Consider the following 41,904-nt stretch of genomic DNA (forward strand, 5'->3'; position numbering starts at 1 on the left):
AGCAGTCGGCTCCGCTTTTCTAGATGTCTAGCTCCAGCGGCTAGCCCCTCGAGACATAGTGGTGACCTTCCAAAAGGCAAAGAGCGCCTTCCGGAATGCCCCCACTACGCTTGTCGGGTCTGAACGAGCCGCTTCCGCTTTTCGATACTTGACAATCCCTTTATAATATTTAGTAAGGGCTTTCATGACCGTGGATGTTAGGGGGAACAAGAATGATTACGATTAAAGATATCGCAGAGCGTGCAAATGTTTCACGTACGACCGTGTCCCGTGTGTTGAATGAGTCAGGATACGTCAGTGAGGATGCGAGAAAGCGAGTAATGAAAGTAATAGAAGAGACGGGGTATGTTCCGAGCGAGCACGCGAAATCGCTACGAACGAAGAAAACAAAGGTAGTAGGGGTCATCCTACCGAAGATTAGTACAGAAACCGCGGCCCGCGTGGTCAATGGGATTGATGATGTACTCGCAAAGGAAGGCTATCAAATCCTACTGGCCAACACAAACCTGCGCACCAAAAAAGAACTAGAGTACTTAAAGCTTCTGCAAAGTCGACAAGTGGATGGTATCATCCTGATGGCGACCAACTTAAGCAAAGAAATCCTCATGCAAATCAAAGAATTAAAGGTCCCATTTGTCGCACTAGGACAAGACATACCAGATCAATCGAGCGTGTTCTACGACGACTATCGTGCCGCACAAGAGATGACCGAGCTTTTTATAAAAGAGGGCCACGACCGAATTGCGTTTATTGGAGTCGATGAGTCAGACCGAGCGGTGGGGTACTTACGTAAGCGAGGATTTCTTGATACGTTAGAAAAACACGGGATCTCTATAGAAGAAACGTATATAGAAACCGCTGAATTTAGCTCGGAAGCGGGGTACGAGGCAATGGAGCGTATACTAGAAACAAGCGAAGAGAGACCAACCGGTGTTTTTGCGGTCACAGACCGATTAGCGATTGGTGCGATGAAATGCTTGAAAGAAAAAGGAATAGTGTTACCACAAGACATGAAGCTAGCGGGAGTCGGGGCAAGTGAGCTTTCCAAATACGTCACACCGGCACTCACGACGATTGATTTCCAGTACGAGGAAGCGGGAGCAGAAGCGGCCAAGCTCATCATGAATAAGGTTATCCATAATCAAAAAACAGTAAAGAAATTTAAGCTGAACTATGGAATAATCAGAAAAGATAGTTTATGATAAGTGTGAAATCGGTTACATCAATTGATTTCATCTTTTTAACCCAATATGGAATCGATACCACAATAACAAATTGTTTTTATGCAACGTGGAATTGATACCACATTCGTTGCTCTGATATATTTTTAAATAACAGGGTAAGGTAGGCCTAGCGGGTACAGGGATGGCCATCACCGTAATCCCAGGTACATTACTATACCTTAATGATCAAATCTTCTTATACATCATCGGCGTCCTACTATCTATGCTTGTGAGCTTTGGATTGACGTATACGGTGGGGTATCATGATGAGATGTTGAAAAAAGGGAAGTAATAATGAGAGAAAGCGTCCGCACGAGAGCGGGCGCTTTTCCATATTTGCTTGTTTGCGCTCGGTCCAGGCAGTTTTCCGCTCGGTCGGCTGCATGTACCGCTCGGTTCCTCGACATTATCGCTCGGTCGGCCCTCATTTCCGCCCGGTCCCATAAAAATTCTCGCGCCAGGCGCCACCTTTCTTAGATTAAACGACCTTTAACCAAACGTTTGTTTAAAAATCATTAATCAAACGTTTGATTAATAAGAAAACCCCGCCAATATCCCGTTTTCTCCAACCATTACCATCTAGTAATCTACCCTTTTCATGGTACTATTCTCGTAGAAGCACGACTACATCCTACGGAGGTACCACAACCCATGAAAAAAACGCTCATTGGCATCACAGCCCTTACCTTTCTTGCCTTTACACCAGAAGGAAAAGCACATGCAGCAAGCTACACCGTCCAACCTGGAGATAGTCTTTACCGTATTGCTACGAATTACAACACATCCGTATCCCATTTAAAAGAATGGAATAACCTAACAACCGATACCATACAAATTGGTCAAACATTAGAAGTATCCAAAGAAACATCCTCTACAACATACAGGGTCAGATCAGGAGATAGCCTTTCACTCATCGCCAAACAAAACCAAACGACCGTTGGGGCGATTAAAACACTGAACAACCTAACATCTGACACAATCTATATAGGACAGACACTAAAGCTACCAACAGCAACAGAAGCAGGAGGAGCATCAACCTTATCTTCCCACTACACGGTGCAATCAGGAGATTCCCTGTCACTCATTGCGAAAAAATACAGCCTGTCTGTAACAGAACTGAAAACGCTCAACAACTTATCATCTGACACGATCTACGTCGGCCAGGTCCTAAAGACTACGAAACAAGCTGAATCAACCACAGCTCAAACGTATACTGTGAAATCAGGAGATTCTTTATCACTCATAGCAAAAAAATCACAATTTAACAGTTCAAGAACTAAAAGCACGTAATAACTTAACATCCGATCTAATTCGTGTGGGGCAAAAATTGGATGTAACAAAGACTGCAACACCGTATGCTCCCGTACCTACGATTGATAGCCTTATCGCAGAAGCAAAGCGTCATATTGGTGTCCCGTATCTTTGGGGAGGCACCACGCCGGCTGGGTTTGATTGCAGTGGGTTCTTGTATTATGTGTCCAACCAAGCTGGTTACAATCTATCGCGCACCAATACAGACGGCTATTATATGATGTCTAAACCAACATCCAGTCCCGTACCAGGAGATCTAGTATTCTTCAAAAATACGTACAAAGCAGGAATCTCTCATCTTGGCATTTACATTGGTAACAATGAGTTCATACATGCGTCAAGCTCTGCAGGTATAACGATTTCATCCCTTTCTAACACGTATTGGGCTCCTCGATTTGACAGCTATCGTAAAATATATTAAGATATTGTTAAGAAAGTTATACCGCTTACAGGTATACCATTTATCCTAAATTCCCTAAAACATATATTGAGCCAAAACCTACTAGGTTTTGGCTCTTTTTCTGTTTTAAAGAGGCTACGTTGTAAAATAAAAGAAAAATCGTTTAAAAGTAATATTTTCCATTCCATCATTTCTTTGACATCATTCGACAAATTTCATAATTGAAAAGAAGGAGTCGTTCTACTGGAGTGAAGAAAAACGAGAATAATGAAAGCGCTATCTAAATAAGTTAACATTATTGTGAGATGGAAATAGATTACAGTGGAAAATTCGACAAATCCACCGATAATAAGGGTAAAAGGTCATTTGGAGTTTCATATAAAGAACAATCACGCGAAACTGTTTTATTGGTATATTAACAGAGTTGAAATAGTGGAAAGAATAGTGAGAAAACTCAAACGGATCAAGTATTCGACATAATACGACAGGTGTTTCAGCCTATAGTAAAATAGTAAAAAAGACTAGATATTTTCCACTCTAGCCCATATAATTAAATACGTGATTCAGCCAAAAAAGTAAAAAAGATAGCCTGCCTTACAAAATTTACAAAACAAAAATAAAAATTTTGTTCTTTATATGATACACTGATACCAGTTTGTTAGACGAAATTAGACAAACCCCTTTAGGAGGAAACCATGGAAGAAACAATTAGCCTACGAGAGTTACTTCAAACCTTACGCAAACGACTACTATTAATTGCACTTATTACATTTTCAGCAGTCTTGATCAGTGGAGTCGTTAGCTTTTTCTTATTAACTCCTATATATCAATCATCTACCCAAATTCTTGTGAATCAAACCAAGTCGAATCAGCAGCAGCAGTTTACCTCACAAGACATACAAACCAATTTACAGTTAATTAATACGTATAACGTCATTATGAAAAGTCCAGCAATACTAGATAAAGTAATTGAAGAGTTAGATCTAAATATGACAACAAGTGCATTAAATTCGAGCTTAACAGTGGGAAGTGAACAAAACTCCCAGGTTGTAAACCTTAATGTACAGCATACGGACCCGGAAATGGCTGCCCTTATTGCGAATAAAGTTGCAGAGGTGTTCCAAGAAGAAATTCCTGACTTAATGAATGTAGATAACGTAAGCATTCTAGCCGAAGCGCAATTAGGAGAAAATCCATCTCCAGTGAAGCCACAGCCCGTTCTGAATATGGCGATTGGTTTTGTCGTAGGCTTAATGGCAGCGATTGGACTAGCCTTCTTACTTGAATTTTTGATAACACTCTTAAGTCTGAACAAGACATTGAAAAGCTACTTGATCTACCAGTTCTTGGAGGAGTCATGATTATCTCTGAGGATGATATGGCAAAGATAGAAGAAAATGAGAGAAATCGACGATACAGAGGTGACAAAGTTGGCGCGTAAAAAGAAGACAACCATGATGGACTCTAGAAGAAAATTAATCTCACAAATTAGTCCAAAATCGCCGATAACCGAGCAGTACAGAACGATCCGAACCAATATTCAATTTTCAGCGGTGGACCAAGAGGTACGTTCCCTACTTGTTACATCTTCCTTCCCAGGAGAAGGGAAATCAACGACTTCAGCAAACCTAGGTGTTGTTTTTGCTCAACAAGGGAAGAAAGTCCTTTTTGTAGACGCAGACTTACGAAAGCCTACAGTACACTATACATTTAATGTGAATAACTTATTTGGACTAACAACCGTCCTAACGAAACAAAAGTCCCTGATTGAAACGGTTCAAGGGACAAAGATTGAAGGTTTAGACGTATTACCTTGTGGACCTATACCTCCAAATCCCGCAGAGCTGCTTGGATCAAGAGGAATGGAAGAGTTTCTAAGAGAAGCCTACGAGACATACGATTTAGTAATCTTTGATACCCCACCAGTCCTAGCCGTTACAGATGCCCAAATCCTTGCCAACCAATGTGATGGTACCATTTTAGTGGTAAGCGCAGGAACAACGGAAATTGAAGGAGCACAAAAAGCAAAAGAACTACTTACATCAGCGAAAGCCAAGCTTCTAGGGGTTGTCCTTAATAATAAGAGTAATAAGAGCACAAATTACTATTATTATTATGGGACAAAATAACACAGGATCCCCTAGTAGACTACTAACTTACTAGGGGTTATTTTTATGATCGACATACACAGCCACATCCTACCAGGAATCGACGATGGTGCTAAAACCATCGAAGACAGCCTAGACATGGCTAGAGTAGCAGCCCGTGAAGGGATCCGAAGTATCATTGCCACACCTCATCATCAGAATGGGCAGTGGAACAATGAAAGAGACAGAATTCTATTAAAAGTAGAAGAAGTCAATCAAGCGATTGTAAAAGAAGGTATAGATGTCAAGATCTTACCAGGTCAGGAAGTTCGCTTATACGGAGAACTACTAGGTGACTTAGCACAAGGTACATTACAAACACTGAACAGTAGTTCTTATCTGTTCATTGAGTTTCCGTCTAGCTCAGTCCCGCGCTATGCGAAACAAATGCTGTTTGATCTACAGCTTCAAGGGATTACACCGGTTATTGTTCATCCAGAGCGTAACGCCGAGTTAATCGAGCGGCCAAGTAAGCTTTATGACTTTGTGAACAATGGTGCGTTGACTCAGGTGACGGCTGCAAGTGTGGCAGGAGCGTTTGGGAAGAAGATTCAGAAGTTTAGTTTTGATTTAGTAAAAGCAAATTTAACTCATTTTGTGGCGTCGGATGCACATAATACGACGACTCGAGGGTTTAAAATGAGTGAAGCGTTTGATCTGATTGAGAAGAAGTTTGGTCCGGATGCTGTGTATTTCTTTAAGGAGAATGCGGAGTTGCTGGTGGATGGTCAGAATGTGATGAAGAATATTCCTGAGAAGATTGAGAAGAAGAAGTTTTTGGGGTTGTTTTAATAGCATTGTCCGGTTGTTTTCCGCGAAAGGTACTCGCTAGGTCTGACCCGGGCGGGAGTTGAGCCTCCTCGGCCTATGGCCTGTGGGGTCTCAACTTTCCCTTCAATCCCGCAGGAGTCTCGCACCTTTCGCTACAAACAACATAAGAAATTAGAAAATCGTAACTTCCACTGAACTATCAATAGAATGATAAGTAACTAAGGTAATGTCTCCTCTACCTTTATCAAGGGAGGCACTCGGTCATGCTGTGGGTCTTTAGGATTAAGACCTTAGACACGAAAGTTGTCGATGGTGGGATGTGAGGGTGGGTTAAATGCCCAAATTTTTTTACAAAAAGGATGCCAGAATATGAATGATTTTAAAGAATTACCCAAATCGGTGAAAAAGACGATACGCTATTTGCAGCAGGATGCTGATTTAGAGCAACTGATGAAAATAGAAAAGATGTTAGTGAAAACAATTAAAATGCAAAAAGACAAACTATCAAAAACTCTTTAAATATGTAAGGAAAGGACCTGACCTTCTCTCTTTTCCTTACATATTTATTTTATCTAAAAAGAAAGGATGTGAAAGCATATGACGTACCAGAGAAGATTAAGCTTATTGCTATTGCTTGACTCTGCTATTGTATTGTTTGCTATTTACGTAAGCTTTTTTATGTTAAATCCTTATGTTGTTCAGTATGATTGGAAGCTGCTTTTAATCAGTTCCCTGTCTCTACTATTGAGTCATCATGTTTTTTGGTTGGATTTATCACCTGTATAACCGTGCATGGAGCTATGCGAGTGTAAGAGAATTGGTTGTTATTGTGAAAGCAGTAACATTCAGTATATTGGCTGCTGGTAGTATTCAGTTTCTCATTCAGCAGGATGTGTATTTCAGGTTATTGGTCATTACGTGGATGCTTCATATTATTTTAATCGGTGGATCTCGTTTTTCATGGAGGATGCTACGAGATTCGTATATTAAGCCTAAAACAGATAAAAAACGTGCGCTAGTTGTCGGGGCAGGGGCTGCAGGAGCAGCTGTTGTGAAGCAGCTACAGCATAGTGAAGATTCTGATTTAGAACCGGTGGCGTTTGTAGATGATGATGTGAAGAAATACAAGCTTCAACTGCACGGCATAAAAGTGGAAGGTACTGTGGCAGATATTGCGGATGTTATTTTTAAACATAATATTGATCAAATCATTATTGCGATTCCTTCGTTAGGAAAGAAAGAGTTGCAGCGCATATATGAAGAGTGCGCGAAGACGAACGCGAAGACGAAGATTCTTCCTTTAATTGAAGATGTGATGACAGGGAAGGTTTCGGTTAGTGAGTTCCGTGATGTAGAAGTAGAGGATTTACTCGGACGTGAGCCCGTAGAACTTGATATTCAATCGATTTCTGAAATGGTTTCTGGGCAAACAGTTTTAGTCACGGGAGCTGGAGGATCAATTGGTTCTGAGATTTGTCGTCAAGTTTCTAAGTTTACACCATCCCAGCTATTATTATTAGGTCATGGTGAGAATAGTATTTATCAGATTGATATGGAGCTACGTAAAGCTTATGGGACTAGATTTGAAATTGTTCCTTTAATTGCAGATATACAAGACCGCGAGCGAATCATGGAAATTATGAGCCTGTATCAGCCACATGTAGTGTATCATGCGGCAGCTCATAAGCATGTGCCGTTAATGGAGTATAATCCACAAGAAGCGGTGAAGAACAATGTGATTGGAACGAAGAATGTCGCAGAGGCAGCGGATATTGCAGGTGTTGGTACGTTTGTGATGGTGTCGACGGATAAAGCGGTGAATCCTACGAATGTGATGGGATCGACAAAGCGGATTGCGGAGATGGTTGTGCAGAACTTGGCTCTTACGAGTCCAACGAGATTTGTGGCAGTGCGATTTGGAAATGTGCTTGGAAGTCGTGGTAGTGTGATTCCTTTGTTTAAGAAGCAAATTCAAGCAGGTGGACCGGTTACGGTAACACATCCTGATATGACGCGATATTTTATGACGATTCCAGAGGCATCAAGATTAGTGTTGCAAGCTGGTGCGTTAGCTCGTGGTGGAGAGATTTTTGTACTAGATATGGGTGAGCCTGTTAAGATTGTGGACCTTGCTCGTAACTTGATCCGTTTATCAGGTTATACAATAGAAGAAATTGGAATTGAGTTTTCTGGAATTCGTCCTGGTGAGAAAATGTATGAGGAGCTTCTTGGTGAGGATGAGGTACACAGTGAAGCGGTGTTTCCTAAGATTTTTGTTGGGAAGAGCGTGCTAGCGGAGTATGAGAAGGTTGTCCAGTTAATTGAAGGATATGAGACGTTTGATCGTGAATATTTGCGTGAGTTTGTGTTAGGGCTTGCGAATCATAGAGAAAAAGAATTGTTAGAAGTTGCGAGATAAAAGGGGAGATGTTTTATGATGAAAGTAAGAAAAGCAATTATTCCAGCGGCAGGACTTGGAACACGCTTCCTTCCTGCTACGAAGGCACAGCCGAAAGAGATGTTACCGATTGTCGATAAGCCAACGATTCAATACATTATTGAAGAAGCGGTCGCTTCTGGAATTGAAGATATTATTATTGTAACAGGTCGCGGGAAGCGTGCGATTGAGGATCATTTTGATAAATCGTATGAGCTAGAAGAGACGCTTGCTAAGAAGGAAAAGTATGAGATTTTAGAAGAGATTCAAGGGATTTCACGCTTAGCAAATATTCACTATATTCGTCAGAAGGAGCCGTTAGGCCTTGGGCATGCGATTTCATGTGCGAGTCGTTTCATTGGGGATGAGCCGTTTGCAGTGTTACTTGGTGATGATATTGTGAAGAGTGACGAAAAACCTTGCTTGAAGCAGTTGATTGATGTGTATAACCGTTTTAATTCTTCCGTTATTGGAGTACAGCAGGTGCCAGAGGAAGAGGTTTCGAAGTATGGTGTGATTTCGATTGGAAACGGTGAGATTGATGATCGTGTGTTTCATGTGGATACGTTAGTAGAGAAGCCGAAGAGAGAAGAGGCGCCTTCTAATTATGCGATTATGGGTCGTTATGTGTTAAGACCGGAGATTTTTGAGATCTTGGAGAACCAGACAGCTGGTGCTGGTGGAGAGATTCAGTTGACGGATGCGATTAAGACGTTGAATGAGCAGCAGATGGTTGTTGGGTATGAGTTTAGTGGTGAGCGGTATGATGTTGGGGATAAGTTTGGGTTTATTAAGGCGACGGTGGAGTTTGCGCTTGGGAGACCGGAGTTGAAGGAGCAGGTTGTTAGTTATTTGGCGGAGTTGGTTGAGGGGAGTAGGGTGAGGTAGGTTGTAGAGTTTGGGAGGAGTTTGATTGCCTCCTCTTGCGAGGAGGGGTTGGTTCCTTTTTGATTTGGATTTGGTTCCTCTTTCAAGGAACTGGGTTGGTTTTTGACATCATGGGATATGCTGATGCTTAGATTAAGTTATTGGAGGGGTTTTGTGATGTTGAGATATTTGAAAAATGAGCGTGGATTGACGTTAATTGAGTTGCTTGCAGCTGTGGCAATACTTGGGGTCCTTTCAGCTATTGCGGTGGTTTCATATTTTGGGATTAAAGAGAATACTGAGCGTGATGTTTGTGACGCTAATTTGTTGCAACTGGAGAAAGATTATGGGCGGCATTTGGTTCTGGAAGAGTTGGATCATTCGGATGGTTTGTTTGGACAGTTTTTGGTTGGGTATGATGAGATTTGTCCTATTGGTGGGGTGGTGAGTTATGTTGATGGGCATGTTGAGTGTAGTGAGCATGGGGAGAGTGAGGAAGATGATGGTGGGGGAGTGCCGATACTTTGAGGATGGGGATCCCTACGGGATTGGTTGGTGAGGTGGAACTGACTATCGTGAATAGATGACATGCTGAAAGCCTTGTGGGATAAGGGTCTGAGGTGTTTTTAGTGAGATTTATAGATTGATTGAATGGTATATATAATAGGAAGAAACTCGTTTTTGAGTGTTTATGAGGTGAATATCTATTTCGTATTTATTAGGTAGATTGAATAGATATTACGAGGTGTGTATCGGATATAGATAAAACACAATATGTAGTATTAAATTCCGTTGAAAATTATAAAACAAACACTATATATTGATTTTATCTATTTTATATAATCACCTGATGGTTCTATTTTGCGTAAATGTGTTACATATAGGTAACGAGGTGACTATCAGTAGTAGATTACAATTTTAGTGGTTTAGTAGTTAGTTGGAATGTAAGAACAACAGATTCTAATTAAGTCCTAATCTACTAAAGACTAATTTTAAGGAGTGTTGCTATATGTATATGAAGGTTAAAAGATTGATAGATATCATTCTTTCTTTAATTGGACTTATTGTTTTATCTCCCATTTTTTTAATTCTAATTATTGCTATTAAGATTGATTCAAGAGGGCCAGTACTGTTTAAGCAAAAGCGTGTAGGAATTAACAAGACACATTTCAATATATTGAAATTCCGTACCATGAGAATCGATACACCGAAAGACACTCCAACTCACCTATTAGGTAACCCAGAGCAGTACATCACAAAAATGGGTAAATTCCTGAGAAGAACCTCACTTGATGAGCTTCCGCAAATATGGAATATTTTTGTGGGGCAGATGAGTATTATTGGGCCAAGGCCTGCACTATGGAATCAATATGATCTAATTGCAGAACGGGATAAGTATGATGCTAATGATGTACCACCTGGATTAACTGGCTGGGCACAGATTAATGGTAGAGACGAGCTTCCTATTGAAGTGAAAGCGAAGTTGGATGGGGAGTATGTTGAGAGAATTAGTCTTTGGATGGATGTTAAGTGCTTCTTTGGAACAATCGTAAGTGTTGTTAAAAGCGACGGGGTTGTTGAAGGTGGAACAGGAGCTAAGAAGGAAGTTGCTAGTACCAATACAACGAGCTCTTCTGGTAAGTAAATATAATAATAGAGGTGTAGTAAATGTTACTAGTTACAGGAATTACTGGTCATACCGGAAGTTATTTTTTACAAGAACTTATTGATAATAAATATAATAATCCAATTCGCTGCATAGTTAGGGAGACTTCTGATACTTCATTGATAGATAAAAGCGGTTTAAATATAGAAAAGGTAGTTGGAGATTTAGGTGATCAAGAATTCATGAATAATGCTATGGATGGTATTGATACGGTAATGCATATTGGAACGATTTTTTATTCTTCAATTCTGATTAAGGCTGCTTTGGAAAAAGATATAAAAAAGCAATTTTAGTCCACACTACTGGGATTTACTCTAAGTTTAAAAGTGCATCTGAGGAATATCAAAATATTGAATCAGATATAAAAAAATTAGTTAATGAAAATTCTTCTCCAATTAACTTAACATTTTTACGCCCTACTATGATATATGGTGACTTGTGTGATCTTAATATGAGTAAGTTCATTAAGATGGTCGATAAATTGAGGTATTTCCCAGTAATAAACCAAGGGAAGGGGCTAATTCAGCCAGTTAACGCTAGAGATCTTGGAAAAGCACTGTACCATGTGTTGATTTCTGAGAATATTAAAAATGGGGATTATATCTTATCTGGAGAAAAACCTATAACAATGCTTCAAGCTTTTAAGTTGATTAGTATGAATCTGGGAAAGAAAACAACTTTCATCAGTTTTCCAATTGAATTTGGGGTATTCTTAGCCCGGTGCATGAAGGTATTTACAATTGGGAGAGTTGACTATGTAGAAAAGGTGCAAAGAATGGGAGAAGACAGAAGTTTTCCTCATGATGCAGCAACAGGTGATTTTGGATATAGTCCTAGTCCATTTGATAAAGGAATTAAAAAAGAAGTAGAGCAGTACTTAAATAAAAAGGTGAACAAAAATAAGGAGAATAGTGTATGAAAGTAATGTATTTAACGGCAGAAGGTTTTGATACACCAAATCCTAATAACCAATTAGCAATGACCATGATAGATGATTTCTTGAATGCTGGGATTGAGGTTTATATGGTTGCCAGTCATAGAAAAGGAATAAATCCTGATATACCAAAAGTTTTGCAAAATAGAAAGGGTTTTTCCTATGACATAGTTGATAGACCAGTTGTTGATAAAACTAATTTTATAAAGAGATATCTTGAAGAAATGACATATGCATTTAAAGCTATGAATCAGTGGAAAAAGCATAAAAAAGATGTTGATATTGTTCTATTGCAATCTAGCCCAACTATCTTATTTTCTATAACTCTCTTGAAACTATTGCTTCGTAAGCCTATTGTATATAGCGTTTTTGATGTATTCCCTGGTAGTGCCTATGATATTGGGGTTATAAAAATAAAGTTATTTATAAAATTTTAGAAATACTACAGAAACCCGTATATAAGATGAGTACAAAGATAGTTGTTGCCGGGGATGATATGAAGACAAAAGTTCAAAATTTTAAAATAACTCCAGACAAAGTACATGTTATTCCAAATTGGTATGATGATAAATCGGTAATTGAAGTCCCAATCGAAGAGAACCAGTTTATTAAGAAGTATAAAATTGATACCAGTAAATTCTATGTTCAGTTTGCTGGTACAATAGGATATGTTTTGGACTATAAAATGATACTTCAAGTTGCTTGCCTCTTAAAAGAAGAGACAGATATAGTATTTCAAATTATTGGAGATGGAAATACTAAAGAGCAATTTGTGGCTGAAGCTAGGGAAAAAGGGTTAACCAATATTACTTTCTATCCACTTCAACCTCTTGAGATTGTTCCAGATGTGTATAGTGCATGTTCAGTTTGTCTGATTCCTTTAAAAAGAGGTGTCATAGGTACTGGTTTCCCTAGTAAGTCAACATTGCTTATGGCATGTAGAAGGGTAGTTTTAAACTCAGTTGAGGAAACAAGTGATTATTATGAGATGTTTAATAAAAATGATATTGGAGTTTCAGTATCAAATAGTTCACCTGAAAAAGTAGCAGAAGCTATAAAATATCTATACACTAATCCCCAAAGAATTAACGAAATGGCAGAGAAAGCAAAGGTATATGGCGAAAAACATTTTTCTAGGAAAGTAAATACTATTAAATTTATTGATCTTTTTAAAGAAATAAATTCAACTAAAGTTAAAAATAAACTTGAAAGTACAATTAACTTAAAATCTATTAAAAAAGGGTGAAATATATGTTTGAAAATAAAACTTTAATGATAACAGGTGGCACAGGTTCTTTTGGAAATGTAGTTTTAGAGCGTTTTTTAAATACAGGAATAAAAGAAATACGAGTTTTCTCTAGAGATGAAAAAAAGCAAGATGATATGCGCCGCCATTATAAGAGCGAAAAAATAAAATATTATATTGGTGATGTTCGTAACACAGGAAGTCTTAAAAATGCAATGCATGGAGTTGATTATATATTTCATGCAGCAGCACTTAAACAAGTTCCCTCTTGTGAATTTTTTCCTTTAGAAGCTGTGAAAACAAATGTAATAGGTACCGAAAATTTATTAACAGCTGCAATAGAGGCTGGTGTTAAAAAGGTGATCTGTCTTTCTACAGATAAAGCAGCTTATCCTGTCAATGCTATGGGAATATCAAAGGCAATGATGGAGAAAACATTCGTGGCTAAATCAAGGACGGTTTCCCCTGATAGTACTCTTATTTGTGGAACACGTTATGGTAATGTAATGGCTTCAAGAGGATCTGTTATACCATTATTCGTTGAACAGATAAAATCAGGCCAAGCCTTGACAGTTACTGACCCATACATGACCCGTTTTATTATGAGCCTTGATGAGGCTGTGGATTTGGTTTTATATGCATTTGAGAATGCTGAGACAGGTGATATTATGGTTCAAAAATCTCCAGCTTCCTATATTATGGATATTGCTAAAGCCTTAAAGGAGATATTTCGTAGTGATAATGAAATAAATATTATCGGTACACGTCATGGTGAGAAAATGTATGAGGTTTTGCTGACAAAAGAAGAGGCTGCTAAGGCAATCGACATGGGGAACTTCTATAGGGTTCCAGCAGATAATCGAGACCTTAACTACGGCAAATACCTTGAAGAAGGATCAGCGGCTATAACTCTTACTGATGAATATAATTCTAATAATACTAAGATTCTTACTGTTGAAGAAATTAAAGAACGACTCCTTAGTCTTGAATATATTCAAGACGAACTTCGTGAGTGGAGCGGGGTTGAAAGAGTATGAGAGTGTTAGTTTTAGGAGCGACAGGGATGGCTGGACATACAATCGCTATTTATCTTCAAGAGCAGGGGCATAATGTAACTGCTTTTACTAGAACTAATTTTCCTTATTGTGGAAACATAATAGGTGATGCTACAGATAAAGGTAACATCTTGTCTGCATTAAATGATGAGAAGTATGATGTAGTGATAAATTGCATTGGTGTCTTGAACCAAGATTGCGAAAGAGAGCCGTCAAGGGCAGTATATTTAAATAGTTATCTACCACATTTTATTGCGGATTCATTGAAGGGTTCAAATACAAAATTAATCCATATGAGTACCGACTGTGTGTTTTCTGGGAATAATGGACCGTACGACGAGAATAGTTTTCGAGATGGAGAAACGTTTTACGATAGAACTAAGGCCTTGGGTGAAGTATCAGATGATCGGAATTTAACTTTTCGTAATTCAATTGTGGGTCCTGATATGAATGAAAAGGGAATTGGTTTGTTAAATTGGTTTATGAAACAGGAAGGAATAATAAACGGTTATACTAAGGCTATATGGACAGGAGTTACAACTCTAACTCTTGCAAAAGCTATGGAACATGCGATACAAGAGGACCTAACTGGGATATACAACCTTGTAAACAACACCAGTATATCAAAATTTGATTTGCTAGGACTTTTCAATAAACATTTGAGGGGTAACGATGTAGTTATTAGACAGAGTGAGGCTATAAACTTAGATAAATCCCTTATTAATAATAGAATGGACTTTTCTTTTATTGTTCCAAGCTATGAACAAATGATAGTAGAGATGAAAGAGTGGATTTACCAACACAAAGAATTATACCCACATTATTAATAATTTCGGGAAGAGAAGTTATCGCTTTTAGAGAAAAGCAGATGTGGCAGCGATTTTAATAATTATGAATAAGTAATAAGATTATCTAAATGCAATAGAGTGTCTGGTGTTTAGAATTGCTTTGGTAGTTAGTCGGAGTAATGATGTTGCTATAAAAGTAGTGAAATAAATATGTGCAGATGTATATAACCATAAATGCATCTAAACTTAATTGGGCTTAGGTAATGTGTTTTAAATGTTAGACCTAGTAACAGCAATAAGTATGGGGTCTAAAATATGTAAAAATATAAATATAATCCAAAGGAATGAGTGAGTGAGAGCTATGCAAGGTGTTCCTAAATTTGATATTTCAGTAATAATACCTATGTACAATGCAGAAACCTGGATCAAGCAATGTTTAGAAAGTGTATTATGCCAAAAAAACGTATCTTTTGAAATAATAATAGTGAACGACGGATCTACTGATACCAGCCCAAGCATAGCAGATGATTACGCAGAGAAATTCAGCCAAATCCAGGTTATTCATAAGAAGAATGGTGGGGTATCTAGCGCAAGAAACGCTGGGCTTGAAAATTCACACGGGAATTATGTCTTCTTTTTGGATATAGACGATGCAATAAGCAATAATGCACTTCAATCATTACTGGAGTTTGCAGAAGAGCAAAGTGCAGATGTTAGTGAGTGCAAATACATGTTTAGTCAGAAAGAAAGAACAAACTATGAAGGTGTTGCAGAAGTATTCTATGGTGAGAATAAGATTAATTATTTTCATAAAGGAAAAGTAGGATATTGTGCAGGGAAGCTTATTCGAAGGGCACTAATTGAAGATAATAATTTGCGATTTGATGAAAATATGAGTTATGGAGAAGATAGAAACTTTTTTTACGAGTGTTGTCGTTTGCGGATGTTTGTTGTATAAACAAGGCATGTATTTATTTTGTTAATGGCGACAATTCTAATTCCTTATCTAAAAGACACATAATCGACTTTCCTTACTACAGTAATCAAGTTCTAGAGGCTACACATAGTTTTTTAAACAGTTGCCCACTAAGCAAAGAGAAAATTGCGGACTTATATCGTCAAACAAAAGTTCGGCTACTTCAAACATTCTTAAATAACTTATATAGGAAAGATTCATATCTTAAATCCGACCATAGAATAGTTATCATAGAAACATACATTTCTGAAAATGATGAAGTTATAAAATCTATTAGGGCAAATGATAGTTTAAATCTATATAGTAGAATTCTTAATTTTGTAATCAAAACTAAAAAACCCAGGTTAATAGATGTTACTTTTTGGTGTAAAACTTTTATGGTTAGAATGCTTCCAAGAAGGCACTGATTCAGTGTTAATAATAATTCGCACTTTGTGAAGGTTAGGTGAATATGGAAAATAAGCTACAAAAAAATAATGTAATAACTATTCTATTTTCAATTTTTATACCTTTAATCCCAATTCTTGAGTATTATAACAGTCCCTTAAGTATGTTTAATATGGCTATGTTTCTTATAATCTTTTTCTTTGTTATATTCGTGTTTAATCCTAGCGGTAAGATTAGAATTATTACTCCAATAATACTATTTATAGCCTTTATAACGATTAATATTCTGGTCTCATTTAAAGTCCAGGGCATAGAAATTAGTAATACTAGTATACTATCATGGGGAAGAACATCCTTTTGGCTTCTTACAATATTTATACTCGGGAGCCAATATTTAATAAAGATATTGGCTTTAAAACGTTAAAGGTTATATTATATATATCTGTATTTATGATGATAATACAACATACTTTTTATTATTTTCTAGGAATACAAATACCTGCAACTTTCCCTTTTTTATTTAGAGAAGAAGGGTATTATGACAAAGTAATATCGTCATTTTATAGACCTTCAGGTTTATACATGGAACCTTCACAATTTGCAATGTCTGCGATATTATATCTGACATATGCTTTATTTGGTGAATATAAACCAAAAAATGTTATTGGAATGTGCCTTGGACAAGCGTATTTGTAATTTCCTTTGGAATGATACTTTCTACCTCTGGGCAAGGCTATCTTTTTCTAGGGATTGTTTTTTTGATGTGGTATTGTGCAAACTTTGTTTTTAGAATTTATAGAAAAAGAATTGGTATAGGCATCTTAGTAGGAATGGTAGCTGTTTGTACTTTATTGTTTAGCTTTGGGTTACCCGTAGTACAAAATACATTAAATCGTGTTTTGGATGGAGGAAACATAGGTGGCGAAGCATTGGCAGGAAGAATTGGTACAAGTGTATATTTTACGTCATTGCCCGAAAATATGAAATGGATTGGTATAGGTTACGGAAGTGGAGAGTCATCTCTTTATATGAGTAGTTTCTATAGATTCTTATATGAATGTGGTTACTTTTCAGTACTTATCTTAGGAATTCTGTTAGTTTCGGCCTTTCGTAGAGGAAGTCGGTACATTAAATTTTTTGTAATTATTCTAGCAATTATGACCTATTTTTCGAGCCCGTTTACTGCAGCATATCTAAGCTTCTTCTTTGCGTTCCTCTATGCTTACAATAATAAGCAAAAATTAGAATTTGAAAAATAGATTAATAAGATATAATCGAACTGAACAACTGTTTATGTTTATATATGTAAGTATTATAAAGAACACTTTGATTCCATGATCAAAGATTATTTGGAGGATATATGGATGGATTATTTATTGAGTATAGTTATCCCAACAAAAAATCGTTTTAACTATTTAATAGAATGTTTAAGTGCAATTATTGACATTGGATCCGATAAAATAGAGATTGTGGTTCAAGATAATTCTGACAATATGGAAGTTGAGGAATATATAAGGACGTTAAATTGGCCACATATTAAATATTTTTATGAAAGTAAAAAGTTATCCCAGACTGGAAATAGTGAACTTGCAGTGGAGCATTCAACGGGTAAGTATGTTTGCTATATTGGGGACGATGATGCAGTTGCAACACAGTTAATTGAAGTTGTGAAGTTAATGGAGAAGTATTCTATAGATGCTTGTACATTTGATGTTGCAACATATAACTGGCCAGATGTTATTGCTCATAACCCTAAGATTATTCCTTTCAGATTTAATAAAAGTGATGTCAGAATTAAAAAGATAGATTCTAAACAGGTCCTTAGTCGCTATTTATCGAATGGTATGCAAGAAATAAAGTTACTTCCAAGGGTATATCATGGAATTTTATCAAAGGAAATATTAGAGGAAATAAAAACGAGAACGGGGAGTTATTTTCCGGGACCTAGTCCTGATATGGCTAATGCTACTGCGGCGTCTTTAATAGTGAGGAAATTTTTTAAGATTGGATACCCATTAATAATTGATGGGAAAAGCTATAAAAGTGCAGGTGGAATGGGATTAAGAGGCGCTCATACTGGAAAACTGACTGGAGTATCTCAATTATCAGATGATGTGGAAGCAAACTGGAATGCACGGATTCCTAAACTATGGCTTGGACGGACAATTTGGCCCGAATCCTGTATAAAAGCTTTAGAGGCCATGCAAGAAACCGAGTATATTAACAAAATGAATTGGCATGCAATATATGCACGGATTCTTTTACGGAATTCTGAGTATGCAAATGAGGTTAGAGAACATCTTCATACTATAAATGATTATATCAAAGTTGGTTTTGTTTGTTTGGAGAGAATGTATAAATACGCTTACGCTATATTACAAGGGAAAATAAAAAGGTTGCTGAAAACTGAGTACGTTTGTAATGAAACAATTACAATATCACAGGCTATTAAAATTACAGAAAAATCTTTTTGTAAAGAAGAAATAATTAAAAAAAGTTAGAAAGTGAATTTAAGACATATGTTTAATATCTAGAACATTTAGTGAGGTTAATATAGTGGGAAATCAGCTTGGAAAAAATACAGTAGCAAATTTGGTATCTAGAACTTGGACGATGACATCATCATTCCTTTTTTATTCCAGTGTATATTGGTTTGCTTGGGATAGAAGCATATAGTCTTATAACTTATTTTATCACAATGCAAATTGTACTTAATCTTCTAAGTGTGGGTTTATCCAAGACGCTACGAAAAGAATTTGCTTCAGGTGGAGATAGCGATGGTGAAAAGAGTAGAAAATACAAGCTTCTAAAATCTGCAGAATTTATATATATAATTATTGCAGTGTTAATCATCGGTGCTTGTTTTTTAGCTTCTGATTATATTGCTTATAATTGGTTAAATATCCATTCGATTAATAAAGATACAGTGTCATTAACCATTAAGTTAATGGGAGCCAGTATTGCAATTCAGCTTTTGGCAAATTTATTTTCAGGATGTTTATTTGGATTGGAGTACCAAGTAAAAGCTAATGTATTTCAGGTGTGTTGGTCTGCTGCCAAAAGTATTGGTGTAATTGGTGTGCTAATCTACGTTTCAAATGATATAAGAGCCTTCTATATCTGGTATCTTGCAATTGATATAATCTATTATATGGTATTAAGGAGAACAGTTATTAAATATTTGAAATCCGATGAAATTTTAGATTGGAATATAAAGGATTTAGTTGTTCTGAAGAGTGTGTGGAGATATGCAATCGGACTAGGAATAATTGCTATTGGTTACACGATAAATACCCAAGTTGATAAGATTATTATTAGTAAACATTTACCTCTAACTGCAGGAGGTGCATACAATACAACTTTTACTTTGGCAACATTAACCACTTTTATTCCCACAGCTATTGGAACTGCAGCGTTTTCAAGATTTGCATATTATAATTCAGTAGGCTTATATGTTAAACAAAAAGAGCTTTTTTATCGTATAAATAAATTTTCAAGTATCTGTATTACCGCAATGGCTGCATATATTGCGGTTTTTGCATTTGAACTTCTCTACGTTTGGACAGGGAGTTCAGAAATTGCGGAATTAATGGGTTATGCAGCATTCTTTTTTGGTGATTGGATTCTCACTAAATGCAATCCAACAAATAGCATATGAGTATCTACTTGCAAGTGGAATAACAAAAATAAACACTATACAAACTCTTGCAAATATTCCATATGTACTAATTATAACACCGATATTCATTAAAAATTTTGGGTTACTAGGTGCAGCTATATCTTTTCTTATTCAAATGACGATTTCCGCTTTTGTATATCTATACGTATTCAATAAAGTAAGTCTAAAAGGTAGTCCATTATGGATCATAAAGGATATTCTAAGTCCATTATCTATATCTATAATTATAGCTTTTTTAACTAAGTCGCTTGCTAATTTAATTGGCTTTAGTATATATGAAACACTTATAGTGGCAATAATGATGGGAATTATTACACTTTTTATTCTATTCTTATTGTTTGACTACAATAATTTAGTGTCAACTTTAAAAACTATTCTAAAAAGATTCAAAGACGAAGAATATAGCATATATTTTCATAAGGTTTTAAAGTTAATACATTATTATATTTGAAGATATAGATTAGGAGAACAGTTTTAGGAAGCTTTTATATGACGGGAGGTTATCTCTTTGAAAAGGGAAAAATTAAAGATATGTTTCATTTCTGCTGCGGGAGGCCATTTAGAGCAAATAAAGCAGCTAGACAAGGTAACCAAAGAGTATGATTATTACTATGTTATTAATGATACAGAATCGACTAGGCATTTACAAAAAAAAGAAATATTTAGTCAGCGGTCCAAGTAATAGAAGTAAAGTTTATAGATTAATAGAATGCTTTAAAATGGTATTTGAACAGTTTATTATTTTTGTCAAGGAATATCCTGATGTGATCGTTACAACTGGAGCAGGGTTTGTAATACCAACATGTGTTTTTGCTAGACTATTTCGCAAAAAGGTTATATATATTGAAACGTTTGCTAAAATGAATGAACCTAGTAAAGCTGGGGTTTTCATTTATAAGTATAATATAGCTAACTTATTTCTAGTACAGCATAAAAAGTGTTTGGAGTACTACCCGAAGGCAGTATATGGAGGATGGATATATTGAAAGTATTCGTAGCAACAGGAACGGGTAAAGAGTATAATTTTTAAGGTTATTGAAAATTATTGATGAGTTTTGTGATGAAGGAATTTTAAAAGGTGAGGATGTTCTTTTTCAATGCGTTGATAATTATACCCCACGAAATTATAAAAAGTTTACGCTTATTTCAGATGACGATTTTAAAAAAATATTAAATGAAGCTGATGTTGTGGTAGCTCATGCGGGTACCGGTACTGTGACTTCTACGTTAAAGCTGCAGAAAAAATTAATATTGTTTCCTAGGCTCGTGGAGTATGGGGAACATGGGGATAATCACCAGTTAGATTTGTGTAACTTATTTGAGTCACAGAATTATGTAATGGTTGCTAAAAATAAAGAAGAATTAAAAAGTTGTTTGTTGGGAATTAGCTCCTTCAATCCAAAACCGTTTATTTCAAATAATGATAATATAAATGAAATTATCCTGAATTATTTGAAAACTATTTGATTAAAGAATGATATTCTTAAATGAAGCTAGTATGGCTTCATGGAAACACCTTAGGTAAGTTTATATAGATTATAGGTTTGGTACAGTTGGAATTTCAGAATTAAAATTGAAATAGAATAGTAATAAGTCGACTTATCAAAGCCATTTGATGTTAAACAATATGGAAGAGGTAATAATCAAATGAAAATTACGATAGCTGGAACAGGTTATGTTGGTTTATCAAATGCAGTGTTATTAGCTCAACATAACAAAGTCATAGCCCTAGATATTATTCAAGAAAAAGTAGATATGATAAATAATAAAAGGTCTCCTATAATAGATAATGAGATTGAAGAATTCTTAGCAACAAAAGAATTAAATTTAACTGCAACAACGGACAATTATAAAGCATTTAAGGATGCCGAATATGTAATCATATCAACACCTACAAATTATGATCCTAGAAAAAAATTAATTTTAATACTAGAACTGTTGAAGCTGTTATTGCTAACGTTTTATCTATTAACCCGGATGCAGTAATGGTTATTAAGTCTACAGTACCGGTAGGTTATACAGAAGCAGTACGAGAAAAATTTGAGACCGAAAATATTATTTTTTCACCTGAATTTTTGAGAGAAGGCAAGGCGTTATATGATAACCTTTATCCTTCAAGAATTATTGTTGGGGAACAGTCTGAAAGAGCAAAAGTTTTTGCTGAATTATTAGTTGAAGGTGCACTTAAAGAAAATATTGAAGTCTTATTTACCAATTCAACAGAAGCTGAAGCTATTAAATTATTTGCTAATACTTATCTAGCAATGAGAGTTGCTTTCTTTAATGAGTTAGACTCTTATGCGGAGGTAAGAGGGTTAGATGCTAAACAAATTATCGACGGTGTTGGGTTAGACCCTCGGATAGGTACACACTACAATAATCCTTCCTTTGGATACGGTGGTTATTGCCTTCCTAAAGATACAAAGCAGTTACTAGCTAATTATGAAGATGTTCCAAATAATATCATGGCAGCAATAGTAGATGCCAACAGAACAAGGAAAGATCATGTTGCTGAAATGATTATCAAAAGGAAGCCTAGAGTTGTAGGAATCTATCGTCTTACGATGAAAATGGACTCTGACAACTTTAGGCAGTCAGCTATTCAAGGGGTTATGAAGCGCATAAAAGCAAAAGGAATTGAAGTTGTTGTGTACGAGCCAGCACTTCAAGATGGTACATTCTATAATTCTAGAGTGATTAATGACTTCGAAGAATTTAAGAGAGTATCAGATGTTATTGTTGCCAATCGATTATCTGATGATTTACGTGAAGTAGAGGATAAGGTATATACTAGGGATTTATTTAGTAGGGATTAGGTGAAATTATAATTACCCGCTGGGCATAATGCTCGGCGGGTATATTTGTCATGTTTAAATTTTTTTTATCCATTTAATATCTGTTCGTCGATAATTTTGCCCTCTTCTAAATTTATAAGCATAGCAGTGACTTTTAGCCGTAATAATTTAGGAGGGTATTTAAGTACTATCTCATATATTTTTTCATCACTTACTGCTATTGTATATTTGCTAATATCATCTTTATCATATACAGCTAATCTACCGTACGTTCTCCATAATGTTTCTCGTGCACGCATATCGTATCTAAAATGTCTGTCATTGTCTTCCCGTATACGAAAATATCTATAATCGATATGCCACTCTTTTTTCCCTTTCTTTGCTACTATGTCTCCAATAGTAGGACCTCTTCTTGTATATTCGACTCCCCAACCGTCCATAATTAATTTAGGTGTAACTATTTCAATAAATCGTTCTTCCGCTTCTCTATGTTCAGACATAAAGTTAGCATTTGAACTGATATATCCTGCTTTATCCATAAGTTCTTCATAAGAAATTTCTAGAATCGGAGCAATGGCTCTTAATACGTCAGGTGAGATTTTTTGCCTTCCGCCAGTTTCGATCCTGCTAATCTCTGCATTACTTACTCCTGATTTTTCAGCAAGTTCCCTTTGAGATATGGACTTTTCTTTTCTTAATTGTTTCAAATACTCACCAAAGCTCATTTATAACCCTCCATTTCAATTTCATTATACATAAAATGCTACCAAATGGCAACACTTATTCGCGATATTGATTGACGTGTGGTAAATCAAGGTGTTAGAATTGGCCTATGTTACCAAATGTAAAACAAAAAGAGGTGAAACAACCATGCGACTTAATGTTGAGTATCTTCAAGAGATTTTGAAGCAAAAACAGTGGTCTGAGAGGCAATTCGCTTTAAAAGCTGGCTTATCCCCTGCAACAGTTTCACGCATACTAAGTAAAAAAAGAGGTGCAGGAGCAAAAGCTATTGGTGCAATTCGCAAAGCTTTGCCTGAGGAATCACTGGATAAGTTATTTTTTTTGGAATAAGTGTTACCGAACGTAACAGTTTATAGTCAATAAATTGTTACCTGTTGAATATAGTCAATACAAACAAAAGGTGGTTTTTATAATGAAAATTGAAATTGATGTTAAAGGCTTAGACGGTGTTGTGTCAGCCATCAATAATTTTGCAAATGTATTGAGAACAAAAAGTTCACCAACAGAAATTAATTCTGTGAAGGAAGTAGCGCCAGCCAAACAACATGAAAAGGAAAATGCCAAGCCTAAGGCAACCAAAAACGTTACCACTCTGGAAAAGGTTAGAGCCAAACTCGCTTCATTATCACAAGACGGAAAACAAGCCGAGGTGAAAGCTCTTATCACCGAATTTGGTGCAAAGAAACTTAGTGATATTCCTACTGGAAAATATGTAGAGTTACTCAAGAAAGCGGAGGAACTGTAATGTTACAACACGCATTGCTTTCTGCATCTGGTGCACATAGATGGATGGTTTGTACCATGTCTCCAAGGTTGGAGGAGTCTATGGAAGAGGAAACATCAGTCTATGCTCAGGAAGGAAGTCTGGCTCATGAGCTAGCAGAGCTTAAGGTTGCTAAGGAAGTAGGGCTTATTTCAAGACAAAAGTATACAAGGAAGTTAAAACAGATTCGCTCGGATCCACTCTATACGGAAGAAATGGACAAGGCAACAAACTTGCACAAAGATTTTTGCATCGAGCGGTTTAATGAAGCGAAAGCAGTCACAAAGGATGCAGTGATTATGCTCGAACAACGCTTGGATTACAGTCCATGGGTTCCAGAAGGTTTTGGTACATCCGATGCGACGATTATCAGTCAGAAGACGTTAGAAATTATCGACCTTAAATATGGAAAAGGGATTGCGGTCAGTGCTTATGAGAATACGCAAATGAAGCTGTACGCTCTTGGTGCTATAAACCAATTTGGTTTCTTATATGATGATCTTGAAACCATTCATATGACAATCAGTCAGCCGAGACTCGATAGTATTTCTTCATTTGAAATGTCAGTGAATGATCTGCTTGAATGGGCGGATACGGTTGTAAAGCCAAAAGCAGAACTAGCTTTCAGAGGTGAGGGTGATTTTATCGCTGGCGACCACTGCAGGTTCTGCAAGGTGAAATCAACATGCAGAGCGAGGGCAGAAGAAAATCTGAAACTAGCTTGCATGGATTTTCAAAAACCACCTCTTCTATCTGATGAAGAAGTGGTAGAAGTACTAAATACCATTGATCAACTTGTTAGCTGGGCAAAAGATGTTCAGGAATTTGCCTTAACGAAGGCGATAAGTGAAAACAAGCTGTGGCCGCGAATGAAGTTGGTGGRAGGTAGAGGAAGCAGAAAATATGCCGATGAAGAAGCAGTGCTTCAAGCTCTTACTGATGCAGGATATGACCATGATTTAATTTACAAAAAGACATTAAACACAATTACCACACTTGAAAAAGAGCTTGGTAAAAAGACGTTTAATGAGTTGCTTGGACCACTTGTTACCAAAGCACCGGGAAAAATTAAGCTGGTTCCCGAACAAGATAAGCGACCAGAAATAAAAGCATCACCAGCAGTAGATTTTCAATAATGAGGAGGAAATAATAATGGTAAAGATTACGATTGGTACAAAAGAAAACCCGGTAAGATTCAGCTATGCGAATGTGCATCAGCCAGTAAGTGTTAATGGAAGTGACTTGAAGTATTCATTGAGTATTATCATCTCAAAATCGGACAAGAAGACGATTAAAAAAATCAATGATGCTATCCAAAAAGCAACTCAAGAAAATAAGGATAAGTTCGGAGGTAAGGTGCCATCCAACTTAAAAACTCCACTTCGTGATGGAGATGTAGACAGAGAAGATGATGATGCATATACAGATGCCTACTTCATTAACGCTAACAGTAAGATTAAGCCTGGTATCGTGGATGCAGATTTAAATCCAATGATCGATCAAAGTGAATTTTACTCTGGTTGCTATGGTCGAGTAAGTTTAACGTTTTATGGGTTTAATGTAAATGGAAACCGTGGAATTGCAGCAGGATTACAAAATGTCATGAAAACAGAAGATGGAGAACCTTTAGGTGGTCGAAGCAGTGCTGAAAACGACTTCTCAGATGAAGAAGGCGACGACATCTTAGGTTGATGAGATGAAAACATTAATCATCGATATAGAAACATACAGTAAGGTGGACCTCGTAAAATGCGGGGTCTACGCCTACAGTGAATCAGCGGATTTTGAAATTCTTCTCTTTGCCTATGCTGTTGACGACGAAGAGGTGGAGATTGTTGACTTGGCTTCTGGTGAGAAGATACCAGCCAACATTTTAAAAGCTATGATAGATCCAACTGTTATAAAGACAGCATATAATGCTAATTTTGAGCGGACTTGTTTAGCCAAACACTTTCAAATACCAATGCCACCGGAACAATGGCGGTGCACGTCTGTCCATGCATTGATGCTTGGTTTGCCAGGATATCTTGATGGCGTGGCAAAATGCTTGAAGTTACAGGGTCAAAAAATGAAAGAAGGTAAAGCCTTAATTCGATATTTTTCAATACCTTGTAAACCTACAAAAGTAAATGGTGGAAGGACTCGGAATTTACCGAAACATGATCCAGCCAGGTGGGATACCTTTAAGGATTACTGCAAACAGGACGTTGAGGTGGAAAGGGAAATACGGAAGAAGCTCGAAGTGTTCCCTTTACCTACAATGGAACAAGAGTTGTGGGAGTTAGATCAGAAGATTAATGATGAAGGTGTCGTTATCGATACGAACCTAGTAAATCATGCAATTAAAGCGGATAAAGCTTTCCAAGACGAACTCATCGAAGAAGCTGTGCGTTTAACAGGACTCGAGAATCCGAATAGTCCAGCGCAGTTAAAAGGGTGGTTGTTGAAGCAAGGATTAGAAGTCGATAGCCTTGCAAAGAAGAATGTTGAAGCACTGATGAGTGAAGTGGAAAATCCTGAAGTTAAGAGGCTGTTGGAATTGAGACGAGCAATGTCCAAAACATCAGTGAAAAAGTATGAAGCAATGGAACGTTCTGTTGGTTCGGACCAACGGGTCAGAGGGTTGTTACAATTTTATGGAGCAAGTAGGACAGGCCGCTGGGCAGGAAGGCTTGTCCAAATTCACAACCTACCAAGAAACAGTTTAAAAGATTTACAGGTTGCAAGAGAACTATTGGAGTCAGGGAAGTACGAAGCATTGGAAGTTCTATTTGAGAGTGTGTCGGATGTATTATCGCAGTTAATCCGGACGGCCTTTATTCCATCAAAAGGCCACCGTTTTGTTGTAGCCGACTTTTCAGCAATTGAAGCAAGGGTGATTGCTTGGCTTGCAGGGGAGCGATGGCGGATGGATGTGTTTCAATCTCATGGGAAAATTTATGAAGCCTCTGCTGCACAGATGTTTAAAGTACCAATAGAAACGATTGATAAAGGTAGTCCGCTTAGGCAAAAAGGTAAAATTGCTGAATTGGCTCTTGGATACGGTGGCTCTAAAGGGGCGTTGATGCAGATGGGGGCTTTAGAAATGGGTTTGACCGAAGATGAACTTCCAGAGTTAGTTTCCGCTTGGCGAGAAGCAAATCCGAAAATCGTGAAACTTTGGTGGGGCATTGAAGCAGCAGCAATCAAAGCTGTGAAGGAAAAAGCAGTCGTGAAGATGCAGCACGGACTTACCTTCCATTACACCAAAGGAATATTATTTATCACGCTGCCATCAGGGCGTTCTCTTGCATATGTTAGACCGAAAATCGGGATAGACGAGCGCTTTGGAAAGGAACAACTCACTTATGAGGGAACGGAACAAGGCTCCAAGCAGTGGGGCAGGATTCCTACTTATGGCGGAAAGCTTACGGAGAATATTATCCAGGCCATTGCTAGAGATTGTCTAGCTGTATCGATGCTTCGATTGGACGAGGCGGGATACCGCATTAATTTCCATGTCCACGATGAAGTCATTCTTGATGTTCCTATTGCAACTGGGTCAATGGAAGAAGTCGAAAACATAATGGGTCAATCGATTGATTGGGCACCTGGTCTACCTCTCGGGGCGGATAGCTTTGAAACCTTCTATTACAAGAAGGATTAACATTCGAACAGGAGCGATAAGGATTGGCTGACATGGATACAGTGAAATTTCTAATGGACTTAAAACGGTACAAAGATGTACTACCAAAACAAATGATGAAAACATTGAAAGGTCAGGCTCTTTCTGGTGATTTGGAAGGAGCCAAAAAAGGCCTTGGTACTGTGTTACGAAGGAGGGCTGGTAGATGTGAAAGAGCTCAGTGAAAGAAGAAGCCATAGTTTAAAACATGATGCAAATCTTACGATTGCAACCGGAAGAAACAGAAAAGAATTGAACTGGAAAAATCGTGAAATGCTTTGGTCCGAGGTAATTCAGAAGCTAAGTAGCACAATTCGAACTCATGAAACGTATGAGGAATATAAAAAGCTTTCTAAATCAAAACAGGATGAGATTAAAGATGTGGGTGGATTTGTCGGTGGCACCTTAAAGGGTGGCAGAAGAAAACATGACAGTGTAGTTTGGCGGCAGATTGTTTCTCTAGATGCTGACTTTGTGAAAGGGGACTTGTGGGCATCTGTTGAGACCATGTTTGGTTACGGGTGCGCCATGTACTCTACTCATAAACACCATCCGAAGAATCCAAGGTTAAGGCTAGTTATTCCTTTATCCAGACCTGTTACTGCCGATGAATATGTACCTATTGCAAGAAGGATAGCTGCAGATCTTGGAATGGATTTCTTTGATGATACCACCTATCAAGTGCACCGACTGATGTACTGGCCATCGACATCATCAGATGGGGAGTTTGTCTTTAAAGTGTTGGACGAGCCTTGGGTTGATCCTGATGTAGTGCTGGCCAGATATCCGGATTGGAGAGATTCATCTTATTGGCCGGAAAGTTCCAGAACGGTTCATGAAAGAAAAAAGCTAGCGGATAAGCAAGGAGACCCGAAAGGTAAAGATGGGGTAGTCGGTGCCTTTTGCCGAACGTACTCGGTCGTAGATGTGATTGAGAAATACTTGAGTGATATCTATATCCCTTGTGAGGATCCAAACCGTTACACGTATTCAGCTGGTTCCACAGCAGGTGGATTGGTAATTTATGAAGATGGCGACTTTGCTTATTCTCATCATTCGACAGACCCTATTGGTGGAAGGCTCTGTAATGCTTTTGATTTAGTTCGTTTTCATTTATTTGGTGACTTAGATGAAGCAGTAAAAGAAGGAACACCGATCAATCGTTTGCCTTCTTATAAAGCAATGGTGGAAGAAGCGTTAAAAGACAATCAGGTCAAACTAACACTCGGCAAAGAACAGTTGAACCTTGCAGCTGATGATTTTGAAGATGAAGAGATGGAGTGGCTAGCAGAACTGACAAGAGATCAAAAAGGAAACATCGTCTCCAGTGCACCGAATGTCATCCTTATTCTTGAACATGATCCAGCTTTAAAGGACCGTATTGCATTGAATGATTTTGTTCATCGGGTAGTCATTAAAGATGATTTACCTTGGCGGGGTGTCGAACGGGGTGAATATTGGTCCGATACGGATGATGCAAGTTTAAGAAACTATCTTTACTCGGTTTATGGCATAAAAGGAGCGGGAGTTATTGCGGATGCTTGGAGTGAAGTGGCAGTGAAATATGCATTTCATCCGATTAAAGATTATTTAAATGATCTTGTTTGGGATGGCCAGGAGCGGATTGAAACCATACTGGTTGATTACCTTGGTGCTGAGGATAATGAGTGCGTTCGAACTTTCACCCGAAAAATTTTAATTGCAGCAGTGACAAGAATTTATCGTCCTGGAACGAAGTTTGACTACTGCGTGGTCCTTGTTGGCCCTCAAGGTGTTGGGAAGAGTTACATTATTAAGCTTATAGGCAAAGAATGGCACTCGGATTCCTTAATCACTGTAAAGGGCAAAGAAGCCTATGAACAGCTTCAAGGAGCATGGATTTTGGAAATGGCAGAGCTGACGGCCACGAAGAAAGTAGACACGGAAGCAGTAAAGCACTTTATTTCCAAGTCAGAGGATACGTTCCGAGTTGCATATGGGAGACATAATGAAACATTCAAGCGACAGTGTGTATTCTTTGGAACAACCAATGATTATGATTTTTTGAATGATCCAACAGGAAATCGGCGCTTTTTACCGATTACAGTAAACGGTGATGGAAGGAAAAACATGTGGGATGATTTAACGGCTGAGGAAGTCGATCAAATTTGGGCGGAGGCGAAGGTACTGTATGAAAAGGGAGAGACCTTGGCTTTAAGTAAAGATATCGAAGAAAAGGCCTATGAACTTCAGGCCGCTCATACCCAAGAAAATCCGATTGCAGAGAGCATTAGAACTTATCTGGAAATGAGGGTGCCATCGAACTGGTACGAACTCGATATTGGTGCGAGAAGAGCTTATTTGCATATGGACCAAAGTGAGAGTGAGTCAGATAAAACGATGAAGATGAATAAGGTGTGTGCTCAGATGGTCTGGGGAATCACGGGGACGGTTCCAATGACGCTTTAATCAGAATTTTCTATCATTTTTCCGACCCCTTGAAGTCTCCTAGCAATCATAAGTGAATATACAACAGGAGTATAAATAAGAAGGGTGAATAATATACTCTTGTTCTACTCAACAAGCTTTACCGTGGATTCTTCAATACTAAATTTCTAAGTCCATTTTCTTAGAATTGTACTTCATATTTTTCCTCTAGTTCCAAGAATTTCCGTAAATATTCATCCTTTCTAGTAAGGATGTCCATATTATCTGCAAGGTCTCTTTTAGCCAGGCGTATGGCTAATTGCATCCAGAATACGTCGTTCTCGTTCTCGTCTATGTATGTTTGCATACTTTCTCATATGCGAGAGTCGGATAATAAGCATCAAATTTAGTTTCATAGGTGATAATGTCATTGTAGCTGAAGTCTTTGGCAAATGAATACACGTATTGAACGAAGTCATCGTATTCTTTGTTGACATCTTCCCCCTCTTTTGAAGAATTTGCTGACCATTCACCTAGGTAGAGTAGGTCTAGTGAATGTTTGTATTGCTTTTTAGTAGAGTTCATCTTCATAATGGAGATCCACTTGTTTTTGCTGATAGCGTACATCCCATATAAGGTAAAGGGACACGGACTTTGTCTGGCGTAGAATGCATTGAAAGTCCGAATGTTTGTTCTTTTTTTGATTCATACTATTTGAATAGCTCTTCATAATTTGATATAGTGTGAGTATGGTACTAACTTCCAATTCCCCTCTCTACTTATCTCTTCTTTCGTCCCTATTTCTAGAGAATCTTTCCTATTTCAATTCCCTAAAAAAACTTCAAATTCAATTGCTCTGTTTAAAACTAAATAATCGGAGGAACCACTCATGTCCGTTAAAGTAATGAGTATAGGATTAAAAGGCTTAGAAGGCTATATTATCCAGGTAGAGGTTCAAGTAACAGAAGCGCTCGAGTCAATTGTGATTGTTGGGTTGCCGGATGCTTCCGTAAAAGAATCGAAAGAACGTGTATCAGCTGCATTGTATAGTTTAGGATTTCCGTTAGTTGATAAAAAAGTGATTATTAATCTATCGCCAGCAGAGCAAAAGAAGAATGGCCCGTTATTTGATTTGCCTATTGCGATTGGAATTCTGAGAGGTGTTCAATTTATTAAGAAAGCTATACCTTCCTCCTATGGATTTATTGGTGCGTTGTCGTTAGATGGGGCCATTGTGCCAGTGGAAGGAATGATTGCGGCTATTCTTGCAGCAAAGAAGTTGAAGTTGAAAAGGCTGTTTTTGCCCTATGATTCAGCTCTGCCGAAGCTTGAGATGGAAGGACTGGAGTTGGTGTACGTTCAATGTATACAAGATGTAACGAGTATTTTATCAGGACAACCTATTTTTCCATTAGTAGAACAACCTATAGTACTAGAAGAAACCGTATCCTCAAAAAGAGATTTCAATCAAATTATCGGTCATTCGTTTGCCAAACGAGCGTTAGAAATTGCTGCGAGTGGGGAGCATTATTTGTTAATGGACGGCCCACCAGGATGCGGAAAAAGTCTTTTGGCTGAAACGTTCCCATCGATTCTCCCTCCATTATCAAAAGAAGCGCAGTTAGAAAAGCTTAGTTTGTATCAGTTGGCAGGCGCCCCCTATTCATCTCTTGTTCAACCTCCCTATCGGCACCCCCACCATTCTGCTTCAGCGGTCTCTATTATTGGAGGAGGCACTAACCCCAAACCAGGAGAAGTTTCACTCGCGCACCACGGTGTTTTATTCCTAGATGAACTCGGCGAATTCTCCAAAAAAACCCTAGATATGTTAAGGCAACCTCTTGAAAACCAACGAGTCACCATCAGCCGTGTTCACTCCACGGTCACCTACCCTGCCAAGTTTATCTTCATAGCCGCGATGAACCCCTGTCCGTGTGGTTATCTGGGATCCCCCTGATCATTATTGTTCCTGTACAGAAAAACAAGTGAAGCTCTATAAAAGTCGAGTGTCTGGCCCTATTTTAGACCGAATCGATATTCTCCTCACATTACATCCGGTTCCGTTAAAAGATTCTCATTTTGACAGGATTGAATCCTCTGAAACCGTAAGAAACCGGATCATCGAGGCACGCGATCGACAACGAAAGCGGTACGGGAGGGAAGTGACGAATGCTAGCGTATCGTTGGAGGAGCTCCTCACCAAAAGCCCCTTATCCACCAGCCAACGACAATTCATTCAAGAACTTTCAAGTGCCGAAGGATATAGTAACCGTGTTCAGATCAAACTCATTCGGTTATCCCGCACCATTTCAGATATCAATGGAAGCGACAGTATAACTGATGAAGCCATAATAGAGGCATTATCCTTAAGAAAAGTATCAAGAGCTACCATCCATTCGTATTATAAGCAATCTCTCACGAATCAACGTCAAGAGACAATCCCTTATGTCAACGAGAAAGGGTAATTCCCATGCCTCGTAAAGCAAGAAGTCGTTGTGAAACAGGAATCTATCACATTATCCTAAGAGGAATTAACCGCCAGGAGCTTTTCCATGACGAAGAAGATCGGTGGGAATACGTATTCATCTTACAGAGATATAGTAAAACCTATAATCTGAACATCCTCGCATGGTGTTTGATGAGTAATCATGTTCACTTCCTGTGCAAAGAAGGAGACGAAAGCATTTCTACTACAATGAAACGGATAGGAGTGAGTTTCGTTCAATACTATCATAGAAAATACCAAACCAACGGCCATTTGTTTCAAGATCGATTCAAAAGTGAGAATGTGACTACCATCGATTACGTCTTAACCGTCGTCCGGTACATCCACCAGAACCCACTTAAAGCGAATATGGTCAAGACTGTAGAAGAATGGAAATGGAGCAGCTGCGAAGCATATTATTCTACTTCTATCTTCGACTTTGTGAATACAGATTTTATTTTAAACTTATTTAGTAAAGATCGAGCCGTTGCGGTGCAGCGGTTTAGAGAATTTAATGAACGAGTGAACGATGACCAATGTTTAGAGGATGTCCCACAAGCAGCGCAAAAGTTAACAGATGATGAAGCAAAGATTCGATTCCAGGAGATTTTGGGAGGCTTGGAAATTCCCCATGTGAAAAGCTTGCCGAGGGAGAGAAAAATGGAGATTTTGCGGCAGGTGAAAAGGGTGGAAGGCGTGTCCCAGCGACAGGTGGCGAGGATATTTGGGGTGTCGCAGAAGTTGGTGTGGCGGGCGTGAGGGGGGTGGGAATCAGTGGAMCGTCGTCCTTCCGKTGRTTCCCAGCCTGGAGACCGATAAAGGTTTCTTGTTCTAATCGATCTCTTCCTTGAAGGACTTTCACAACTGCTGTTTTAAGATTATCAAGTAGTCCTTCCGTTGGAATTCCTCCAAGGAACTCAAAGGCATGGACAAAACCATCCAAAAATGCTTCTTGTTTTTCATGAATATACGCTCTTACAAACCGCATTCGACTGGCGGAAAGCTGAACGCAAAAGAGGAATATGCGTTGTGTTCTACCCTGAAGAATAATATCCGCCTCTCCTCAGTCGAATTGAAATTGGTGACCGAGTTGAAAATCAAGTGGAATGAAAACTTCTTGGATCTTTTTCTTACGTTTGGCTACTATCTTCCGTATGTTAGAAGCTGATCCTTTAAAGTCGTATTCGTCTACTAACCTTTTGTAAATTTTAATTGCGGTATGTGTTTGCTTTTTCTAATGTTTTTGATCATCTTCTAACCACTGATCAATAATTGGGATGACTCTTTTAGTTTCTTCGGAGTATTCTTTTGTTCTATATACTCTTTTTCTTAATACAGTGGTAGGAGCTGTATTTTGGGATAAATACTTACTTACGGTATTGCGATAGATCCCAAGTTTTGTCGCAATTTGCCTTTGTGATAAACCTTCAACCTCTTTTAAGAATTTGATATTATAGAATTGAGCCATCTCGATTATCCTTTTTCTTCCCCTCGAATATGTAGTAAGTTTGGTCACTTTCTATCATAAAAGAGGTTACTAGAATTGGAAATCATATGGCTCATTTTTTATGTGATCACTATTTATAAAAGTGGCTCAAAACTAAATTATCAAAAACACCTGTAAACTCATTTCATAATATCAGTAAAAATGTGGATTTATTTTTAATATTTTTCAGTGTATTTTGTTATGATTATATTATGGACTCTTAAATAAGTCATATTAAATAATGTAGTTACTAATTACGGAGGTTACATATGGAATTAAAAGATTATGTTACAGTAGGTTAGGACTTCTCGGTTTTGGTGTGACTATTTTACTTGGAATAAGAAATAATTAACTAGCCAGTAAGAACAGATTTATTAATAGTATTAATAATGAAAGGGTTAAGTGGATAAATAATGTAAGAGATTTATTTAGTCAATATGACAAGAATGCATATCATCAAATGCAGATGTTTAACGATATCTTGGAAGAAGGTAAATCTAAACTAAATTCAATAACAAATGAGATTGTATTCCTAAATAATCATATAGAACTGTATCTTAATCCTACAGAGGTAGTATCAAAAAATTAATAAAACTGCAAGATGAAACAACAAAATTATTACTACAGGATTCTGCAATGTATAAAAATGAGGTTATACATATAGAAAAAATCTTAAATGTTTACATTATTTAAGGCAAGTTATTTTAAAGGCTGAGTGGAAACGAGTAAAAGAAGAAAATAAAGAGGGAAAAGAGATTTCTGATAAACGGATGAAGGAAATATTTATGGAGACTGCAAAAAACATCAATCAAGAAAGCTACGAAAAATTATTGTTATTAGATTTTGAGGAAAATTAAAATTTTAGAGCTTTCTTTAAAGAGCTAATCATAAATCATACTAAATAGGGAGAAAGTTAATGTTTATCCAGAGAGTACTAGATGAGTATAAAAAGGCTTTTGGTTTTAGAGCTTCCTTAAAAAGAAGCTCAAAAATAAACAAACTAATATTTTTATATCTATTCATATATGTGGTTGATGCGGGGCTTTTATTGTATTTCTTTTATACCAAAAATAATGTAGGGATGCTAATTTGTTTGGCTATTTATATATTACTTTTTATTGTAGCTAACAAACAAAGTAAGTATAAGTTAAATGAAACCATAAAATCTAATCCTTATCGTATTTTGGGAACAAAAGAGTTTAATGTAGTTATGAAAAGGTTGTACATTACTACAAATGAAGAATTATTAATATTAAGTAAGTTAATTGATAAAGAAATTGAACTCATTAAAATAAGGAGTAAATTTCCCTTGGGCGATATTCTGAGGCAGTTAAGTATTGCTTTATTAATAACGGGGTTACTAACAAACGCTTTCTTCGAAATTAGAGTTGGGAATATAAAAGGGGGTACATCTTTTCTTACATTATATATAGCATTTATTGGGGTAGTTCTTATATCAAATGGTATTATTAAAATATATCAAGATTTTTTTGGGAAGTTAACATACCTAATGGAAATCTCTTCATACATCCACTTATCGGAACTCAGCCAAAGTATTGAAAATAAAATGAGTGAGAGTAAAAACTCTAGTTTAGAATGGGCGTCCAGAAGCTATAAATAAATCCTGGGATGGTACTGGTATGAAAGGATTCGAAAAGATAGTAATAACTTACCAAACTTTCTTTGGGTTAATTTTAATTGCTTGTTTATCTATTATCCTTTATTAGAATAGTGTAATGACGATTTGCATGAAGTTGATATATTAAAAATGTCTTAACTGCTTGAAATGGGAGAGTGATAAAGATGACTTTAATATCTTCATTAGTAGTAACTGATTTATTCGGGGAAAATCAAGGAGTTCTATTATCGGCTGACAGCCGTATTACGGGCTATACAGAGAGTGGTAAATTGACTTCATTTAATAATAACGGACAAAAAATAGTGAAGCTTTGTGAAAACGTTTCTACTGGAATAGCGGGAGATTTTTTTAACAGCAATAATATCCTAAACAAAATAACAAAGAATATTACTAAGGAACTAGCAGGAAGAATTGTCTTTTTTTCAAGAGCAAGAGTGATTGTTCAGTTAATTCGCAAGACTTTAAAAGCAAATTGGCAAGAAACACACTCAGATTCATCTTTTATATTTGTTATTAGGGACTTTACAGATAAAAAGGGTGAAAGTCTTTGAAATCCATACCACTGACTTTACAGGGAACCACAGGGAACCACGGGGACGGTTCCAATGACGCTTTAATCAGAATTTTCTATTATTTTTCCGTCCCCTTGAAAGCTCCTAGCAATCATAAGTGAATAAACAACAGGAGTATAAATAAGAGGGGTGAATAATATACTCCTATTCTACTCAATAAGCTTTACCGTTGATTCTTCAATTCCAAATTTCTAAGTCCATTTTCTAGGAATTCAAGATTTAAGGGACAGGGACCTTGTCCGAGCTAATGAACCATTTAGCTAAAGACAAGGTCCCTGTCCCTATATTATTTTCTTATATCGCAAACTGGAGTTTACGCGTGCATATTGTAGAATAGAATAAAGGCCAATCTAAACGATCTCAATCCAAAACAGAGGTGAGCTTATGTCAAAGCTTTTACTTAAAGGAATTAAGGTATATGAAGAGGCCTCAACCATTGAACGTGGTTATGTGAGAATAAACGATGGGAAAATAGTGGAGGTTGGAAAATTAGAGGAGTTGCTTGAAGGCCAGGAAGAGGAAGTACTCGACTTTTCCATGGATTCGACACTCTCTCTTCTTCCCGGTTTTATAGATGGTCATATTCACGGGGCAGATGGGTTTGACACAATGGATGCGACGGAAGAAGCTTTAGAAAGAATGGCTGCCATTTTACCGAAAGAAGGAACGACCAGCTTTCTTGCAACGACCATCACCCAGAGCAAAGAGGCGATCAGCGCAGCTTTACATAATGTGAAAAAGTATCAAGAGGATTTGAGGGTAGGAGCAGCGGAATTGTTGGGTGTTCACTTAGAAGGCCCTTTTATATCTCCCCATCGTGCAGGAGCTCAGCCGGTTGGTTGTATTGTTCCGCCATCCGTTCCACAGCTTCATGAGTGGTATGTGGAAAGTGGTCAGTCTATAAAAGTTGTCACAGTGGCACCAGAAGAAGAAAATGGCATGGTGTTTGTAGAAAGAGCAAGAGAACTTGGAATCACCGTTTCAATTGGCCACAGTGATGCACGTTATCAAGACATGGTGCTAGCGTATGAGTGCGGTGCAAATCAAGTTACTCATTTATATAACCAAATGCGAGGGATGCATCACCGTGAACCAGGGGTTGTAGGAGCGGCCCTTTCCATGGACGGCTTTATCGTCGAGTTGATCCCAGACGGAGTGCACGTTCATCCGCAGGTGATGAAGACTACGTTTAAAGCAAAAGGGGCCCAACAGATTACGCTTATCACTGATTCAATGAGAGCAAAGTGGCTAGCTGACGGAAGATATGAGTTAGGTGGTCAAGAAGTTACCGTTAAAGGAGACCGGGCGACAGTACGGGACGGAACATTGGCCGGGAGTGTGCTCAAAATGAATGAAGGAATTCACAATATGATGACCTTTACAGGATGCAGTGTTCGTGAAGCGATTCTCATGGCATCGCAAAATCCAGCTGGGCAACTGGGCGTATTGGACCGTAAAGGTAGTATTCGTGTAGGGAAAGATGCAGATTTGGTTGTTGTGAACGACTCAATGGATGTCCTGTTAACCTGTTGTCGAGGAAAAATCGTCTACCGAAAAGAGGGATGGTAAATGAAGCTAGTTGAAGCACCTGATTACATGTCCATGAGTAAGCAAGCAGCGGACTATATTGCCACTCGTGTACGAGAGGAACCAACCATGACTCTTGGACTGGCAACGGGAGGAACGCCTCTACAAACCTATCGGTATTTAATTCAGGATTATGAGAACAAGGAAACAAGCTATCAGCATGTTCAAACGTTTAATCTGGATGAATATCTTGGTCTCCACAAAAGTCATCATAATAGCTATTATACATATATGAAACAGAATCTATTTGACCATATTCATATTCCTCCGTCCCATACGCACATACCAAATGGAATGTGTACAGACGTGGCGCAGGAATGCGAGATGTATGAAAAAAAACTGGATCAAGCTGGAGGAATGGATTTGCAGATCTTAGGCATTGGTGAGAATGGGCATATAGGCTTTAACGAGCCTGGTACCTCATTTCTCTCTACTACCCATCTAGTCAAGCTCACTGAATCCACGAGAAAGGCAAACTCTCGCTATTTCTCCAGCATGAGCGAAGTGCCTACTCATGCGATTACCATGGGAATTCAATCCATTATGAAGAGTAAGGAAATTGTTTTACTTGTATCAGGAGAACGGAAATCCGCGGCGTTAAGAAGGTTAATGAACAAAGAAGTATCTGAAGAATTTCCTGCCTCCGCACTTTGTCAGCACAAGAATGTCAAAATATTCGCAGACCACGAAGCACTTGGGTGAGGAGGAGGGGACAGGGACTTTGTCTTGGGTGGTGGGTAATGGAGTAGGGGACAGGGTGCCTATCTTTGGTAGTGAATAATTTAGTAGGGGACAAGGTCCCTGTCCCTTCAGCAAAAGAGGTGAAGATTTGATGTGCTCAGCAATGAAAGTAAAAAGACTATCATTAGATGATTTCTCAAAAATAAAAGAGATGGACACTGGGATAGAAGATGATTACGTTGTACGAGCTTTTGAGAATCTTCTTCAACGCCCAGATAACTTCCTGTATGGTCTTCTGGAGGACGAACGAATTGTGACCGTTGCTGGATATTCAGTGTTTGCGAATCGGTTTGCCATTTTAGGAAGACTTCGAACAGATAGAAGATATCTTTCGAGAGCATATGCTACGAAGCTACTTTTGGAAATCATAGAGGAAATGAAGAACAATCCGACGATTTCGTTTATAGGGGCAGCCACAAACGAACCTAATGTTTCGGCTAATAAAGTTTGTCAAAAATTAGGATTGGAGCAGCTGGTTACGTTTCATTGCCTTACATGTAGAGATTTTTCTAAGCTCCAAGACAATGGTCCAACCTGGACTCCAGTGGAAACGGTCAACGAAAAAAGAATTAGGCTACGATCGTTGAAGGAAAATGCTCTAGGAATGTTTCCTTATGAATGCTATTACCCACTCCCATTATCTGAAAGAGATCTATCCGATGAATACTTACATAAGATGACTTGCTATGAAAATTACGACTCTTCTCGCTTTTTCTTTATCCATGAAAACCAAAAAGGGGAATTTTATAGTCAAGTAAAGTATTTCTGGAACGACCTCTTTGAACAAAAAGGATTGTGGAACACGATTGCCCTCCATGTACAACAGGAACAATCCATCGGCTGGATTGATCTCTCCCCACAAGCATTTCAAAACATCAAGCAACCAGAAATATTTGACATCCAACAACCGTGGCGACTATACGGCACATGGACGTGACGAGGGGACAGGGACTTTGTCTTGTGGCTAAGTTGATTAGTTGGAGACAAGGTCCCTGTCCCTAGGTCTTGCCGGGGACAAGGTCCCTGTCCCTACCATTATTTTATAATGCTCACTATTTCCTGACCAAACTCTTCTGCTTTTTTGGGTCCGATTCCTTCTATTTCTAAAAGTTCATGAATGGTGGTAGGCCTCTTATCAAGAATAGATTCTAAGGTGGTATTCTTAAAAATGTAATAGGGCTTAACATTTAATTCTTTGGAGCGCCTTGTTCTAAATGCAATTAAAGCTGATTTTATTTCTTCTCTGCTTTTGCTTTCTGATTGATTCTTCACGGTAGTAAATGGTTTTTTGCCCTCAGGGCTTTCGTTTTTATTTAAGATAGATACTATATCCTCTCCAAACTCTTCGACTTTTTTCTGACCAATGCCTTCAATGTCTAGTAGTTGGTTTGCTGTTTGGGGCTTTCTTTCTAGAAGACTATCTACTATTTTATTCGTAAATATATAGTAAGGCTTCACATTGAGTTCTTTGGAGCGTTTTAAACGGTAATCTAGTAAGGCTTTCTTTAAGTCACTATTAACAGTAGTTATATTTGTAGCAGCTTTTTTACTTGATAAATCCTGTTCGATTGCCTCTTGTTGTTCTATTTGATAATCTTCAATGTTAAAAGTTTTTTCTTTATTATATTTTAGAACAATTTCAGCAATTTCGTAGACCTTCTGGTCAGTTATAACCACGCGCTTCTTTTTGTCTAATTCATTCTTAATGAAAGATTTGATTTGGTCATGTCGAATTACACTAGATTGTATACTAGCTGGTGCCTCTTTAGAAATGTCCAATATGGTCTTAGGATTAGCAAAAGTAACAGCATATTTGACTGGATAATTTTCAACTATACCATTTTCCTTAAGGAGTTTTTCGAGAATGGCTACATGTCTTTCTACTTGGTTAATGGGACTATACATGCCCTCTTTGTTAACGACCTTGTTATGCCTAGTGATGACTCGTTGGAATTCACCTTTATCTGTAACGTGGATATTGCCAAACAATTTCTTCACTTCTAGGACCATAATAAACTGATGAGTAATGATAACAAAATCTAATTGGGCTCTATAATCCTTGTATTCAAGGTAAACGTCATGTAGTACTACCAGAGGAAGCATAGAATTCTGAAGTTCAAATAGGACATTTCTTTCTCCTGTTTGCCCTATGGTAAATAGTTTCAAATGTTTTTCGACCTTTTTTAGATCAATGTTTGGTTCTTTATTTTCTATTAATCTAGTCAAATTTGCTATCATATGGGATGTTTCATTGAATTCTTTGTAAATTTCAGGTTCTTTCATCTCTCTTTTATCTGTAAAGGCATTTAATACATTTGTAAGAAAAGACATTTTTCTACCCCACTTTCGACAATATAAAATCTAGTAAGAAATATGTAACTTTTTGTAAGTGATGGATTCATTATAGCAAAAAAATATAAATAGAGGGCAATTCATGAGGTAACTTTTATGAGGTAAATGTAAAAAATTAAAGGTATTTACACTTCCTTGGTCGTATTGTACTACATGGATATTAATTGAAAAAAATATAAGGGGATGGGATAATTATGGCTTTAGGTGTAAAGAAGGAAACAGTTGGTGCAAAGCAAAAGAGAAAAGGGAAATAACTTTAAAAAAACATTATAAAAAAAAAACCCGCCAGAAAAAGAATTTAAAAAAAAAGGAGTTAAAGGAAAAAAACGCTTCCCCCGGTGACGGGGTATAAGGGGGAAGGTTTATAAAAGGTTTCCCCCTCGGGCCTAATTTTGGGGGGGGTTTTTGGGGGGGGGGGAAGGGGGTTTTTAAAAAGCTTGTTGAAAAACCCAAAAAAACCGCTTGAAAAAAGAGGGAAAAAAAAAAAAAAAAAATTTTCTTTTTGGGGGGAGGGGCGGGGGGGGGGAGAGAGAAGAAGGGAGGGGGCGCGGTGAAAAAAAAAAATCTTCCTATACCCCTCTTTTTTTTTTTTTTTTTTTTTTTTTTTTTTTTTTTTTTTTTTTCTTTTTTTTTTATTTTTTTTTTTTTCGAGTGATACCCCCGTAATAAAGGGGAAAAAACCCTATCCCCCCGCTTGGGGGGGCCCCCCCCCCCCCGCCCCGCAACCGAAAGCGGGAGGGAGGGAGGTAAGAAGAGAAGAAAGGGAAAAGACCCCACAAACCC

Annotated in this window: 45 protein-coding genes and 2 pseudogenes; 41 read left to right on the plus strand and 6 right to left on the minus strand. The window is 37.7% G+C overall.

Annotated elements, in window-relative coordinates; all coding sequences use genetic code 11:
- The first annotated feature begins 212 nt into the window (after positions 1 to 212).
- From M44_RS16625 to M44_RS23940, 26 genes and pseudogenes are all read left to right on the plus strand, one after another.
- Complete coding sequence (locus M44_RS16625) at positions 213 to 1,202, plus strand: LacI family DNA-binding transcriptional regulator (protein ID WP_010175452.1); 990 nt, start codon at positions 213 to 215, stop codon at positions 1,200 to 1,202.
- A gap of 163 nt (positions 1,203 to 1,365) precedes the next feature.
- Complete coding sequence (locus M44_RS27130; protein WP_010175453.1) at positions 1,366 to 1,515, plus strand: hypothetical protein; 150 nt, start codon at positions 1,366 to 1,368, stop codon at positions 1,513 to 1,515.
- Between the two features lie 359 nt (positions 1,516 to 1,874).
- Complete coding sequence (locus tag M44_RS28455; protein ID WP_010175454.1) at positions 1,875 to 2,513, plus strand: LysM peptidoglycan-binding domain-containing protein; 639 nt, start codon at positions 1,875 to 1,877, stop codon at positions 2,511 to 2,513.
- A 37-nt stretch (positions 2,514 to 2,550) separates the two neighbouring features.
- Positions 2,551 to 2,955 (plus strand): C40 family peptidase, encoded by a 405-nt coding sequence (locus tag M44_RS28465; RefSeq protein WP_010175455.1) that lies wholly within the window; start codon positions 2,551 to 2,553, stop codon positions 2,953 to 2,955.
- Between the two features lie 674 nt (positions 2,956 to 3,629).
- Positions 3,630 to 4,295 carry a YveK family protein gene (locus M44_RS23920; RefSeq protein WP_010175456.1) on the plus strand — a complete coding sequence of 222 codons (666 nt, stop codon included), beginning with the start codon at positions 3,630 to 3,632 and terminating at the stop codon, positions 4,293 to 4,295.
- Between the two features lie 36 nt (positions 4,296 to 4,331).
- Entirely contained in the window at positions 4,332 to 5,063 is a 732-nt protein-coding gene (locus M44_RS16650) for a CpsD/CapB family tyrosine-protein kinase (RefSeq protein WP_050771010.1), read from the plus strand.
- 45 nt (positions 5,064 to 5,108) lie between these two features.
- Positions 5,109 to 5,873: a tyrosine-protein phosphatase gene (locus tag M44_RS16655; protein WP_010175458.1), complete on the plus strand. Its 765-nt coding sequence runs from the start codon at positions 5,109 to 5,111 to the stop codon at positions 5,871 to 5,873.
- Between the two features lie 348 nt (positions 5,874 to 6,221).
- A complete protein-coding gene (locus M44_RS28470; RefSeq protein ID WP_010175459.1) occupies positions 6,222 to 6,371 on the plus strand; it encodes a hypothetical protein in 150 nt (49 codons plus the stop codon).
- A 78-nt stretch (positions 6,372 to 6,449) separates the two neighbouring features.
- Positions 6,450 to 8,271 (plus strand): annotated as a pseudogene (locus M44_RS23925) (polysaccharide biosynthesis protein).
- Positions 8,272 to 8,289: 18 nt separating this feature from the next.
- Positions 8,290 to 9,177, plus strand: coding sequence for a UTP--glucose-1-phosphate uridylyltransferase GalU (gene galU / locus M44_RS16670; protein WP_029326944.1), 888 nt, complete (start codon positions 8,290 to 8,292; stop codon positions 9,175 to 9,177).
- Between the two features lie 156 nt (positions 9,178 to 9,333).
- Positions 9,334 to 9,684 carry a type IV pilin protein gene (locus M44_RS25610; RefSeq protein ID WP_010175464.1) on the plus strand — a complete coding sequence of 117 codons (351 nt, stop codon included), beginning with the start codon at positions 9,334 to 9,336 and terminating at the stop codon, positions 9,682 to 9,684.
- Positions 9,685 to 10,165: 481 nt separating this feature from the next.
- Complete coding sequence (locus M44_RS16685; protein WP_010175467.1) at positions 10,166 to 10,801, plus strand: sugar transferase; 636 nt, start codon at positions 10,166 to 10,168, stop codon at positions 10,799 to 10,801.
- 23 nt (positions 10,802 to 10,824) lie between these two features.
- Positions 10,825 to 11,115, plus strand: a complete 291-nt coding sequence (locus tag M44_RS16690) for an NmrA family NAD(P)-binding protein (RefSeq protein ID WP_010175469.1) — start codon at positions 10,825 to 10,827, stop codon at positions 11,113 to 11,115.
- Between the two features lie 158 nt (positions 11,116 to 11,273).
- The gene (locus M44_RS16695) at positions 11,274 to 11,741 is read left to right on the plus strand and encodes an NAD-dependent epimerase/dehydratase family protein (RefSeq protein WP_202795627.1); all 468 of its coding nucleotides are present in this window, start codon (positions 11,274 to 11,276) and stop codon (positions 11,739 to 11,741) included.
- Positions 11,738 to 12,193, plus strand: a complete 456-nt coding sequence (locus M44_RS16700) for a glycosyltransferase family protein (protein ID WP_010175473.1) — start codon at positions 11,738 to 11,740, stop codon at positions 12,191 to 12,193. The genes M44_RS16695 and M44_RS16700 overlap by 4 nt, the downstream gene beginning before the upstream one ends.
- Positions 12,194 to 12,252: 59 nt before the next feature.
- The gene (locus tag M44_RS16705; protein ID WP_237705320.1) at positions 12,253 to 13,002 is read left to right on the plus strand and encodes a glycosyltransferase family 4 protein; all 750 of its coding nucleotides are present in this window, start codon (positions 12,253 to 12,255) and stop codon (positions 13,000 to 13,002) included.
- A gap of 5 nt (positions 13,003 to 13,007) precedes the next feature.
- Positions 13,008 to 14,039: a polysaccharide biosynthesis protein gene (locus M44_RS16710; RefSeq protein ID WP_010175476.1), complete on the plus strand. Its 1,032-nt coding sequence runs from the start codon at positions 13,008 to 13,010 to the stop codon at positions 14,037 to 14,039.
- The gene (locus M44_RS16715) at positions 14,036 to 14,884 is read left to right on the plus strand and encodes an SDR family oxidoreductase (RefSeq protein ID WP_010175478.1); all 849 of its coding nucleotides are present in this window, start codon (positions 14,036 to 14,038) and stop codon (positions 14,882 to 14,884) included. Before M44_RS16710 ends, M44_RS16715 begins: the two co-directional genes overlap by 4 nt.
- Before the next feature lie 322 nt (positions 14,885 to 15,206).
- On the plus strand, positions 15,207 to 15,803 hold the full coding sequence (locus tag M44_RS16720) for a glycosyltransferase family 2 protein (RefSeq protein ID WP_237705327.1): 597 nt from the start codon (positions 15,207 to 15,209) through the stop codon (positions 15,801 to 15,803).
- A gap of 762 nt (positions 15,804 to 16,565) precedes the next feature.
- Positions 16,566 to 16,904, plus strand: coding sequence for a hypothetical protein (locus M44_RS27140; protein ID WP_237705322.1), 339 nt, complete (start codon positions 16,566 to 16,568; stop codon positions 16,902 to 16,904).
- A gap of 62 nt (positions 16,905 to 16,966) precedes the next feature.
- A complete protein-coding gene (locus M44_RS16735; RefSeq protein WP_237705323.1) occupies positions 16,967 to 17,467 on the plus strand; it encodes a hypothetical protein in 501 nt (166 codons plus the stop codon).
- Positions 17,468 to 17,572: 105 nt separating this feature from the next.
- Positions 17,573 to 18,709: a glycosyltransferase family 2 protein gene (locus M44_RS16740; protein WP_010175488.1), complete on the plus strand. Its 1,137-nt coding sequence runs from the start codon at positions 17,573 to 17,575 to the stop codon at positions 18,707 to 18,709.
- A gap of 152 nt (positions 18,710 to 18,861) precedes the next feature.
- A complete protein-coding gene (locus tag M44_RS16745; protein WP_162013685.1) occupies positions 18,862 to 19,866 on the plus strand; it encodes an MATE family efflux transporter in 1,005 nt (334 codons plus the stop codon).
- A gap of 632 nt (positions 19,867 to 20,498) precedes the next feature.
- A complete protein-coding gene (gene pssD, locus M44_RS23935) occupies positions 20,499 to 20,873 on the plus strand; it encodes a PssD/Cps14F family polysaccharide biosynthesis glycosyltransferase (protein ID WP_337444156.1) in 375 nt (124 codons plus the stop codon).
- A 49-nt stretch (positions 20,874 to 20,922) separates the two neighbouring features.
- Positions 20,923 to 21,354: a glycosyltransferase gene (locus tag M44_RS16760; protein WP_010175498.1), complete on the plus strand. Its 432-nt coding sequence runs from the start codon at positions 20,923 to 20,925 to the stop codon at positions 21,352 to 21,354.
- 180 nt (positions 21,355 to 21,534) lie between these two features.
- A pseudogene (locus tag M44_RS23940) lies at positions 21,535 to 22,703 on the plus strand (nucleotide sugar dehydrogenase).
- A 65-nt stretch (positions 22,704 to 22,768) separates the two neighbouring features.
- Here M44_RS23940 and M44_RS16770 read toward each other — a convergent pair.
- Positions 22,769 to 23,407, minus strand: a complete 639-nt coding sequence (locus M44_RS16770) for a helix-turn-helix domain-containing protein (protein WP_010175500.1) — start codon at positions 23,405 to 23,407, stop codon at positions 22,769 to 22,771.
- A 91-nt stretch (positions 23,408 to 23,498) separates the two neighbouring features.
- Between M44_RS16770 and M44_RS16775 the strand changes: the two genes are divergently transcribed.
- The 7 genes from M44_RS16775 (at position 23,499) to M44_RS23950 (ending at position 30,301) form a co-directional block, all read left to right on the plus strand.
- Positions 23,499 to 23,756, plus strand: a complete 258-nt coding sequence (locus M44_RS16775) for a helix-turn-helix domain-containing protein (RefSeq protein WP_237705324.1) — start codon at positions 23,499 to 23,501, stop codon at positions 23,754 to 23,756.
- Positions 23,757 to 23,838: 82 nt separating this feature from the next.
- Positions 23,839 to 24,171 carry a hypothetical protein gene (locus M44_RS27535; protein WP_010175504.1) on the plus strand — a complete coding sequence of 111 codons (333 nt, stop codon included), beginning with the start codon at positions 23,839 to 23,841 and terminating at the stop codon, positions 24,169 to 24,171.
- Entirely contained in the window at positions 24,171 to 25,325 is a 1,155-nt protein-coding gene (locus tag M44_RS16785; protein ID WP_010175507.1) for a DUF2800 domain-containing protein, read from the plus strand. Before M44_RS27535 ends, M44_RS16785 begins: the two co-directional genes overlap by 1 nt.
- A 16-nt stretch (positions 25,326 to 25,341) precedes the next feature.
- Positions 25,342 to 25,881 (plus strand): DUF2815 family protein, encoded by a 540-nt coding sequence (locus M44_RS16790; RefSeq protein ID WP_010175509.1) that lies wholly within the window; start codon positions 25,342 to 25,344, stop codon positions 25,879 to 25,881.
- A gap of 4 nt (positions 25,882 to 25,885) precedes the next feature.
- Positions 25,886 to 27,835, plus strand: coding sequence for a DNA polymerase (locus M44_RS16795; RefSeq protein ID WP_010175510.1), 1,950 nt, complete (start codon positions 25,886 to 25,888; stop codon positions 27,833 to 27,835).
- 23 nt (positions 27,836 to 27,858) lie between these two features.
- On the plus strand, positions 27,859 to 28,038 hold the full coding sequence (locus M44_RS23945; RefSeq protein ID WP_010175511.1) for a hypothetical protein: 180 nt from the start codon (positions 27,859 to 27,861) through the stop codon (positions 28,036 to 28,038).
- Positions 28,022 to 30,301: a virulence-associated E family protein gene (locus M44_RS23950; RefSeq protein ID WP_010175512.1), complete on the plus strand. Its 2,280-nt coding sequence runs from the start codon at positions 28,022 to 28,024 to the stop codon at positions 30,299 to 30,301. The genes M44_RS23945 and M44_RS23950 overlap by 17 nt, the downstream gene beginning before the upstream one ends.
- 160 nt (positions 30,302 to 30,461) lie before the next feature.
- On the opposite strand, the gene M44_RS27145 is transcribed toward M44_RS23950, so the two are convergent.
- Together M44_RS27145 and M44_RS16820 are read right to left on the minus strand one after the other, a co-directional pair.
- Positions 30,462 to 30,626 (minus strand): hypothetical protein, encoded by a 165-nt coding sequence (locus M44_RS27145; protein ID WP_010175513.1) that lies wholly within the window; start codon positions 30,624 to 30,626, stop codon positions 30,462 to 30,464.
- Positions 30,611 to 30,850, minus strand: a complete 240-nt coding sequence (locus M44_RS16820) for a hypothetical protein (protein ID WP_010175514.1) — start codon at positions 30,848 to 30,850, stop codon at positions 30,611 to 30,613. Before M44_RS16820 ends, M44_RS27145 begins: the two co-directional genes overlap by 16 nt.
- Positions 30,851 to 31,148: 298 nt before the next feature.
- Here M44_RS16820 and M44_RS23955 point away from each other — a divergent pair, with 298 nt between their 5' ends.
- The 3 genes from M44_RS23955 to M44_RS16830 are packed head-to-tail and all read left to right on the plus strand — an operon-like array spanning position 31,149 to position 33,503.
- On the plus strand, positions 31,149 to 32,216 hold the full coding sequence (locus M44_RS23955) for a YifB family Mg chelatase-like AAA ATPase (RefSeq protein WP_010175515.1): 1,068 nt from the start codon (positions 31,149 to 31,151) through the stop codon (positions 32,214 to 32,216).
- A 28-nt stretch (positions 32,217 to 32,244) separates the two neighbouring features.
- Positions 32,245 to 32,724 carry a magnesium chelatase subunit ChlI family protein gene (locus M44_RS29625; protein WP_337444154.1) on the plus strand — a complete coding sequence of 160 codons (480 nt, stop codon included), beginning with the start codon at positions 32,245 to 32,247 and terminating at the stop codon, positions 32,722 to 32,724.
- 5 nt (positions 32,725 to 32,729) lie between these two features.
- Complete coding sequence (locus M44_RS16830; protein WP_010175517.1) at positions 32,730 to 33,503, plus strand: transposase; 774 nt, start codon at positions 32,730 to 32,732, stop codon at positions 33,501 to 33,503.
- 475 nt (positions 33,504 to 33,978) lie between these two features.
- Here the strand turns inward: M44_RS16830 and M44_RS28475 are convergent, their stop codons facing one another.
- Positions 33,979 to 34,212: a helix-turn-helix domain-containing protein gene (locus M44_RS28475; protein WP_010175518.1), complete on the minus strand. Its 234-nt coding sequence runs from the start codon at positions 34,210 to 34,212 to the stop codon at positions 33,979 to 33,981.
- 934 nt (positions 34,213 to 35,146) lie between these two features.
- Between M44_RS28475 and M44_RS16845 the strand changes: the two genes are divergently transcribed.
- The 5 genes from M44_RS16845 (at position 35,147) to M44_RS16865 (ending at position 39,706) form a co-directional block, all read left to right on the plus strand.
- The gene (locus M44_RS16845; protein ID WP_010174967.1) at positions 35,147 to 35,851 is read left to right on the plus strand and encodes a hypothetical protein; all 705 of its coding nucleotides are present in this window, start codon (positions 35,147 to 35,149) and stop codon (positions 35,849 to 35,851) included.
- 182 nt (positions 35,852 to 36,033) lie between these two features.
- Positions 36,034 to 36,420 carry a hypothetical protein gene (locus tag M44_RS16850; RefSeq protein ID WP_010174969.1) on the plus strand — a complete coding sequence of 129 codons (387 nt, stop codon included), beginning with the start codon at positions 36,034 to 36,036 and terminating at the stop codon, positions 36,418 to 36,420.
- 405 nt (positions 36,421 to 36,825) lie between these two features.
- A complete protein-coding gene (gene nagA, locus M44_RS16855) occupies positions 36,826 to 38,010 on the plus strand; it encodes an N-acetylglucosamine-6-phosphate deacetylase (RefSeq protein ID WP_010174971.1) in 1,185 nt (394 codons plus the stop codon).
- On the plus strand, positions 38,011 to 38,730 hold the full coding sequence (nagB, locus tag M44_RS16860) for a glucosamine-6-phosphate deaminase (protein WP_010175520.1): 720 nt from the start codon (positions 38,011 to 38,013) through the stop codon (positions 38,728 to 38,730). It begins immediately after the preceding gene.
- 130 nt (positions 38,731 to 38,860) lie between these two features.
- On the plus strand, positions 38,861 to 39,706 hold the full coding sequence (locus M44_RS16865; RefSeq protein WP_010174977.1) for a GNAT family N-acetyltransferase: 846 nt from the start codon (positions 38,861 to 38,863) through the stop codon (positions 39,704 to 39,706).
- Between the two features lie 98 nt (positions 39,707 to 39,804).
- On the opposite strand, the gene M44_RS16870 is transcribed toward M44_RS16865, so the two are convergent.
- A complete protein-coding gene (locus tag M44_RS16870; RefSeq protein ID WP_237705325.1) occupies positions 39,805 to 41,052 on the minus strand; it encodes an HRDC domain-containing protein in 1,248 nt (415 codons plus the stop codon).
- A 336-nt stretch (positions 41,053 to 41,388) separates the two neighbouring features.
- A partial coding sequence (locus M44_RS28480) for a hypothetical protein (RefSeq protein ID WP_010175524.1) occupies positions 41,389 to 41,904 on the minus strand: 516 nt, incomplete at its 5' end.

Origin of the sequence: Bacillus coahuilensis m4-4 (genome assembly GCF_000171615.1) — a bacterium.
GTDB lineage: Bacteria > Bacillota > Bacilli > Bacillales > Bacillaceae_K > Bacillus_T > Bacillus_T coahuilensis.

Excerpts from the sequence above, each read along its gene's own strand:
- M44_RS16625 (WP_010175452.1), top strand. The coding sequence starts at position 213 with ATGATTACGATTAAAGATATCGCAGAGCGTGCAAATGTTTCACGTACG.
- M44_RS27130 (WP_010175453.1), top strand. The coding sequence starts at position 1,366 with ATGGCCATCACCGTAATCCCAGGTACATTACTATACCTTAATGATCAA.
- M44_RS28455 (WP_010175454.1), top strand. The coding sequence starts at position 1,875 with ATGAAAAAAACGCTCATTGGCATCACAGCCCTTACCTTTCTTGCCTTT.
- M44_RS23920 (WP_010175456.1), top strand. The coding sequence starts at position 3,630 with ATGGAAGAAACAATTAGCCTACGAGAGTTACTTCAAACCTTACGCAAA.
- M44_RS16650 (WP_050771010.1), top strand. The coding sequence starts at position 4,332 with ATGAGAGAAATCGACGATACAGAGGTGACAAAGTTGGCGCGTAAAAAG.
- M44_RS16655 (WP_010175458.1), top strand. The coding sequence starts at position 5,109 with ATGATCGACATACACAGCCACATCCTACCAGGAATCGACGATGGTGCT.
- M44_RS28470 (WP_010175459.1), top strand. The coding sequence starts at position 6,222 with ATGAATGATTTTAAAGAATTACCCAAATCGGTGAAAAAGACGATACGC.
- galU (WP_029326944.1), top strand. The coding sequence starts at position 8,290 with ATGAAAGTAAGAAAAGCAATTATTCCAGCGGCAGGACTTGGAACACGC.
- M44_RS25610 (WP_010175464.1), top strand. The coding sequence starts at position 9,334 with ATGTTGAGATATTTGAAAAATGAGCGTGGATTGACGTTAATTGAGTTG.
- M44_RS16685 (WP_010175467.1), top strand. The coding sequence starts at position 10,166 with ATGTATATGAAGGTTAAAAGATTGATAGATATCATTCTTTCTTTAATT.
- M44_RS16690 (WP_010175469.1), top strand. The coding sequence starts at position 10,825 with ATGTTACTAGTTACAGGAATTACTGGTCATACCGGAAGTTATTTTTTA.
- M44_RS16695 (WP_202795627.1), top strand. The coding sequence starts at position 11,274 with ATGAGTAAGTTCATTAAGATGGTCGATAAATTGAGGTATTTCCCAGTA.
- M44_RS16700 (WP_010175473.1), top strand. The coding sequence starts at position 11,738 with ATGAAAGTAATGTATTTAACGGCAGAAGGTTTTGATACACCAAATCCT.
- M44_RS16705 (WP_237705320.1), top strand. The coding sequence starts at position 12,253 with ATGAAGACAAAAGTTCAAAATTTTAAAATAACTCCAGACAAAGTACAT.
- M44_RS16710 (WP_010175476.1), top strand. The coding sequence starts at position 13,008 with ATGTTTGAAAATAAAACTTTAATGATAACAGGTGGCACAGGTTCTTTT.
- M44_RS16715 (WP_010175478.1), top strand. The coding sequence starts at position 14,036 with ATGAGAGTGTTAGTTTTAGGAGCGACAGGGATGGCTGGACATACAATC.
- M44_RS16720 (WP_237705327.1), top strand. The coding sequence starts at position 15,207 with ATGCAAGGTGTTCCTAAATTTGATATTTCAGTAATAATACCTATGTAC.
- M44_RS16740 (WP_010175488.1), top strand. The coding sequence starts at position 17,573 with ATGGATTATTTATTGAGTATAGTTATCCCAACAAAAAATCGTTTTAAC.
- pssD (WP_337444156.1), top strand. The coding sequence starts at position 20,499 with ATGTTATTAATGATACAGAATCGACTAGGCATTTACAAAAAAAAGAAA.
- M44_RS16770 (WP_010175500.1), bottom strand. The coding sequence starts at position 23,407 with ATGAGCTTTGGTGAGTATTTGAAACAATTAAGAAAAGAAAAGTCCATA.
- M44_RS27535 (WP_010175504.1), top strand. The coding sequence starts at position 23,839 with ATGAAAATTGAAATTGATGTTAAAGGCTTAGACGGTGTTGTGTCAGCC.
- M44_RS16790 (WP_010175509.1), top strand. The coding sequence starts at position 25,342 with ATGGTAAAGATTACGATTGGTACAAAAGAAAACCCGGTAAGATTCAGC.
- M44_RS16795 (WP_010175510.1), top strand. The coding sequence starts at position 25,886 with ATGAAAACATTAATCATCGATATAGAAACATACAGTAAGGTGGACCTC.
- M44_RS27145 (WP_010175513.1), bottom strand. The coding sequence starts at position 30,626 with ATGCAAACATACATAGACGAGAACGAGAACGACGTATTCTGGATGCAA.
- M44_RS16820 (WP_010175514.1), bottom strand. The coding sequence starts at position 30,850 with ATGAAGATGAACTCTACTAAAAAGCAATACAAACATTCACTAGACCTA.
- M44_RS23955 (WP_010175515.1), top strand. The coding sequence starts at position 31,149 with ATGTCCGTTAAAGTAATGAGTATAGGATTAAAAGGCTTAGAAGGCTAT.
- M44_RS16830 (WP_010175517.1), top strand. The coding sequence starts at position 32,730 with ATGCCTCGTAAAGCAAGAAGTCGTTGTGAAACAGGAATCTATCACATT.
- M44_RS28475 (WP_010175518.1), bottom strand. The coding sequence starts at position 34,212 with ATGGCTCAATTCTATAATATCAAATTCTTAAAAGAGGTTGAAGGTTTA.
- M44_RS16845 (WP_010174967.1), top strand. The coding sequence starts at position 35,147 with ATGTTTATCCAGAGAGTACTAGATGAGTATAAAAAGGCTTTTGGTTTT.
- M44_RS16850 (WP_010174969.1), top strand. The coding sequence starts at position 36,034 with ATGACTTTAATATCTTCATTAGTAGTAACTGATTTATTCGGGGAAAAT.
- nagA (WP_010174971.1), top strand. The coding sequence starts at position 36,826 with ATGTCAAAGCTTTTACTTAAAGGAATTAAGGTATATGAAGAGGCCTCA.
- nagB (WP_010175520.1), top strand. The coding sequence starts at position 38,011 with ATGAAGCTAGTTGAAGCACCTGATTACATGTCCATGAGTAAGCAAGCA.
- M44_RS16865 (WP_010174977.1), top strand. The coding sequence starts at position 38,861 with ATGTGCTCAGCAATGAAAGTAAAAAGACTATCATTAGATGATTTCTCA.
- M44_RS16870 (WP_237705325.1), bottom strand. The coding sequence starts at position 41,052 with ATGAAAGAACCTGAAATTTACAAAGAATTCAATGAAACATCCCATATG.